This is a genomic window from Pleomorphomonas oryzae DSM 16300 (genome assembly GCF_000422965.1).
In the GTDB taxonomy this organism is placed as follows: Bacteria; Pseudomonadota; Alphaproteobacteria; order Rhizobiales; family Pleomorphomonadaceae; genus Pleomorphomonas; species Pleomorphomonas oryzae.
In genome coordinates this window covers 229,947-287,617 of the sequence record NZ_AUHB01000002.1, presented here as the reverse complement: position 1 = coordinate 287,617, position 57,671 = coordinate 229,947, and the positions used below count along the sequence as shown (strand labels likewise).

The following is a 57,671-nucleotide window of genomic DNA, read 5'->3' as shown; positions in this document are numbered from 1 at the left end:
CCGACCGCCATCCTGTCGCGCCAGACAGCCGGTACGCGCGGCACAACCCTGATCGTCAACCTGCCCGGCAAGCCGGCATCGATCGCCGTCTGCCTGGATGCGGTTTTTCCCGCGGTTCCTTATTGCCTTGACCTGATCGGGGCCGGCCGCATAGAAACCGATCCCGCCGTCTGCCAAGCCTTTCGACCAGCCTAGGCCCACACCTATAAGTTGCTTGCAGTAAGTCCTTTCTCGTAGTATGAGATGTCATCGATTTTGGCCAGACCATCGGCCCTGAACGCCTGGGGTCATCCCCCGCGACGTGACGACCTTTCCAAATTCGGTAACCACCCAGTCACACGCTCCAGTGCGGGTGCGTGGCTTTCTTAAATTCGACTTTCTACGGAAAGGATCTCATCATGGCTCTAGGTACCGTCAAGTGGTTCAACGCCACCAAGGGCTACGGCTTCATTGCTCCGGACGCCGGTGGCCCGGACGTCTTCGTTCACATCTCGGCTGTTGAGCGCTCCGGCCTCGGCTCGCTCAACGACGGCCAGAAGGTGAACTTCGAAGTCGTTCAGGACCGCCGCTCCGGCAAGTCCTCGGCGGACAATCTTTCGGCTGCCTGATTTCATCGTCGGCAGACGTTCGATAAAAAGCCCCGCGGAAGGTCTCTTCCGCGGGGTTTTCGTTTGGGACTATGGGGCCGCTGGAGCGACGCGCCGACATAACCGGGCTGTGGCTTCCAGCTTTTGTTTGCGTATCGAGTCTAGTGGGTGCCCGGTACCATCATGCGGCGCAGGGTGGTATCCTTCAGCACGAAGTGATGGTAGAGCGCCGCCGCTACGTGGAGCACGATCAGCAAGATGAAGATCGGCTTGTTGGCGGCGTGGATCTCGCCGAAGGTGCGCATGTTGACATACTGGGCGAGAAGCCCGGTGATCGGCGTGACGATCAGCATCAGATAGAACAGATAATGCAGCGCCTCGCCGGCCCTGACCTGCAAGGCGGGCCCCGGAACGGGGGTCGGCACGCCTTGAGTCAGGCGAAGACCGAGACGAACCAGTGTCAGCACCAGAACGGCAATACCAACGCCGACATGCAGATAATAGCCGGTCACGAGCGGGGCGGCATCCTGCCCGGAGCGCAGGAAATAGTTGTAGCGCCCCATGTCCTCGCCGAAGATCAGCTGGAAAAATACGAGAAGCACGATCAGCCAGTGGAGAGCGAGCTGAAGGGCGGTGTAGCCGTTAGAATGCCTGGCCATGGTGGGCTCCCACAATGGTTAATCGAGCTGACTGTACACCAAATCCAACGGTCACCAACCGCCTAGATCGGGGCCGTCGCCCAAAAATTGTAACACGCGTTGCCATGCAACTGAACGATGATGGGCGCCCGGATGGGCATCCTATCCGCTCATCGCCGCTTCATGGCGGCAGCCAGTGCGGCGGCCATGGCATTGTTGCCGGTCGCCGGTGGTGGAGTAGGACTGCGCCGATCAGGACGAGCCCCGCCGCCTGTCCCCTTCGGCGTGCCGTCGTCGTCCTTGCGCATGGAGAGAGCGATGCGCTTGCGTTTGGCATCCACCTCGACGACGCGAACCTTCACGACGTCGCCGGCCTTCACCACATCCCGAGGATCCTTCACGAACCGATCGGCCAGCTGACTGACGTGGACGAGCCCGTCCTGATGGACGCCGATATCGACGAAGGCACCGAAAGCGGCGACGTTGGTCACCGTCCCCTCCAGAACCATGCCGGGCTTGAGATCGGCTATTTCCTCGACGCCCTCGGCAAAGCTGGCGGTGCGGAACTCGGGACGCGGATCGCGGCCTGGCTTTTCCAGTTCGGTGAGAATGTCGCGCACCGTCGGCAGGCCGAAGCGTTCATCGACGAACTTCGCCGGGTTGAGCGCCTTCAGAGCGGCGCTGTCGCCCATCAATTGACGAATGTCGCAACCACAGGCGGCAACGATGCGGCGGGCAACCCCATAGGCTTCCGGGTGTACCGAGGACGCATCGAGCGGCTCGTCGCCGTCGCGGATGCGCAGAAAACCGGCAGCCTGTTCGAAGGTCTTCGCGCCGAGGCGCGGCACGTCCATCAGGGCCTTGCGGCTGCGGAAGGCGCCTGACGCGTCCCGATAGGCAACGATTGCTTCGGCCAGCGACGGGCCAAGACCGGAAACGCGGGCAAGAAGCGGCGCCGAGGCCATGTTGAGATCGACGCCAACGGCATTCACCGCGTCCTCGACGACGGCGTCGAGCGCCTTGGCGAGATATCCTTGATCGACATCGTGCTGATACTGCCCAACGCCGATCGACTTCGGCTCGATCTTGACCAGCTCGGCCAGCGGATCTTGCAGGCGGCGGGCAATGGAAACGGCGCCGCGCAACGAAACGTCGAGGCCAGGAAATTCGCGAGCGGCCAGTTCGGATGCCGAATAGACCGAGGCGCCGGCCTCGCTCACCACCACCTTGGTCGGCTTCGGCGCCGGCAGATCGCCGATCAGCGCGGCGGCAAGGCGATCGGTCTCGCGGCTTGCCGTGCCGTTGCCGATGGCGATCAGCTCCACCTTGTGCTTGCGGACCAGCGCCGAAAGCGCCGCCAGCGCACCGGCCACATCGTTTCTCGGCTGGAAGGGATAGACGGTCGCCGTGTCCAGAAGCTTGCCCGTGGCGTCGACCACGGCAACCTTGACGCCGGTGCGGATGCCGGGGTCGAGCCCCATGGTCGTGCGGGCGCCGGCCGGCGCGGCGAGCAGCAGATCCTTGAGATTGTCGGCGAAGACGCGGATCGCCTCGGCCTCTGCCTTTTCCCGCAACGTGCCCATCAGATCGAGAGAAAGCGAAAGCTGCAGCTTCACCCGCCAGGTCCAGCGGCAGACATCGAACAGAAAGCCTTCTGCCGGCAATTTTGCCGGAACGTTAATCGAGAAGGCATCGGCGACCATCCGCTCGACCGGCTTGACCGGAGCCGGATCGTCGGCATCGACCTCCAGCTCCAGGGCGAGGATCTCCTCGTTGCGGCCGCGCAACATGGCCAGCGCGCGGTGGCTCGGCACGGTCGCCCAGCGCTCGCGATGATCGAAATAGTCGGCGAACTTCTCGCCCGCCGTCTCCTTGCCGGCAATCACCGTCGAGCGCAGCACGGCGCGGTCCCGGAGGTAGGTGCGCAGACGGCCCACCAGATCCGGCGTCTCGGCAAAGCGCTCGGCAAGAATATCGCGCGCGCCATCGAGAGCTGCCTTGATGTCAGGTACCGCATCCGTGACATAGGCGGCGGCGGCCGCCGCCGGCTCCAGCGTCCGATTGGCAAACAGGGCGTCGGCCAGCGGCTCGAGCCCCTTTTCCTTGGCGATCTCACCCTTGGTGCGGCGCTTCGGCTTGAAGGGCGCATAGAGATCCTCGATCTCCGCCTTGGTGACGGCGGCGGCGATTTTTTCCGATAGGTCGGGCGTCAGCTTGCCCTGTCCATCGATAGCAGCCAGAACAGCCGTACGGCGCGTCTCAAGCTCGCGCCGATAGCCAAGTCGCTCTTCGAGCTTGCGCAATTGTGTGTCGTCGAGCCCACCCGTGACTTCCTTGCGATAGCGGGCGACGAAGGGAACGGTTGCCCCCTCGTCGAGCAGACCGATGGCCGCGGCCGCTTGCGCTGGCCGGCAACCGATCTCGCTGGCGATGGCCTCGACGATGCGGGCTTCGATGGCTGCGGAAAGGGTCATGTCACGGCTCCCAACAAGAAGGCCGCGACATTAGGCATCCCGTCCGGGCGGCGCAACGGCGCCGGCCGGTCTTGTCAACAATCTGTCCGTGGCGGCCGGCTGTGGCCTTAGCCGGAAACGACCTTGAGCGACGGCTTCTTGGCGACTTCCTTCTTGGCTACCTCTTTCTTGGCCGCCGGCTTCTTGGCGGCTGCCACCTTGGCCTCGGCGGGTTCCTTCTTGGCAACTGCTGCGCGCGGCTTGCGGGCCGCCTTGGGCTTGGCCGCGGCCTCCTCGGCGCGAACGAGCGCTTCGGCCTCGTGCCAGTGCTGATCCGCCCGGCCTTCAGGCTGCCCTTCGGCCAGCCAGAGTTCGCGCGCCTTTTCCCTGATCTTGGCTTCGATATCGGACATGTCGAAATCCTCTCTTGTTCGGAACCCGGCCAGTGGACGCTGAGCGTCCCTTCAGGGGCGTTCGGGACAATAAACTGGACCCTTCGACCCGACGGCTTCTGAGACGAAACCGTAACGAGAATAATGTAGCGCAGCACCCGCTTCGTGAGAAGGCAACGAGTGACCAAAAACAGCACAACAGCAAAGACTTTTGCCTGATATCGCCGCAGGAAGAATGCTTATGCGGCGGCAAAGCAGACCGAGGCGGCAAGAGCAGCCATTCGAATCAACCTCAGCCGCCGGTCATGGTGACGGCATCGACAGCGCCCTTGACCATCCGGACATGTTCCATTGCGCTTCCCTCCATTGTGATGGATCGCCCTCATCAAGGAAGGGTTGCCGGCGCCGGACCGATGACCCAAACTCATCGCCGGCAACCGACGAGGCAAACATGACCCATCCTTTTCTTATTCCAAGCGGAGGTCTCCGAGAGTTTCCCACTTCGGAGCGCTGTTTCATCACCGAGCTTCTCAACGATCCGTCGCGGCCCGACGTGTCTCTGGCGCGAGCGCGCGTCGCCCCTGGCATGGTGACCCAGTTGCACGCACTCGATGTCGAAGAGACCTATTTGATCGAGGTGGGAAGCGGCATGATGGAAGTCGACGGCCATCGCTTTCGAGTGGGTCCCGGCGACGGCGTCCGCATCCCGAAGGGAACGTCACAGCGCATTGAGAATGACGGCGGTACCGATCTTGTTTTTCTTTGCCTCTGTCAGCCACACTTTCGCGCCGAGGGATATATCAACCTTGAGCCTTCGGCCGGTGAGCCGTCCTGATCGCTACCTGCAGCAGAGGAATAATCGTCGCTTGCAATAATATTGATAGAATCTCTCCGGAATTCTACGCATACAGGCAGGCACATCATGCGCTGGCAGACGCAAGTTCTTTAAATATCGACGGTTTTCCTAAATCCTTTACGAACGGGTAAGATGTTTGGCGCGACAAAAGCTGCCGTCGGACGCATCCGCTGCGTCGATCCGCACCATAAAGGAACCGGCATGTCCGCCCCTTCGATCATTGCCTCTGACATGCGTCAGCGCCTCGGTTTCCACGCCATCGATGACAGCGTCGCCACCACCTTTCGGGAACACCGCCCCTATATTTCCGGTATCCTTTCCGAGGGTATCGAAGCCTTCTACCGGCAAGTCTCCACGTTCGCCGAAACCAAGCGCTTCTTCCATTCGCCCGAGCAGATGGCACAAGCCAAGGCAGCTCAGCTCAAGCATTGGGAGCGCGTGCTGGAGGCCCGCTTCGACGAGGCCTACTTCCAGTCTGTTTCCAAGATCGGCGAGACGCACCACCGGATCGGCCTGTCACCGACCTGGTATATCGGCGGCTACAACTTCCTGCTCACCACGCTGATCGGGCGGATCAACAAGGACTATTCCGGCGGCCTGTTCAAAGGCGGCCGAGAGGAAACGCGCCTGAAGCTGTTGCAAGCGCTCAGCAAGGTCGTCCTGCTCGACATGGACTTTGCCATTTCGGTATACATCGACGCCGAGCGCGCAGCGCGTCATAACCTGATCGATCGCGTCACCCAGGAATTCGAGTCGTCGGTCGGTGTCATCGCCGACAAGGTCCTGTCGTCGGCCAAGGATATGGCCGCCTTGACGCGTGATCTCGACCAGGCAACCGATCGCGCCTCCGAGCGTGCCAGGAACGTGGCACGCGGCGCCGAGACGGCCTCCGCCAACGTCGCCACCGTCGCCGCCGCCACCGAGGAATTGAGCGGCTCCGTCGCGGAGATTACCCGACAGGTCGCCGAGTCGAGCCGGGTTGCCGCCGAAGCGGCCGCTGACGCGCTTCGCACCTCGACGCAGATCAAAGAGCTTTCCGACGCGGCCAAGAAGATCGGCGACGTGGTCGACCTCATCGACAACATCGCCTCACAGACCAACCTTCTGGCGCTCAATGCCACCATCGAGGCGGCCCGTGCCGGCGAGGCCGGCAAGGGCTTTGCCGTCGTCGCCGCCGAGGTCAAGCAGTTGGCCGACCAGACCGCCAAGGCGACGTCGACCATCGCCGATCAAATCAACGGCATCCAGGCATCGACCGAGCAATCGGTGGCGGCCATCAATGCGATTTCCGGCGTCATCGGCCGCCTCAGCGAAATCTCCAACGTCATTGCCGCCTCTGTCGAGGAGCAGGGTACGGCAACGCTCGACATTTCGCGCAATCTCAACCAGGCATCGAGCAGCACGACCGAGGTCACCGAGCATATCGATGGCGTGTCGCAGGCCAACGCGGCGGCCGCCGCCGCCAGCGAACGCATGAAGAGCGGCACCGCCGGCCTCGACGAGGCGTGCACTCACCTGCGGTCCGAGATCAAGAGCTTCCTCATCAAGGTGCATGCCGCCTGACGGCGGAACCAGACTTCCAGGGGGCGGCGGCGAACGCTTTGCGGCGGCGGCGCCCTTGCTTTTTCGGCAAAACGGTCCCATCCGTCAGGTAATCTACCTTTCCCTGAGATGGATCGAACCATGCCCGCCTATCGTTCCCGCACCTCCACCCACGGCCGCAACATGGCCGGCGCCCGCGGCCTGTGGCGCGCCACCGGCGTCAAGGAAAGCGATTTCGGCAAGCCGATCATCGCCGTGGTCAACTCCTTCACCCAGTTCGTGCCCGGTCACGTGCATCTCAAGGACCTCGGCCAGTTGGTCGCCCGGGAGATCGAGAAGGCGGGTGGTCTTGCCAAGGAGTTCAATACCATCGCCGTCGATGACGGCATTGCCATGGGCCACGACGGCATGCTCTATTCGCTGCCCTCGCGCGACCTGATCGCCGACAGCGTCGAGTATATGGTCAACGCCCATTGCGCCGACGCCATGGTGTGCATTTCCAACTGCGACAAGATCACGCCCGGCATGCTGCTGGCGGCGCTGCGGCTCAACATCCCCGCCGTGTTCGTGTCCGGAGGCCCGATGGAGGCCGGCAAGGTGCTGCTGTCGACAGGCGTCACCAAGTCGGTCGACCTGATCGATGCCATGGTCGCCGCCGCCGACGACAAGGTATCGGATGCCGACGTCAAGTCCTACGAGCGGTCTGCCTGCCCGACCTGCGGCTCCTGTTCGGGCATGTTCACCGCCAACTCGATGAACTGCCTCACGGAAGCACTCGGTCTCAGCCTGCCCGGTAACGGATCGACGCTGGCGACGCATGCCGACCGCAGGGCGCTGTTCCTCAAGGCCGGTCAGCTGATCGTCGATCTCTGCAAGCGCTATTACGAAGGCAACGACGAAAGCGTGCTGCCGCGCTCGATCGCCTCCTTCAAAGCGTTCGAGAACGCCATGACGCTCGACATCTCCATGGGCGGATCGACCAACACCGTGCTGCATCTCCTGGCCGCGGCCCAGGAAGCCGGCGTCGATTTCACCATGGCCGACATCGACCGTTTGAGCCGCCGCGTGCCCTGCCTGTCCAAGGTGGCACCAGCTGTTGCCGACATCCACATGGAAGATGTGCATCGGGCCGGTGGCATTTTCGGCCTGCTTGGCGAACTCGACCGCGCCGGCCTGCTCAATACCGACCTTCCCACCGTGCATGCGCCGACCCTCAAGGCGGCCATCGCCGAGTGGGATATCATGCAGACGAACTCCATCGCCGTCCGAACCTTCTTCGCGGCGGCGCCGGGCGGCGTGCCGTCGCTTGAGGCATTCAGCCAGGATCGGCGATGGGACGAGCTCGACGTCGACCGCAAGAAGGGCGTCATCCGCTCGGTGGACAATGCCTATTCCAAGGACGGCGGCCTCGCCGTGCTGTTCGGCAACATCGCTCTTGACGGCTGCATCGTTAAAACCGCCGGTGTCGATGAATCGAACCTCTTCTTCGAGGGCGAAGTGAGGATCTTCGAGAGCCAGGAAGGGGCCGTCAAGGGCATCCTGGGCGGCACGGTGAAAGCCGGCGACGTCGTGGTAATCCGCTACGAAGGCCCCAAGGGCGGCCCGGGCATGCAGGAAATGCTCTACCCGACGAGCTATCTGAAGTCGAAGGGTCTCGGCAAGGCCTGCGCGCTGCTGACCGACGGCCGTTTCTCGGGTGGCACCTCCGGCCTTTCGATCGGCCACGTGTCGCCGGAAGCCGCCGAAGGGGGCGCCATCGGTCTCGTCGAGGCAGGCGACCGCATCCGCATCGATATTCCCAAGCGCACCATCGAACTGCTGGTCTCGGACGAGACCCTCGCCGCACGACGCGCAGCCATGGAGGCCAAGGGCAAGGCAGCCTGGAAGCCGGAAGCGCCCCGTCCGCGCAAGATATCGGCGGCGTTGCGCGCCTATGCAGCCATGGCGACATCGGCCGCCAAGGGCGCCGTGCGCGACGTCAGCCAGATCGAACGCTGAACCAAAGCCGGAGGGCGGCTCGCCCGCCCTTCGGAACATATCGGTGCCTCGGACGTTATCCGACGGCGCGCCGCCTAGCTTCCCATTCAATCCGAGGCGATCGCTGCCAACCGCCGATGTCGGGCGCCATTAGTTATTTCGATTCATTCAAAGCGCTTTTATTGATTTGTTCGCCGAAATATCGTCGTTGGAACAATCGACTACCGACATAAGCCGTAGCAGCGCAGGACTCTTGACAAGCCCCATTAAAAGCGCTTTGAATGCTCGGCAAGCAAGATGTTGCGTCTCGTCCGGAGACTGCCCTGGGAGGGCGACAGGCCGGACCTTGCCGCGGAGTCGGCGAATACGGATCAGTTGCGCCGGACCGCTCATCCCGGGAGGATTTTCATGACCATCCGCGCCACCGTCTTCGGTGAGAACGTTCACGAACAGACCAGTCAGGTCGTGCACGATCTCTACCCCAATGGCATGCATGCCACCATCGCCGACGCCCTCAACGTCGACCCGTCCATCAAGGCGAGTTGGGTGACGCTGCAAATGGCCGAGCACGGCCTGACCGTCGAGAAGCTAGCCGACACCGATGTGCTCGTCTGGTGGGGCCACGCCGCCCACGGTGACGTGAAGGACGAAATCGTCGAGCGCGTTGCCAAGCGCGTCTGGGAGGGCATGGGCCTTCTGGTTCTCCACTCCGGACATTTTTCCAAGATCTTCAAGCGGCTGATGGGTACGCCCTGCGCCCTCAAGTGGCGCGAGGCGGGCGAACGCGAACGGCTCTGGGTGATCAACCGCAACCATCCGATCGCCGCCGGCCTGCCCGAAAAGATCGAGCTCGACATGGAAGAGATGTATGGCGAGCCCTTCTCGGTTCCCGAACCGGATGAGACCGTGTTCATCTCCTGGTTCCAGGGCGGCGAGGTGTTCCGCTCCGGCCTCTGCTACAAGCGCGGCGCCGGCAAGATCTTCTATTTCCGCCCCGGACACGAGGCCTACCCCACCTATCACGACGAGAACGTGCTGACCGTGCTGCGCAACGCCGTGAAGTGGGCCTATAACCCCGGCCCGGCCTGGACGGCGATCACCGACGCGCCGAACGTACCGGTCGACAAGGCTTTGGAGCCGATCACGGAACGCGGCCTGACCATCCATGCCAAGGGCGCTCCCGGCCTTCGCTGAGCGACCTCCAAGCGGCCGGCTCTCCCGCCGGCCGCTCTCCATTTTCGCCCCTCTTCCCTCACGGACCCTCCAACATGCGCCTTATCATTGTCGGCACCGGCAGCATGGCTCGCCATCATGCCAAGCACTTCGCCCAGATCCGCGGCGTGAAAATCGTCGGTTGCGTCGACATATTCCCCGAGTATGCCACCGCCTTCGCCAAGGAATTCAACATTCCCCGCACCTTCGCCACGGTGGAAGACGCCATCGTCTGGGGCAAATTCGACTCGGCGTCCAACGTCACCACCGATCTCGCCCATTATCCGACGACCATGGCACTGCTCACCGCCGGCAAGCACGTACTGTGCGAGAAACCGCTGGCCACCAACTATGCCCACGCCTTGGAAATGACCGAGACCGCCGAGAAGGAAGGCGTCGTGGGCATGGTCAACCTCAGCTACCGCAACGTCCCCGAGATCCACAAGATGCACCAGATGGTCATCTCGGGGGCCATCGGTGACGTCAAGCATGTGGAGGCGAGCTATCTGCAGAGCTGGCTGACCGGCACGCACTGGGGCGATTGGCGGACCGAGAGCCGCTGGCTGTGGCGCCTGTCGGAAAATCACGGTTCCAAGGGGGTGATCGGTGATGTCGGCATTCACATCCTCGATTTCGCCTCCTTCGGTGCCGGCACCGACGTAACCAAGCTTTTCGGCCGCCTCAAGACCTTTCACAAGGCACCTGACGATCAGATCGGTGAATATACGCTCGACGCCAACGACAGCTTCGCCGGCACGCTGGAGTTTGAGAATGGCGCCATCGGCGTCATCCACGCGTCGCGCTTTGCCACCGGCTACGCCAACACGTTGCGAGTCCGCGTGTTCGGCGACAAGGGTGCCTTGGAGATCCAGAATGGTTCGGACGGCACCTGGCTACGCGTCTGCAAAGGCGTGAAAGACATCAACAGCCAGACCTGGCGCCCCGTCACGGCCAAACCGGTGCCGATGAACTACAAGCGCTTCTTTGACGCCGTGAAGGCGGGCAAGACCACGGAGCCGAGCTTCCGCCGGGCCGCCGAACTACAGCGCATCCTCGACGCTTCCTTCGAGACGGAGCGGCTAAGGACGGAACTAGCCGTCGCCAACTGAGACGGATTTCCGGGAATAAGCCCAAAAGCCACCGGTTTCCGGTGGCTTTTTCATGCCGTCGTGCGTGTCGGCTTCGATCAAGGCGGCTCGTTAGTTAGCCGGCATAATAGCAGCAAAAAAGCCGGCGGCTTGGAGGCCGCCGGCTTTGTCATTCAATGTGCCGCCGTTCTTTTACTCGGCCGCGGCTGCCTGCGCCGGCCGCTCGCTCTGGCCGACCTGAATGGCGGTCAAGGCGATGGTGTAGACGATGTCGTCGACCAGCGCGCCGCGCGACAGATCGTTCACCGGCTTCCGGAGCCCCTGCAACATCGGGCCGACCGACACGACGTTGGCCGAACGCTGCACCGCCTTGTAGGTGGTGTTGCCGGTATTGAGGTCGGGGAAGACGAAGACGTTGGCGTGGCCGGCCAGCGGCGAACCCGGCGCCTTCTGCTTGCCGACGCTCTCGACCGAGGCGGCATCGTATTGGATCGGGCCGTCGACCAAGAGGTCGGGGCGGCGCTCCATCACCTTGAGCGTGGCGGCGCGCACCTTGTCGACGTCGCTGCCCGTACCGGAGGTGCCGGTCGAGTAGGAGATCATGGCAACGCGCGGGTCGATGCCGAACGAGCGGGCGCTATCGGCCGACTGACAGGCGATTTCGGCCAGTTCGTCCGCCGACGGGTCGGGGTTGATGGCGCAGTCGCCGTAGACCAGTACCTGATCGGGCATCAGCATGAAGAACACGCTGGAGACGATCGAGTTGCCGGGCGCGGTCTTGATGAGCTGCAGCGCCGGACGCACCGTCGAAGCGGTGGTGTGAACGGCGCCGGAGACCAGACCGTCGACGTGGCCCATGGCCAGCATCATGGTGGCGAGCACCACGTTGTCCTCGAGCTGGGCCTCCGCCTGCGGCGGGGTCAGTCCCTTGGACTTGCGCAGCTCGACCATCGGCGCCACGTAGCTGCCACGCACCTTGGACGGATCGAGGATTTCCAGCTCCGGCGGCAGATCGATGCCGTGCATGGTGGCGACGTCCTTGATCGCCTTGGGATCGCCGACCAGCACGCAACGAGCAATGCGCTTCTGCGTGCAGATGACGGCCGCCTTGATGGTGCGCGGCTCGTCACCTTCCGGCAGCACGATACGGCGGTTGGCAGCGCGTGCCTCCTGGATCATGCGATGACGGAACATCGGCGGCGTCATCAGGCCGTCGTTGGAGCGCGCCGTCGCTGGAGCGAGCGGAGCAAGGTTGATGTGATCGGCGACGTGCTCGAGCAGCTTTTCCATGCGCTCGGCGTCCTCATGACGAACGCGGCGGTCCATCGAATTGAGGCGGACGGCGACGTCATAGGTCTGCAGTTCGGTGGTCAGCACCGGCAGATCGCCGAAGCGCGGCGCCAGGAACTCCGAGATGGACGGGGCCATCGGCTCGTCACACGTCAGGAGCAGTCCGGCGATCGGCAGACCGGAAGAACGGGCCAGGGTGGTAGTGATGATGATATCGGAGCGATCGCCCGGGGTGACGACCAGCGTGCCGGGTTTCAAGGCCTTCACCACCTTGTCGGGGCCGCGGGCACCGATGACGATCTCGCCGACGCGGGCCTTCTTGATATCGCCGGGCCTGAGAATGCCGAAGCCGAGATCCGAGGCGACGTCGATGAGGCGCGGCGCATTGAGCGCCGGCTCGTCGGACGTCACTGCGAGCACCGGCACGCCGATATTCGCCGCTTCGAGCGCCTTGGCAAATTCCTCGGCCTTGACGTCGCCGCCGCGAGCGCGGCCAACGATCAGGCCGGCAAAGGGACGACCTTCGGTGAGGAAACGGTGGTGAGCGTCGGCGAGGTCGCCGACAATCGACTTCACGGTGGCGTCAAGACCAGGCACCACCGGGATGATCTCGGCGGATAGGGACCGGCCCATGGCGATGTCGAGATCGATGGTCAGCGGATGGGTGGTCGACGGCAGCAGGCCTTCGACGATGACGATGGAGCTTTTGCCGCGCGCTTCCTCGACCAGCGCGACGATCTCTTCGAGCAGCGTGAAGAGATTGCCGGTGCGGATCATTTCCTCGGCACGCTCGGCCGGGATCGGATCGGGCGTGTTGAGGCCGAGCAGCGTGCGCGCGAAGTGCACCGAGCGGTCCAGCCCGTCGGGATAAGCCTCGGGGTCGGCAACCGGCTTGGCAAAGCCGACGTCATAGCCCTCGCGCTGGAACGCCCGGACGAGACCGAGCGCCACCGAGGAGATACCCTGCTGGCTGGAGGTCGGCGCCAGGAAGAACGTGCGGTAGGAGGATTTCGGAGTCATAACCTTCGTCCCTTTCGCATCAGGCTTTGGCAGGCAGAAGACCGGCGAGGCGGGCCGTATCCTCGGCGATCACACGCTCTTCGTCGGTTGGCACCACGATGGCCACCGGCTTCCTCGACCGCGAGACGATACCACTCTTGCCGCCGAAGATCGTGGCATTGGCTTCCTCGTCGAGGTCGAGGCCGAGCGCCGACAGGCGCTTCAGCGTCTTGGCCCGGATATAAGCGGAGTTTTCACCGATGCCGCCGGTGAAGGCGACCGCATCGAGGCGCGGCAGAGCAGCCGTCAAAGCGCCGATATAGCGGCAGAGACGGAAGACGAAGACGTCGAGCGTCTCCTCGGCCTGATGGTTGCCGGCCTGGGCCGCCTCGGTCAGCGTGCGGCAGTCGTTGGAGAGCTCGGACAGGCCGAGCAGGCCGCTCTCGCGGTTGGCCATCTTTTCGAGACCGTCGACGTCGAGACCGGTTTTCTTGGCGATGTAGGCGAGCGCGCCGTAGTCAACGTCGCCGGTGCGGGTGCCCATGACCAGGCCTTCAAGCGGGGTGAGGCCCATCGAGGTGTCGACGCACTTGCCGTTCAGAACGGCGGTGGCCGAAGAGCCGTTGCCAAGGTGACAGACGACAACGCCGCTATCATTGGGATCGAGGCCGAGCAGACGGATGGTCTCGCCGGAAACGTACTGGTGAGAGGTGCCGTGGGCACCGTAACGACGCACGCCGAGATCGCGATAGTATTTGCGGGGCAGGGCGTAGAGGTAGGCCTCCGGCTTCATGGTCTGATGGAAAGCGGTGTCGAACACCGCCACCTGCGTCAGCGTCGGGAAGGCATGGATGGCAGCCCGCATGCCGATCGCATGTGCCGGATTATGCAGCGGGGCGAAAGGACAGGTGCCAATCTCCTCGACCATGGCATCGTCGGTGACGATTTGGCTCTCGGTAAAGCGCTCGCCGCCGTTGACGACGCGATGGCCGACCGCCGCGACCCGCTCGAACCAGCCACGCTCCTTGAGGAAAGCCATCAGCGCATCGACCGCGCCCTGGTGATTGGTCGGCACAAGCGCGGTTTTGTTCTTGGCGCCGTCGACGTCGATACGGATCGTGGCGTCGCTCTGGCCGAGGCGCTCGGCAAGGCCAGAGGCTAGCGGCTGGCGTTCGCCGACCGGGTAGATGGCGAACTTCAGCGACGAAGAGCCGCTATTGATGACCAGGATCAGAGGGGAGGATGTCGACATCGGCGATACTCTATCGATTCTCGTTGGATTGACCGAGGATACGGCGAGCGGCGGCGCCCCCGTCATACCAATTCTCGTGGATTTGCGGCGAATATCCGAGATCGGGTGGATTTGGTATGCGGCCCACCCCGTATCGAAATCATCGTCATGAACACGAGGGAAACGCCGGCTATCTTGGCGCAATCCAATTTATATTTTCTTTTCATGACTTTAACAAAAACTGTGGCCCGCATTCACCGAATGGCTCGGACCAGAGCAATGCGCAAGACGCAGGTGTGCCGCCCGGCAGCGGCATAAGTGCGCGCCGCCGAACAGCTTTTTGGCTCGAGCCCTTTTCGCTTGGCGGTCAGGCGCGCCCGAAACGATCCGTCAGATAACGGTATAGAGCGCGGATCGCTTGCGCTTCGCCGCCCTCCGGCTGGCCGGGCCTCGCCGCCGGCACCCAGGCATAGATGTCGCCATGCATCCAGGTCTTCGCCTTGTCGACGAAACGCCCGAGGAAGAGGGCAGCGGTAATCGAACCGGCAAAGCCACCCGGCGCAACGTTGTTGAGGTCGGCAATCTTCGATTTCAACCCTTCCTCATAGGGCGCCCACAATGGCAAGCGCCAGAGCGGATCGCCGGCGGCGAGGCTGGCCTTCGACAGATCGGCGGCGAAGGCATCGTCACGGGTATAGAAAGGCGGAATATCAGGTCCCAGGGCGACGCGGGCGGCGCCGGTGAGGGTGGCAAGATCAACGAGCAGGTCAGGGGCTTCGTCATCGGCAAAAGCCAGCGCGTCGGCAAGGATCAGCCGTCCCTCGGCATCGGTATCGCCGATCTGGACCGTAAGCCCCTTGCGCGACGGGAAGACGTCGCCAGGCCGGAAGCTGGTGCCGGACACGGCATTCTCGACGATCGGCAGCACGACGCGCAGACGCAGGTCGAGGCCGGCCTCCATGATCAGGCGAGCCAAGCCGAGCACGTTAGCCGCACCGCCCATATCCTTCTTCATCAGCAGCATGTAACTGCCGCCCTTGATGTCGAGGCCACCGGTGTCGAAGACGACACCCTTGCCGACCAGCGACACCTTCGGCGCGTCAGCCCGCCCCCAGGTGAAGGTGATGAGACGCGCCTGACGGGGAGAGCCACGGCCCACCGCTTCGATCAGCGGGAACTCGCGAGCCAGAAGATCATCTCCGAGATATTCCTCGAATACCGCACCATGCGCCGTCGCCAGTTCGCGAGCGGCGGCAGCAAGCTCGGCAGGGCCGAGATCATTAGCCGGCGTATTGACGAGATCGCGTACCATATAGATGGCGGCGGCGATCCGGTCCGCCTCGGTGCCTTCTTCGCCCTCAGGCAGAACGAGGCGTGGGGCGTTGGTCTTCGGCTTCAAATAACGCTCGAAGCGGTAGGCGCCGAGCGCAAAGGCAAGCACCGCTTCGCCAACGCTGCCGGGCCAGCCTTCGAGACGGTAGGTTCCGGCCGGCAGTGCGGTGGCAAGCTTGCCGGCAAGGAGCGGCGGCCGGCTGCTCGCCTCGCGGCCGAGGCCGAAAAGCACCGTAGCGACTTCGCCCTCAGCGTTTGGTAGCGCCAGGATCGTGCCCTCTTCGGCAGAGAAGGCGTTGGCCTTCGCCCAGGCGGCAGCGCCGAGAGCGGCGAGCTTGGCTTCAAGGCCCTCGATCGTGACGGCGTGAATGGGAACGGCGACTTCATCGGCGGCGGCGAAAACGGGCAGCAAGACGGCAAACTCCGGTTGGCATTTCCCCGAATGTAGAGAGGGGAACCGGTGGCGGCAAGGCAAGGATCGCCGACGAGCGGGTCCGGATTAACCGGCCGTTAGGGTTAACAGATTACGAAAGAAAGCATTCGGGGCGCCGCGCCGCCCCTCACCACGGTGAGATCGATGTTGCTTTCCGTTCGACGTTCCACCCTTCTCGCCCTGCTGCTCGCGCTCGCCACCGCCGGCTGCGCCGATAACCGGCCGGTGCTGGCCACCCACGGCAACGTCTCGGTGACCGGCTCGGTCGACAAGATGACGGACGCGCAGATTACCGGCGCCGCCTCGGCCTGGGGCCAGCGCTATGACGCCGACCCCAAGAACCGGACCAACATCCTGAATTACGCCGCCGCCCTTCGGCTCAGCGGCCGCACCGATCAGGCCGTCGCCGTGCTCGAAAAGGGCATGGTCGCCTCACAGAACGACCCCGAGATGAGCGCCGCCTACGGTAAGGCGCTGGCGGCCAACGGCAATTTCGATCAGGCGCTCAGGGTCATCCGCCAGACCCAGCAGCCCGATCGCCCCGATTGGAAGCTCTACTCGGCCGAAGGCGCCATTCTCGACCAGCAAGGCAATCCGGGCGAAGCGCGAGCCGCCTATCAGAAGGCGCTGCAAATCGCCCCTGGCGAACCCTCGATCTACAACAATCTGGGACTGTCCTATCTGCTAGCTGGCGATATTGCCAATGCCGAGAAGACGCTGCGGCAGGCGGCGGCGCTGCCGGGCGCCAACAGCCGCATCCGCCAGAATCTGGCGCTGACGCTTGGCTTGCAAGGCAAGTTCAAGGAAGCCGATGCCATTGCCCGGCAGGAGCTCGATCCGGCGCAGGCGGAGACCAACGTCGCCTATCTCAAGTCGATGCTGAGCCAGACCAACACCTGGAAAGAAGCGCGCAAGCAGGGCTGACGGAGGGCACTCTTGCCGAAGATCATCAACCTCGCAGACGTCAGCTTCGATCCGGAGGATGCCCTCGATCGGGTCGCGCCGGAAGGCTACGCCGCTCGGTTTGCCACCATTGGCGAGCAGCTCGGCGCCCGAATGCTTGGCTATTCGCTGGTTGAGAGCCAGCCGGGATGCCGCGCCTCGCCGCTGCACAACCATCGCTGCAATGAGGAAATGTTCCTGATCCTCGATGGTGAAGGCACCATTCGCATCGGTTCCGAACGATACCCTGTCCGGGCCGGCGATATCATTGCCTGCCCACCCGGCGGTCCGGAGACTGCCCACCAGATCGAAAACACGTCTGAGAGGCCGCTCCGCTATCTCGCCATTTCCACCATGGTGGAACCCGACGTGATCGACTACCCGGACTCCGGCAAGTTCCTGGTGAAGGGCCAACTGCCGGCTGGCGACGGCACGCGTAACGAACGCTTCCGCTTCATCGGCAGACAGGAAACCAGCCTCGACTATTGGGATGGCGAGGACTGACGCTGGGGTTCATTCTCCCCGCGGCGGGGCGTAGGCAGCCGGGTCCACCGTACCGGGGCGACCGGGCAGATCCAACCGGGCAAGCCGCGGCGCCGTTTCGGCGATGACGCTCCCGCTTCTGACAACGGCGAGACGCGTCGGCTTGAGGCGGATTGCCTCCACCGTATCGCGGGCCTGCAGCACCACAAAGCTCGCCGCTTTGCCCACTTCTAGGCCGTAGCTCTCAAGGCCGATGGCCTTGGCCGCCCGGTCGGTGACGCAGTGGAAGGCGGTATCGATGGCATCGAGCGCCGTCATCTGGCCGACGTGGACGGCCATCGACGCCACTTCCAGCATGTCGCCCGAACCCATGGAATACCAGGGGTCCATCACGCAGTCGTGGCCGAAGGCGACATTGACGCCCGCTTTCAGAAGTTCCGGCACCCGCGTCATGCCGCGTCGCTTGGGATAGGTGTCGTGGCGGCCCTGCAGCGTGATGTTGATCAAGGGATTGGCGATAGCATGAACATCCGCCTCGCGCATCAGCGGGATCAGCTTGGAAACGTAGTAGTTGTCCATGGAGTGCATGGACGTGAGGTGACTGCCCACCACCCTGCCCTGCAATCCCGTGCGGATCGTCTCGGCGGCCAGAGTCTCGATATGACGCGATAGCGGATCATCGCTCTCGTCGCAGTGGAGGTCGACCATCAGACCGCGCTCGGCGGCGATCTCGCAGAGGCGACGCACCGAGGCGGCGCCATCCGCCATGGTGCGCTCGAAATGCGGAATGCCGCCGACGACATCGACGCCCATGTCGAGCGCTCTCAGAAGATTGTGCTCGGCGGTTGGTGATCGGTAAAAGCCATCCTGCGGAAAGGCGACGAGTTGCAGGTCGATGTAGGAAGCGACGCGCTTCTTCACTTCCAGCAGAGCCTCGACGGCAAGCAGCCGGTCGTCGCAAACGTCGACATGGCTGCGGATGGCGAGAAGGCCCTGACTGACGGCGAGATCGCAATAGCGCAGCGCCCGCTCCACCACCGCCTCCTGAGTGAGCAGCGGCTTCAGCTCGCCCCAGAGGGCGATCCCTTCCAGCAGCGTGCCCGAGCGGTTCATGCGTGGCAGGCCGAGCGACAGCGTCGCATCCATATGGAAATGCGGATCGACGAAGGGCGGGGTCACCAGCCGGCCGGTCGCGTCGATAGTGGTCTGGGCGGGTCCACCAATGGCTGGCCGAATGTCGACGATGCGACCTTCGCTGACGGCGATGTCGACGCCGATGCGGCCATCGGCGAGGTTGGCATTCTCAATCAGCAGGTCGAGCATGGGTGTACCTCGGCCGAATGGGGGTCAAGCGGGCGTTTGGGCCGTCGGGGCCGCGTCGGTGTGATCCTTGAGATAGGTCCACAGCCGTTCGACGCGGGAGCGGACCTTATCCATGTTGCGGTAGATGCGGATGCGCATGTCGATCACTGCCTCAGGATCGACGGCCACCAACTTGCCGGTTTCGATCTCGGCGCGGATGGTGTTGGCAGGAAGCCAGGCGACGCCGCGGCCGGTAATCGCCATGGTCTTGATCGCCTCGGCCATCGGGTTCTCGTAGATCTTGGCCAGGTTGAGCGCCTCGCCGCGCTCGGCGAGCAGCACCGAGACCAGCCGGCCGAGAAATGTCTCCGGCGCGTAGGCAAGGTAGGGAACGGGCTTGTCGGAATCGCCGGGCAGCGGAAAGAGTGGCGCGCCCGTATCGTCAGGCGCCGACACCGGCATCACCCTGTCACCGCCGAGATCGAGCGACGGGAAACGCTCCGGATCGAGCAGCACGGGCACGCGCGGATGCTCGTAGGTGAGCAGGAAGTCACAGTCGCCTTCGGCGAACATGCGGATGCTGTCGTGGAAATTCTCAGTGATCAACCGTGCGTGGATCGGACCGAAGCCGGCTTCGACATCCTTCAGCCACCAGGGGAAGAAGGAGATCGACAGCGAATGCAGCGTTGAAAAGGTCAGGATACCCTGGCCCTGTGCCCGGCCGGAACGCAGTTCGGCGCGCTCGATGAAAATCAGGCGTAGGACTTCTTCGGCAGTCTCACGGAAGCGACGGCCTTCAGCTGTCAGTGTCGTCGGGTAGGTGGACCGATCGACCAGCGGGACGCCGAGCCACTGTTCGAGTTGCTGGATGCGGCGGCTGAAAGCGGATTGCGTGACGCGGCGCTCCACCGCCGAGCGCGAAAAACTGCGCGTATTGGCGAGGCTCACGAAATCCTCGAGCCACTTGATCTCCACAGATCGGTACTCCCGTTCGAGGCCGCAGCGCCTCCTGCGCACGACGGCGCGCCCGAAAAAGGGTCACGCTCGTTATGTACGCAGACAGGCGACAAAGTCGAGCCCCGAAGTCATGACAATCGCTTGGAAGCGATTGTCATATTTGTTTTTCTGCCTCAGTCGCCGGCGGTCTCCGACCTTGGCTTTCGTGCTTCGCGCGGGCACCGCTTGGCGCCGAAAGCCGCTAGACGCGGCTTCGATCCTCCGCCCCTCAGGCATGCTTGGCGAGGAAACTCTCGATCGCTTCGACGGCCAGCGCGTGGTCCTCGTGCTGCGGCAGGCCCGATACGGTGACGGTACCGACAAGGCCGGTACCGATCACCCTGATCGGGAAGGCGCCGCCATGGGCGGCGTACTCGAGCGGGTCCACCAACATTGCTTCGTGGAACGGCACATCCTTCAGCGCCGCCCGCCGGCCCATGTAATAGGAGGAATGGCCGAAGCGCATGACCACGGCATTCTTGCGGATCACCCATTGGTCGTTGTCGGCGCTGGTGCCGGCAAGCGCGGCGTGGAACAGTTGCTGGCCCGCTCGCGTCACGTCGATGGTAATCGGCAGGCCACGGGTGCGGCCGAGCTCCATCAGGTGAAGACCGAGCGCGATGGCGGTGTCATTATCGAAGGCAGGAAACTGCAAGCGTTCTTCCTGCGCCAGCAGGTCGTCGAGGAATTCCTGTGAGATGAAAGTCATGGTCGCGTCCCCGCGAATTTTCCGGTGATGAGGCCGACCAGCGGCGGCAGGTGCCTATAATAGAGGGCAGCGAGCGTCGCGACATAGGAAAGACCGCCGATTGCCACGGCGCCCACAAGACCAAGGGCGGTGTGCGGCCAGTTCACGGCGTGGACGACAAGGCCCATGACGAGGCTTGCGGCGGCGATTCGCACGGTATCGGCAACCGGGAAGCGGAAGCCGCAGAGCCGGATGGCGGCGATGGCGGACAGCGCCAGCGTCAGGCTGGAGGCGAGCAGCGCGCCGCCGACGACGCCCACCAGATAATTTGTATGGAACCCGAAGGCGGCGAGCCCGCAGGTGGCGGTAATCTCAAACAGGCCGATGCTGAGCAGCAACCCATAGCGACCATCCAGGATCAGCATCTGACCGGTGGCATGGGCATGATAGGCGCGCACCATGCCGCCAAAGGCGGCGAGGCCGAGAATGGCCCGCGTGACGTCCCGGTAGGTCTCAGAAACCGCGAGATCGACGAGAATGTCGGTGACGAGCCAGAGACCGACCACCGACGGCAGCAGCACGGCGGTGAGCAGGGCGGCGTTGGTTTTCAGCTGTTCGAGCGCCGCCTCGCGGTCGCCGGCGTTGATCATGCGGGCAGCGATCGGAAAGGCGGCGACGGCGACCAGCATCGAGGCCACCGAGGCAGAACGGCGGCCGAGACCCCAGCCGACCGCCATCAGGCCGAAAGCCGCCGACCCGCCGATCTGATCGACGACATAGCGAATGCCGTTCTCGCCGAACCAGCCGATTCCATTGACGGCCAACATCGGCCCACCATTCAGAATGGCATGCTTCAGAATGGCCAGATCGAGACGAGCGATCCGGAAACTGGCGCCGATCATCGGCAGGGCGACAGCGGTACCGACTACCTGCATCGCCGCGTAGGCGAGCAGGAGCTCGCCGGCCGACGCTCCGAAAATATTGGTTGTAAAAAGCCCGGCAACGAGACCACCCACCGGACCGGAGGTCAAAAGAAGCGTATAGGCGAAAATCTTGTCCTGTGCCCGCGCCCGCTCGCCGAAGTGATTGTTGAGACCGCGTGTCACATAATAGGCGGCGATAATCAGGAAGACGGTCAGCTGATCACCGCGCCCATCGAAGAAATGCATGGACAGGGCGGCCGCGGCGAGTTCGGGAAGTGTCAGCAGCCCGATCAGCGTCGTCTCGGTCTCAAGGTAGCGGCGGCGCCCGCTGACGTCCTCGGCGGGCGGAAGAAAGCGGAGCGTGTAGAAGGAGAACCAGGACCGGCTCACCATATAGGCGAGCTCCTGCGTAGAGGTGACCAGGACGAAAGTGGACATTTCCGTCGGTGACAGCCACCAGGTCCAGATCATCATCGACAGGAACTGGGCTACCGGCGACAGAAACTGCGCCGGAAGATAGAGGATGGTCTGGCGGATCAGCATGGCGGCATCCTTTCAAGGAACTGCCGACGGCTGGAAAAGGCCGTGATGAGGACGGTGGTCAGAAGAGCGAGCTCCAGCGATTTGGTGGAGAAGGAGGAAACGGCCGTCGAGATCAGGAAGTAGATGCCAAGCGGCAGCAGAACGGGCGGTCCGAAACGCCGCACCAATTCGGCCAGGAAGGCAGCCAGTCCCATCAGGAAGAACAGCGTGACGAAGCCGCCATAATAAGCAACGAAGCCGATATAGGCGCTTTCGATGGCGAGCGGCGTGCCGATCCGCGGCATCATCGCTTTGACGGCCGCGACATCCGGCCCGAACCAGATCTCCGGCCAGGACATGTCGCGGAAAATGGACAACATGGCGACGCGCGCCATGGCGCTGCCCTCATCGTCCATGAAACGGCCAATAACACGATCGATCGCCCCGCCATCCACGGCGAGAATGACACCGACCACCAAGAGGGTGGTGGCAAGGATGGCAATGGCGGCCAACGTCAGCGGAAAGCGCGTGCCCAGCATGAGTCGCGCAAACCAGAATGCGGCGACGCCGGTTAGCGAGACGGCCGACAACACGATGGCCGTGCGGCCGCCAAAGAAGAACAACGCGCCGAAGTGGAACAGTACCAGCATGAGGCGCGGCCCGCGCCGGAAAGGTCCGGCGCCGAGAGCCAGCGATACAAGGCAGACCGAGGTGGTCATGGCGTTCATCAGCGGATGGCCGAGCAGGGCCGTCGCCCGCCAGTCCCAGGCAAGTTCCTGGCCATTGACATAGAGCGGCGTCAGACGAAATCCGCCGAGCACTTCGGCGTAGCCAAGGAAGCTGTTGACGACGAGAATAGCCTGCACCGCCAGCGCAACGCGCTTCATCTCATCGGGCCTGAGGCGAAGCAGCGAGACAAACAGGCAGGCAGTCAGGATGAAATTGTCGGTCACCTGAGAAATCGGCATCTTCTGCACGAAGATCACCTGGAAGGTGAGAAGACCTATGGCGAGAAAAAGCGCCAGCAGACCGGGACTTTCGCGCCAGGAGCGGCCCAGGAAAGAACCGAGGCCTCCATCGGTGACGATCCAGGCCACGAAGGCCAGCATTGATATGTAGCTCGCGGGATGAATCTTGAGGAGCGCGCTTCCACCAGTCGCGTCATAGGGAATGCCGATCAGATTCAACGTCTGACCGGACAGCAGAAACACCGCGAGAACAGCAAGAAACGTCAGGCCGACGGCGAACGGCCGGGCGTCGATGACGACGCCGGCGCTACCAGAGCGGTAGGAAATCGGAAGCTGAAACGCCCGCACGGCCATACCGATGTCGACCCCCCAATGGAATTCCGCCAAACCTCAGGGGATGATCGTGGCCGCATGGTTAACCGGCAGTCTTGCTACGGGCGCGGACGCTTCTATTTTGGCCGACAGCGTTCACGTTTCCTTAAGCGCGCCAGCTTATGGTTAACAAGCTGAAAACGCGGGCGGAAAGCAAGTTGAACAGTCTTCCTCAATACCACGATAGAGATATTGAAAGACCGGTTGCCGACGCTACGCGCCGCCCGGGCGAGGTCGACATCGGCCTGTTGTTGTCCATTCTTTTCCGGCAATGGCTGTTGATTCTGATCATCACCCTGCTGTTTGTCGGCGTCGGCTTCGCCTACGCGACACTTGTCCCCAGGGTATGGCAATCGACGGCACGGGTGCTGCTTGACCCGCGCGACAAACAGGTGGCCGGCCCCGAGCTCTCTCAGCAGCCGCTTCAGGGCGTAGACGTGGTCTGGATCGACACCCAGGCCAACATCGTCACCTCTGCCGCCATCCTGTCGACGGTCGTCGACACGCTTGGTCTCGAACGCGATCCTGAATTCGGCGGCAGCCGCGACGAAACGCTGCGGGCGCTCGTCAAGGCCATCAAGGTGGCCCGCGCCGACCAGACCTATGTGCTCGATATCTCGGTCCTGAGCGATTCCGCCGACAAATCCGCCCGGATCGCACAGACACTGGCCGAGGCCTTCGTGGCCAACCAGGTCCAAGTGAAAGAGGCGGCGGTCCGCGAGGGAAGCAACCTCATCAATCGCCAGCTCGACGACCTTCGAGCCAAGGCGCGGACCGCCCAGGAGAAGCTCGAAGCCTATCGCCGCGACCACGGTCTGCTCACGGCCAACGGCCGATCGGTGGACGAGGACACGCTGCGCCAGCTCAATGACGCCTATGTCGCCGCCCGCCTGCGCACTCAGGACGCCAAGGCGCGCCGCGACAAGATCGCCGCCGCCCGCGCCGGTGGCTCGGACGCTGCGTTGAGCGGCATCGACTCCACGGTTCTGAGCCGTCTCAAGATCGAGCGGGCGCTGGCCGCCCGCACGATGGGCGAACTTGCCCAGGATCTCGGCCCCAGTCATCCGCGCATGATCGCAGCGCGTAGCGATCTTTCCCGGGCCGACGCTCAGATCGAGACCGAGCTCAAGACGCTTTCTACAAGCGCCGACGCCGAATATCAGGTGGCGATGGCGGCGGAAGCATCGGCACGCAAGGCACTCGATGATGCCAGCGCCGTGGTGGCCGACACCGGCGAACGGACCATCGAACTGCGCGAACTCGAGAACGAGGCCTCGCTTCGCGCCGACATGTACAAGAACTATGTGACACGCACCGAGGAAATAACCCTGCAGGCCAATACGCAGGTTTCGGACGCACGCGTCATCGCCCCCGCCAATATTCCTGCCACACCCTACGCCCCGCGCCGAACCATCATTCTGGCGCTTGCCGGCATCGCCGGCCTCGGCCTTGCCTTGACCATCGCAGTCTATCGTGGCCGCCGCTACTTGCCGGAATATCAATGGGCCGAAGAGATCGAAGCCGGCGATTCTGATCACGAAGACAAGGCCGTCGTGGCCGTGAGCCCGCCATTGGAGCCTGTGAGCGACGTTGTTACGGTCGAGGAAGATAGGTCCGACGAGCCGGCGCCGGCGATGGTCGAAGACGAGACTGATCAGCCCGAACCTCAAATCGTTGAGGACGCTCCGGCAGCCCCATCGGTACTTGCCGAGTTGTCGATCGTCACCCGCGTCCCGGCTCATGACAGGCGCGGACGGTCGGCGCCCCGGAGTGCGCGCAGCATTCTGACCAGCGCGATTGCCGATGGCGAGGGCGCACTGCTGCCGGCCGCAGCCAAGACTTTCGATGAGCTGGTCCGCAAGATCACAACAGCCGCCGGGGCATCGCGCCTGATTCTGGTGCTCGGTGCCAACGATGGCCCTGCGGCGGCAGCGGTCGCTTTCGGCCTGGCGCACGTTCCGGTCAAGGACGGCGTTCTGCTCGTCGACGCCTCTTGGGATGATCTGCCGCTCCACCGAGCCTATGTCGACGAGACGATGCCCGGCGTGATCGACGTCATTGCCGGGACAGCGGATGCGGCCAACGTCGCCATCTGCGAGGGAGGAGCCGACGTCACGCTGATCGGCGTGGGTGGACAGGACGCAGCGACCGAGATCGCCGCCAACGTCGGCCGCGTCGCCGATTTCGTCGACAAGCTCTCCCACGACTTCGGCCGCATTATCCTGCATTGCGGGCACCACCATTCGGCAGACCTCTTGAAGACGCTGCTTGGTCAGGTCGATGCGGCTCTGATCGTTGCCGACGCCGTCGTCGAGGATGACGACGAGGCAGCGGAAATGGTGCGGGATCTCCTCGGCGCCCTGCCGGTCTTCACCGGACTTGTGCTGGTGAAGGAACGCCCTGCGCGTCTGGTCGTCGCCGAGCGAGCCTGAGCCGGCTGAAATAAAGCCTCGCCGTGAGCCGCGGCCCGGCACGAGCCGGCGCGTGGATAAGGCCAGCGCCTCGCTTCGATGGGCAAGCCGACTGGCTTCGTTCCATCCAAAACAAATCGGCATTTCGTTACAATTTGAAGGATCGGATAAATCCGTACTGAACGGCAGCCGGCTTAAGTTGGCAGCGAAGGGAAGAACCATGTCGTTGGCACGGCTCTTCCCAGACGTTGCAATTCGCTGGGAGGCGGAGATGGGATCTCTATGGTCCGTCGCATGCCTCCGGCGTCGGGATGGCGCTTGAAGCGCCGGAGAGTCGCCAATGTCAGGTTTGTTTCACGATCGTCCGGCTACGGCCCAAGCCACCAATCTCGCCGAGGCCGGTCGCCCCCCCGAACCGATCGCGGTGTTCGATACGGCACGCGTCAATATCGGCAAGCAAGCGGACCTAGTTCACCTCGTCACCTTCGACGCGCTGACCGGCCGTGGCGGTACCGTTTTCACACTGAACCTCGACCACCTCGTCAAGCTGGAGCACGATCCAGCCTTCCGCGCTGCCTATGATCAGGCGACCTATGTGTCGGCCGATGGCGCACCGGTGGTGGCCATGGCGCGACGGAAGGGCGCTCGGCTCGTGCGGGTCACCGGCGCCGACCTGGTGCGACCGCTCTGCGGAGCCGCGGCGCTGGCCCGCATCCCCGTGCATTTCTTCGGCACAACGCCCGACACGCTCGCCATGACCGAGACCGTGCTGCGCAGCGAATATCCGCGGCTGATTGTGGCCGGGCTCGAGAGTCCGCCCTTCGGCTTCAGTCCTTTTGGCATAGAAGCCCGCGCCGCCGCCGAACGTATCGCGTCAAGCGGGGCTCGCATCTGCTTCGTGGCGCTCGGCGCTCCCAAGCAGGAAGTCTTTGCCGAATTTGCCAGGCGCTGGGCGCCTGGCGTGACCTTCGTCTGCATCGGCGCCGCGCTCGATTTCATCGGCGGCAGCCAGAGACGCGCTCCCGATCCTATCCAAGCGGCAGGCCTCGAGTGGCTGTGGCGGCTCATCCACGATCCGCGCCGTCTCTCCAAGCGCTATGCGCTGTCGGCGATGTATCTCATCCGCTACAACGCCCGTGAACTGGCCAACGCGCTGTCGCGCCAACGCTCTTCCACCACCGATCATGCCCCCCGTCAGGAGTGAGCAGCCGATGGTTCATCGCATCACCCTTCTCCACTCCATCGATCCGCGGGGCGGCAAGGTGGGCGGCGTCGAGACGCATGTTCGTCTAATGCTGTCTCGTCACCCCGACAGCGTGTCGGTGCTGCTGGTCGGCATCGACGAACGCGGCGATCTCGAGATCGGCAAGCCAGTACGAATTGAGTTCGATGGCCGCCAGATCGACTTCCTGCCGGTGATTCATATTCCCGGCGAGACCATGCGTGCGGCAGCCAAGAAGCTCAGCCAGTCGGTAACGCTGCACTTTACCCTTGGAATCTTGCGTCACCTGTTCACCATCCGCCGTCTCTCGGCCGGCGATACCGCCTCGACCGAAATCGAGCGCTTCGAGCAGGCCATTCCCGCCCGGCTGATCGGTCACCCCGTGGTGCAACTCGTGCACAACGAGGAGAGCAAGGGCAACAAGATGGACAGCCTCATTGGGCGCTATTGGTGGATTCACCGCCTCAATGAGAGGATCGCTCTGACCCTTGCCAGTCGCGTAGTGGGCGTCAATCCCAACATCGTCGCCCGTTATGAGCGGGAAATGCCGAGGGTGGCTCGCAAGTCCGAGTTCATGACCGTTTCAGTCGATACCCAACGCTTCCCGTCTGCTCCCTTCCCTGAAAGCGACACGTTCCGCGTGGTATTCGCCGGTCGGCTCGACGCCTTCAAGGACCCGCCGTTGATGTTCGAGACGCTGCGTCGTCTTCATGGCAAGCTCGGCGGCAAATTCGAATTCCATTATATCGGCACCTCCGACCCGCACCGCGACAAGGAGTTCGCGGCCATCGAGTCGTTCACCGTCCGTCACGGTTTCCAGACCAGCGACGGCGTATCGGCGATCATGCGCAACTGTCACGCCGGCATCCTGACGTCCTTTTTCGAAGGCATGCCCTGCTACCTTCTGGAAACGCTTTCGAGCGGCCGACCGATGGGCGCCATCCGGCTGCCGCAATATGATCCGCTGATCGAGACGGATGTCTCGGGCTTTCTCGTCGAGCGGCCGGAAGACCGCGAGGTTGCCGCCGAGACGATGGCGGACGGCTTCGTGCAGCTTGCTGCCAATATCGCAGCCGGCCGGCTCGATCCCGAGACTATCCACGCCAAGGTGATGCCCTATTCGGTGGCCGTGCAAATGCCGAAGCTGTTCGAGCGACATATTGCTCTCGGCCGCGCCCGTTCGCCCGACCGTCAGCCCCCCGTCGCCAGCCCGGCAAACAGCCGCTCCCACTGAGCGATACCGGCCTCGGCCGAGAATTCCTGGGCACGGGCGACACCCGGGGCCGGGTTCGGCGGGGTCGCCAGTGCCCGATCGAGCGCCGCCGCCAACGCGGCGGCGTTCTCAATGGGAACCAGCTCGCCATATTGCCCGGCCAGTATCTCACGCGACCCGTCGCAGTCGGTTGCGACGACCGAGAGGCCAGCAGACAGCGCTTCCACCGTGGTCATGCCGAAAGCCTCGGTGCGCGACGGCACGGCCGCGACGCGCGCAAGGCCGTAGACCTCGGCCGCCGAGGAAACACGCCCCAGAAAGCGCACACGATCACTGACGCCGAGATCAGCCGCCTGCTGGACAAGCCGCTGCCGCTCCGGCCCGTCGCCGCCGATGACCAGGCGCGCGTTGGGCGTGGTCAGGCGGGCGAAGGCGTCGATCAGCACATCCGTGCCTTTTTCCCGTGACAGGCGGCCGACGGCACCGACGACGGGAGGCCTTGCGGCGATCTCCTCTGCGGTAGCGGCAGCAATCAATGGCACCGGATTATAGATGCGCTCCGTCTTGGCCGCCGGTGCATGCCAACGGTCGACCAGCGCCCGCACGATACCGTCCGATACGCCGACGAACCGGCGGGTCAAAGGCACGAACAAAGGCAGGGCATAGAAGCCGACAGCCGACAGGCGGCCGGTCTTGTATTCCTCAAAGCCGTGATAGGAAAAGACAAGCGGGGCTCCCGACAAGGCCAGCACCTTGGCGAGGGCAAGCTTGACGCAGTTGACCGAGACGGCCGCGGCGATCACGTCGAAGCGGCGGCTGCGCAGCAGGCGGGCGAGCCGCAGCACAGCACCTACATGGCCTTTGCCGACGTCGATTGTGGCCACCGCCGGATCGACACCGTCATTGGATACTTTCTCATCGAAAACGAAGGTGACACGATGGCCACGCGCCGCGAGGCCATTGGCCAGAATAGCCCAGACCCGCTCGGCGCCACCGCCACCTGAAGCGCGGGTGTAGAGAAGAATATCGAGCTTCCGCATTTCATCTCCAGAGCGGCGAGAACCGGCATGACCGTAGCCTTGGCATGCGCTTCGGACCAAGGGAGAAATGAGGGCTGGCTCCCTGAAACCACGTCGCCATCCTCGCCAAGGCTGCCGGGATCGGCTATCGAGATGCGACTTTCGCCGATTTCGCCGGAGTTCCCTTTGTCCGCTCAGCTTTTCATTCGCCGCGCCGCCGGTTCCACGGTCGGCCTCGGCATCTTCATGATGTTCTTCGGCGACTTCATGTTTGCCGTCAACGACATCATGGGCAAGTGGCTGGCGGGGAGCTTTTCGGCCGGTCAAATCGTCCTGACGCGATCGCTCGCCGCCCTCGTCGTGCTGGCTCCGCTCCTTCTCAAAGGCGGCGCCCCGGAGCTTATTCGGCTCGAACGGCCCGGACTACAGATGTCACGCGTCGCACTGGCGACGGCCGAGATCGTATTCTTCTACATGGCGATCCGCTTCCTACCGCTCGCCGACGTCATGACCTTCTATCTTGCCGGGCCGATCTACGTCGCCGCGGTGTCGCCATGGCTCCTCGGCGAACGGGTAAGCCGCCGCCAGTGGCTGGCCATCGCCATCGGCTTTGCCGGCGTCGTCTTCGTGCTGAAACCGGGATTCGGCAGCCTCTCCTGGGCGTCGCTGATCTCCATTGCCGGTTCGCTCTGTTATGCCATGATGGTGGTGCAAAGCCGCCAGCTCCGAGCGACTCCTGATCGAGTGTTGGTGTTCTGGCAGACGATCGGTGCGCTTGCCGTCGGCGCCGTCCTTGCCCCGTTTGGCTGGGTGACCCCGGACCCCATCGATCTCGTCATGCTGGCCGCCCTCGGCGTCATCTCGATGACAGCCCATCTCTGCATTGCCCGGTCGCTCAAGCTGGCGCCGGCCGCCGTGGTGGCGCCAATCCAATATTCGCTGCTGCTATGGGCCATTCTGTTCGGCTGGCTGGTGTTCGGCGATCGGCCGCAGCCGGCGATGTTGATCGGTGCCGCCGTGATCGTGGTCGCCGGCCTGATGGTGGTGAGAGGACGTGACGGTTCGAGCATCGCCATGAACCGCCCCGACTGAAACTCTGTCGATTGCAAACGAATGTCGCTATGATCCGTTTCAACCTAGTTCTTTGAGGAGGTTATGTTCATGCGGTCTTCGGTCCCCGTTCTGACAGCGCTGGTTGTCGGATTGCCAGTCCTCGCTACGCCCGGCCTTGCAGCCAATTGCAGCGCCAAGGGCGATGGCTTCGGTACATGGCTCGCCGGCTATTCGAAGACGCTCGTTGACGGCGGAATTCCCGCCAGCACGGTGCAATCGGCTCTCTCGGGCATCAGCTTCGATCCGGCAGTGATCAAGAAGGACCGGGGACAGGGCGTGTTCTCGCAGACCTTTACCGAGTTTGCCGGCCGCATGGTCAACAAGAACCGCCTGAGCGTCGGCGCGCAGAAGATCAAGGCCAACGCCGACCTGTTCGGCCGCATTCAGGCTCAATATGGCGTGCCGGCCGAAGTGATTGTTGCCGTCTGGGGGTTGGAGAGCGATTTCGGCGCCAACACCGGCGATTTCCCGACCCTGCAGTCGCTGGCGACCCTCGCTTATGACTGCCGCCGGCCGGTGATGTTCCAGAATGAGCTGCTCGATGCCCTGCAGATCGTGGCGCGAGGCGACCTCACGCCGTCGGAAATGAAGGGCGCCTGGGCCGGCGAGCTCGGCCAGACGCAGTTCCTGCCGTCCAACTATCTCCGCTACGCCGTCGACTTCGACGGCGACGGCCGTCGCAACCTCATCAAGAGCGCGCCCGACGTGCTGGGCTCGACGGCCAATTACCTGCATTCGCTCGGCTGGGTGCCCGGCCAGCCCTGGCTGGTCGAGGTCAAGATTCCGGCCAACCTCCCCTGGGATCAGGCGGACCTGCCGATCAAGAAACCGGTCGGCGAGTGGCAGGCGATGGGCGTGCGAGCCGCGAACGGCTCCATCCCCGACGGTGTGGCCGCGCTTTATCTGCCGATGGGGCGCTTCGGGCCGGCCTTCCTCGCGTACCACAATTTCGATGTCTACCTCGGCTGGAACGAGTCGCTGGTCTACTCGACCACCGCAGCCTATTTCGCAACGCGGCTGGCCGGTGCGCCGCCAGTCGGCCCCGGCAATGGGAACGTCGAAGCGCTCGGTGCGTCCGATATCGCCTTCATCCAGGGAGCGCTTTCAGCCCAGGGTCTGGACGCCGGCCCCAAGGACGGCAAGCTGGGCCAGCAAACGCGCGAAGCGGTTCGCAGCTTCCAGCTGAAGGCTGGACTGCCGGTCGATGGTTGGCCGGATTCGGCCTTGCTCCAGGCGCTCAGGTGATACCAGGACCAGTGCGCTTTTCTCCGCCGCTTCCCATCGACGCGGTGCTCGACGATATCCGAGCATCGCTTGAAGCCAACCCGCGTCTCGTTCTTGTCGCCGCGCCAGGCGCCGGCAAGACGACACGGGTGCCACTGGCGCTGCTCGATGCCCCGTGGCGAAGCGGCAAGCTGATCGTCGTCGAACCGCGGCGTATCGCTGCCCGCGCTGCAGCGGCGCGCATGGCCGATAGCCTTGGCGAGAGTGTTGGACAAACCGCCGGCTACCGCGTCCGCATGGACTCCAGGGTGTCGGCGAAAACGGTGATCGAAGTGATCACCGAGGGCGTCTTCACGCGCATGGTGGTGGAAGACCCGCTGCTCGATGGGGTAGCGGCGGTGCTGTTCGACGAGTTCCACGAACGCTCGCTTGATGGCGACCTTGGCCTCGCGCTTGCCCTCGATGGAGCGGCGCTCAGAGACGACCTTCGGATCGTGGTGATGAGCGCCACGCTGGATGGCGGCCGTGTAGCCAGCCTTCTTGGCAGCGCACCGGTGATCGAGAGCGCCGGCCGCGCCTTCCCCATCGAAACGCGGCACGTCGACCGCGATCCGCTCCTGCGTTTCGAGGACCAGGTGGCCGACGTGACGCTGCGGGCGTTGCGCGAAGAGGAGGGTTCGGCGCTGGTCTTTCTGCCAGGGCAGGCGGAAATTCGTCGCGTCGCCGAACGACTCGACGGGCGTCTGTCAACTGGAGTTCGCCTCGCCCCCCTTTATGGCGCACTGACCAACGCCGAGCAGGATTTCGCCATTCGCCCGTGCCGGCCACCGGAGCGCAAAGTGGTGCTTGCCACGGCAATCGCCGAGACGTCGCTGACCATTGACGGCGTCCGGTTGGTGATCGATGGCGGCCTGTCTCGCGTTCCCAAATATGAACCGGACACCGGCCTGACGCGCCTTGAAACGATGCGCGTTTCGCGCGCCTCGGCCGATCAGCGGCGCGGCCGTGCCGGTCGTACCGAGCCGGGTATCTGTTGGCGCCTGTGGAGCGAGGGCCAGACGGCAGCGCTCCAGCCCTATTCGACGCCGGAGATCCTGGAAGCCGATCTTTCACAGCTGGTACTCGACCTTGCCGCCGTCGGCATTCACGATCCGGCCGCCCTCGCCTTTCTCGACCCGCCGCCGAAGCCGGCCTGGAACGAAGCTGTGGAGTTGCTTCGCGATCTTGAGGCCATCGATGATGCGGGCCGTATCACGGCCGAGGGCAAGGCGCTGGCGCGCCTGCCATTGCCGCCCCGCCTCGCCCACATGATCCACCGGGCGGCGGACTTCGGCGCGGCGCGGATGGCGGCCGATATTGCGGCGATCCTCACCGAACAGGGTCTCGGGGGCGACTCCACCGACATTGCCGACCGCCTCGTGCGCTTCCGTGGCGATCGCGCTCAACGGGCCAGTGACGCTCGGGCCATGGCTAGCAAGTGGGCCAAGCTGGCGGCCGAGGGTCAGGCCTCCGAGGCATCGCCGACCTCGCTATCGGCAGGCGCCATTCTCGCTCTTGCCTATCCTGATCGGGTTGCCGAAGCTCGAGGACCGCATGGTGCCTTTCGCCTTGCCAGCGGCAGAGGCGGCATGCTGGAGGAGCATGACCGGCTAGCCAAGGAAGATTACATCGTCGTCGCCGACCTCGCCGGCAAGGCGGAGCGAGCGCGCATCCGGCTGGCGGCTGCGATTTCCCGTGACGAGATCGAGATGCTGTTCGCAACCCGAATCGTCGACGAAACGACCGTCGTATTCGATCCGGCCGCCCGCGCCGTCCGCGCCCGCCGCATCCGACGGCTCGAGGCGGTAAAGCTTGCCGAGGAACCGATTGCCGCGCCAAGCGGTACGGAGACGAGCGCAGCACTTCTGTCAGGTGTCCGCCGGATCGGCATCGACCGTCTCAACTGGTCGAAAGAGCAGCGGCGGCTCAGGGAGCGTGTCAACTTTCTCAACCAAACGGTGGGCGAGCCTTGGCCCGATCTCACCGATGCCGGTCTTGCCGGCACGCTCGACGATTGGCTGGGTCCGTTCATCGATGGGCTGACGCGGCTCGACGACATCGACGCCGCGCTCCTCGGCGCCGCCCTAGATCGGCTTCTGCCGTTTGGTCTCAGGCAGGACATGGACAGGCTGATGCCCAGCCATTTCGAGGCGCCGACCGGCAGCCGCGTACCGATCGACTATGGCGCCGACGGCGGACCTGCCGTGGAGATCAGGGTGCAGGAGCTGTTCGGTCTCGATCGGCATCCGACCATTGCCGGCGGCCGGGTGGCTCTGACGCTAGTGCTGACCTCGCCAGCTCATCGGCCGATCCAGACCACCAAGGATCTGCCCGGCTTCTGGCGAGGCTCCTGGAAGGACGTGGCGAAAGACCTCAAGGGGCGCTATCCGAAGCACCCCTGGCCCGACGATCCGCTTAGCGCGGATCCCACCCGCCGGGCCAAGCCACGCGGCACTTGATTAGCGCACGTTCACTGTGAAATCGTCGGTCGAGTAGCTGTAGCGCATTTCCGAGCTGTCAACGGGATAGCCGGAGTTTACCGAAAAGTGGTCAGTGCCGCGGAAGCCCTTGACTGAGGTGTAGGAAATCCTCGTGCCGACAAACTTGCGGCCACTACAAGGAGGGGCGTCAGCGATGAAGGTATCCGGCCGAATGTCCAGCTTGCCATGCATGGGCTCTTCCAAAACCTTGGTTCGAAACTGCCCCTCGGAAGAACAGGTGCTAACCGAATACGTATAAAGCTGGTAGGAGACCGTCTGGCCAGACTTAGTGTCCATGGTCACATCTTCGGCATGGGCGACAGCAGCCACGGACAGCAGGGTGGCGGCGGCAATAAGCGAACGCATACAAAACTCCAACGCAATTTCGCGCATAATGCGCATCGGTGATATTTCCAATTGTATCTGTTATCACCGGTTGCGAAGGACAACAACTAGCTGCATAACCCACTTTAGGCTGTGCCCGAGAACAAGCCGGCAGCCCGGATTTCCAGAGCAGCACGATCGCCGATCCGAGGCGGCTCGCGGTCAGCCGGCGTCAGTGCCTCGATGATCATCTCGGTTCCGTCGGCACGGAATCCGATACGGCGCGACGATCCTGAGCGATGCAGCGACACGACCGTTGCCCAGAGCCCTTCGCCATCACGGCGGAAGGCGACGTGCTCGGGACGGACGTAGAGTTTCGCCGGTCCGTCGAAGAGAAGCGGCGGCAGCCGGGGGATCGAAACCTCCTGCTGACCGACGAAAGGCCTTCCCTTGTCGACATGGATGTCGAGGCGAACGGATTCGCCAATGAAGTCGAAGACGAAGGGCGTCGCCGGCCGGTCGTAGATGTCCTCGGGCGACCCTTCCTGCTCGATCTTTCCATTGCTCATGACGATGACCCGGTCGGCGAGATCGAGCGCCTCCTCCTGATCGTGCGTCACAAACAGCGTGGTGTGGCCGGTACGGTCGTGGAACTCCCGGAGCCAGACGCGCAGTTCCTTGCGCACCTTGGCGTCCAAAGCGCCAAACGGTTCGTCGAGCAGCAACACGCGCGGCTCGACGGCGAGCGCCCGGGCGAGCGCCACGCGCTGGCGCTGACCACCCGACAGCTGGCTCGGATATCGGCCGCCATACTCCGGCAGCTGGATCAGGGCGAGCAGTTCCTCGACCTTGTTCCGGATCGCTGCCGCGGTCGGTCGCGTGCGGCGCGGCCGCACCCTCAGACCATAGGAAATGTTGTCGGCGATGGTGAGATGCTTGAAGAGGGCATAGTGCTGGAACACGAATCCGATATTCCGCTCCTGGACGCTCTTGAAGCTGGCATCCTCGCCGCCGAACAGAATTTGACCGCCTGACGGGATCTCAAGGCCGGCCACGCAGCGCAGGAGCGTCGTCTTGCCCGAGCCGGACGGTCCGAGCAGCGCCAGGAGTTCCCCCGAAGCGACCTTGAGGTCGACGCCATGAAGGGCCGCCGTGCTGCCGAAGGTCTTCGTCAGGTTGCGAATATCGAGTTCCATCGGGGCTCCGTCAGTGGCGGTGGCCGGCGGCGAGATCGCCGGCGTAGCGATGTTCCAGCCAGGATTTGATGCCGAGCGTCACCAAGGCCAAAGCGGCGAGCAGTGAAGCGACGGCGAAGGCGGCAACGAACTGGTATTCGTTGTAAAGAATTTCGATGTGCAGCGGCATGGTGTTGGTGTAGCCGCGGATATGGCCTGACACCACGGACACCGCGCCGAACTCGCCCATGGCGCGGGCATTGCAGAGCAGCACGCCGTAGAGCAGCGCCCATTTTACGTTGGGCAGCGTCACCGTCCAGAACATGCGGAAACCGGAAGCGCCGAGCGTCAGCGCCGCCTCCTCGTCGGTGTTACCCAGTTCCTCCATCAGCGGAATCAGCTCGCGCGCGATGAAGGGGAAGGTGACGAACACCGTCGCCATGATGATACCCGGCAGGGCGAAAATGATCTGGATGCCGGCCGACTGCAGCCAACCACCGAAGATGCCGTGATTGGCATAGAGCAAAACGTAGACGAGACCTGCCACCACCGGCGACACCGAAAAGGGCAGGTCGATCAGTGTCACCAGGAAAGCCTTGCCACGGAAATCAAACTTGGCGATCGCCCAGGCGGCGGAAATGCCGAAGACGAGATTGGCCGGAACAGCAATGACGGCCACCATCAGCGTCAGCAGAATGGCGTCGACGGCAGCCGGATCGGCAAAGGCGTGAATGAAGGCGCCAGCGCCCTTCCGGAACGCCTCCATGAACACCGTGACAAGCGGCAGCAACAGAAACAGGCCGAGAAAGCCGACCGCCAACGTGATCAGCAGACGCCGGACCCACGGTGCCTCCTCGGTCGGCAAGCGGCGGCGGGACGGGCTGGCGGCAACGGCCGCAGTCGTCTCTTCGAGCGACACGGCGAGCGCGACGGAACTGTCAGACATGGCCATACCTCGTGCGCGCTCGGGCCTGGATCAGATTGATGAGGAGAAGCGTTGCGAAACTGACCGCCAGCATGAAGGCGGCGACGGCGGTCGCGCCGGCATAGTCGAACTCTTCGAGCTTGATGACGATGAGCAGCGGCGCGATCTCCGAGACATAGGGGATGTTGCCGGCAATGAAGATCACCGAACCATATTCGCCGACCGCCCGGGCGAAAGCCAGCGCGAAGCCGGTCAGGATGGCCGGGCTGAGCACCGGCAGCACCACCGATGCGATGGTTCTGAGCCGGCCGGCGCCGAGCGTCGCAGCAGCCTCTTCGAGTTCGCGGTCCACTTCGGCCAGCACCGGCTGCACCGTGCGAACGATGAAAGGCAGACCGACGAACACCAGTGCCAGGAAGACCCCGATCGGTGTATAGGCGATCTTGAGGCCAAAGATGGTGGCAATCGAGCCGATCCAGCCCTTCGGCGCGTAGAGCGCGGTCAAGGCGATGCCGGCCACCGCCGTCGGCAAGGCGAAGGGCAGATCGATGATCGCATCGAAAAAGCGCCGGCCGGGAAAGTCATAGCGTACCAGCACCCAAGCGATCAGCAGACCGAAGGGCACGTTGAAGGCAGCCGCGGCAAAGCTCGTGACAAAGGATAATCTCAGCGCCGACAGCGTTCGGCCATCGAGCGCCAGGACCACGAGCTCATGCACCCCCAGCGAAGAAGCCCGGAAGAGCAGGGCGCCAAGCGGCAGGAGGACGATCATCGTGAGATAGAGGATCGTGAAGATGATCGTCAGGCGAAAGCCCGGCAGGACACTCGGCTTGACGAAGGGCGCGTACAGGGTCATCGGCCTCGCTTTCGGAGGAAGCCGGCCGATCGGGATCACCCGGTCCGCCGGCGGCAAGGTCTCGTTCGGTCAGCGGAAAGAGAAACCCGGGTGGCACCGTTGCGATCCACATGGCAATCCCTCCACTCATCGAAGCCGGCGGACGAGCCGCCGGCGATGTTTGGTCACTGTGCTGGCTTATAGATCTGATCGAATACGCCACCGTCGCCGAAATGGTAGGGTTGCGCCTTGGCCCAGCCGCCGAACAACGGATCATCGATGCTGACCAGCTTCAGCTGAGGGATCGCCTTAAGAAGTTCAGGAGGGACCAGGTTCGGCTCGGCCGGACGATAGTGGAACTTCGCGGCGAGCGTCTGTCCCTCGGCCGAATAGAGATATTCGAGGTAGGCGCGAGCCTCCTTCTCGGTGCCGTTGATCTTGGTGTTGCCCTCGACGACGGCGACCGGTGGCTCGGCCAGGATGGATTGCGGCGGCACCACGATATCGAATTTGTCGGCGCCGAATTCGTCGAGGGCCAGGAACGCTTCATTCTCCCAGGCAAGCAACACGTCGCCAAGCTCTCGCTGGGCGAAGGTGACAGTCGAGCCGCGGGCACCGGTATCGAGTACCGGCACGTGCTTATAGAGAGCGCCTACGAAATCGCGAATCTTCGCCTCGTCACCGCCATACTGACCAGCGGCCCAAGCCCAGGCTGCGAGATAGTTCCAGCGCGCACCGCCCGACGTCTTGGGATTGGGCGTTATCACCTCGACGCCGTCCTTGATGAGGTCGCCCCAGTCGTGAATACCCTTCGGGTTACCCTTGCGGACCAAAAAGACGATGGTCGAGGTGTAGGGCGCCGAGTTGTGCGGTAGCTTGCCGCGCCAATCGGCCGGGATCTTACCGGTCTTTTCGGCGATGGCGTTGATGTCGCTTTCGAGCGCCAGCGTCACCACATCGGCCGGCAGGCCGTCGATCACGGCACGGGCCTGTTTGCCGGAACCGCCGTGCGACGAACGGACGTCGACATCCTCACCAGTCTCGGCCTTCCAGTGCGCGGCGAAGGCCGCATTGTAGGCCTCGTAAAACTCGCGGGTTGGATCATAGGAAACATTGGTCAACGTCACCGCCATGGCTGGAGCGGTGATGGCAAGCGGCGCCGCGATCACAGCGGCGAACAGTCCCAGAAATTTCGAGCCTCGCATGCTTCCAGTCTCCAGCCTCAAGCGATGTCGGCCATCGCGCCTGTCGGGGAGCCTCGGCTGCCTCTCGGGGCGCTTGGTGCCTCCCGACAGGCTGGAATCCTAAAAGGACAGCTTTAATTGGCAAGAGATACCATTCCCTCCGAAATGGCCTGTTTGTAAAATTTCATTCCGTTATTGTCACCCATTACGCGAGTAGAGGCAACATGCTTCCCGGAAGCCGAGAGTTTCCGGTGGGATTTTCCTTTGAGATCAAGAGCGGACCATGTCGCGAACGCGGCGCACGGCCTCCGGTAGCAAGGCCGAGAGCTGTCCTTCTGGTTTCTGTCTCAGCAGCGACAGTGACGGATAGACAGGCGTCTTGTCTCCCTCCAGACGCCATAGCCAATTGGCCGCCGAGGCAAGAAGAGCAACGCCGGGGCGTCCGAGTGCGCCGGCGAGGCGGAGCGGCAAACCGTCAATGGCGATCACGGCATCGAGCCGGCTGAGAAGCGCGGCGCAATCGACACGGGCATCGACACCCGCCTCGAAATCCGGGCCGGGATGCTCGATGCGGATCGGCGAGCCGGCAATCTCCCAACCAGATGGCGTCGACGACCGGACCAGCAGGGTCGCGGACAGCCGTTCCAGCGCGATGAAGCGCAGGTCGCCGATACCGGCGAGCGGCGCGAGGTCGTCGAGCTTGAGGCTGTTGCCCCAGACCAGGCCGATGGCCGGCCTGCCGCGACCGAGGTCAAGCCGCGCGCTCCAGCGCTCCACGAGCATAGGCTCAGCGGCAAGCAGTGGACCTGATGGCGTAAAGCTTCCGGCGGTGAGGCCGAGGCGATGCGGCAGGCCCGAGAGTGGCGCAGTCGCGGCAGCGGCTTCGATCCAGTTCCCCACATCTTCGTTGTCGGCGGCGACGTGACCGACGCCCGCCAATGCCGAAGCGAGACGGACGAAAGGCTTCGGCGCCACTAACCCGAGGTCGGGGACCAGGGAGCGGGCCAGTGGCAGCGTCGATGCGAAGGTGACGAGGTCGAGTGGATCCATTCCGGTTGAGACGAGGAGCGGCCCATCGAGCGGATCGCCACTCCAACTTGGCAATCGGGCAGTCCAGGCCGGGCGAGCGGCAACGGCATCGAGATCGGCGAAACCGCCGGCCATATCGCCAAGTGCCAGCAGCGCCGCCGCCCGATCGGCGTGCGGACGAGACACACCCGTTCGCCGGAACGCCTCGACCGCCGCCAGCGGGCGGCCGGCAGCGACCAGCGCCGACCCCAGACCGCCGAGGGCGCGTGGCTCGGCTGGGTCGAGCCGCAGCGCGGCCTCGAAAGCGGAAACGGCACCGTCTGCGTCGCCGGCGGCAAGGCGGGCTACGCCGAGACGAACGGCGAGCGTCGCGTCGAGTGGTTTGGCGGCGCGCGCCCGCTCGAAAGCCGCGGCCGCCTCAACCAGGCGAGACGTTGCGGCGAGCGCCTCGCCAAGAGCGATAGCGATATCGGCCCGGCCCGGCGCGGTCCGATCGGCGCGCGTCAGAAACACGACGGCGCGGGCATGATCGCCATTGGCGCGAGCCGCGGCGGCGGCGCCCTGCATCGCCGGCACATGGTCCGGCGATCGCGCCAGTGCCACCTCATAGAGAGCGATGGCCTCGATCCATTTGTGAGCCGCTTCAGCGGCGGCGGCGCGCGCCATCAGCTGGTCGACAACCGTTTCGGTCATGAAGCCAGCCTTTCGGAAATGAGGGCGCGCAGGAGATGGGCAAGATCATCGCCCCGGCGCCAGACCCGCACATCGGGATACCAGGGCGTGCCGCCCCCTCCCGCCCAGAGCCAATCGGTGGTCGACGGATCCATCACTATGCTTGGTCGGCCGAGCGTTGCGGCAAGGTGAACCGTGGTCGAAACGGGGGCGATCACCACATCGAGCGCTGCCATCGCCGCCGCAGTCTCGGTGAAGCCGCCGAGCCGATCGCCCAGCGGTTCGACAGCCAGCCCTTTGGGAAGCACGCCGAGCGAGGCCCGACCGGCGCGACGGTCGAGAGCGAACAGGCGGACGCCGTCGAGGCCGGCGAGGGGCGCCAGCGCCGCCGCATCGGCGGCGTTCCGCCAATAAAGACCGACGGAGGTTCGGCCGTCGCTGTCAAAGAGCCGTCGCCATGCCTCGATTCGCAAGGGATCGGGCAGGAAACGGGCAGGCGATGGCAGGTCGCTCCGTTCGGTGCCGAATACATGCGGCAGGCTCCGAAGCGGCACCTCCATGTCGTAGGGCGGCGGACGCCTGCCCTGCTCGATCACCGAGATGTCGCCATCGAGCGCCAGGCGGCGGAACAGATCGGTCAGCGCCGGGCGTACCTCCAGAACCAACCGCGGCCCGCGTGCCATAAGCTGCGGCAGGAAGCGGGCAAAGGCGATATCCAGTCCGAGGTCGCGTTCACCATGAACGAGCAGCGTCCGGCCACTGATATCCTCACCGGTCCAGCGCGGCGCCGAAAAGCGGCGCGGCAATAGTTCGGCAGCTTGCCAGCGCACCTCGGCTCGAGCAAAGCCACGCCTGTAGTCGCCGACAATCAGAAGCGCCTCCGCCTCATCCATCAAGAGTTCGGGATCCGTCGGTGCCAGTGTGACGGCACGACCATAGGAAACGAGTGCTTCGGCGGCACGTCCGAGGCCCACCAAGGCCTTGCCGACGGCACGATGGGCCTCGGCAAGGTCGGCACGAAGCTCGACTGCCCGCTCGGCATGGGCCAATGCCTCTTGGAGACGACCGGTCAGCCGGCAGGCCTCTGAAAGCTCGACGAGCCGGTCAGCGGTAGGGGCCTCGGTAACCAATGTGGCAAGGAGGTTTCCGGCCCTCTCCCGTTCGCCGATCCGCAGAAGGGCGGCGGCGAGTTTCTCGCGCAGCTCCGGCCCGCTCGACCCAGCGGCAATAGCATCCCCAAGCAAAAGGACGGCGCGATGGTCGTCGCGATTGGCGAGCGCGGCAAGGCCGGCCTGTGCCAGCATTGCGTCCGGCCGAAGGAGGGGATCATCCTCTTCGTTGAGAGCGCTGCCGCTCGGGGGGGGATCGGCACGGAAGGGAACGGCGCGATCGCCGCCGGCGAACGCAGCGACCGCCGCGACGAGACGGGACAGCCGGTCGGTTTCGCTTTCACCGGGGCGCCGGCGGAAAAGGCGCGCGGCCGGGAACCACGGCGTGCGGCCCTCGCCTTCTAGCCACAGCCAATCGTCGCGATCCGGTCCGATGATAAAGGCGGGCCGGCCAACGGCCCCCGTCAGCGCCGCGATCGGACTTTCCGCGGTCGCCACCACGGCATCGAGATTGGGAAGGGCGGCGGCGATCCTGTCGAGATCGGCCTGACCGGTGGCGAGCGGCCAAGCATTTGGCAAACGCGCCGCTTCGGCATCGAGAGCGACGAAAACGACGCCGGGCAACGCGGCAAGTGGTCCAACATCTACCGATGCCGCCTTGCCGCCGAGTGCCAGGCCGATGCGGAACCCCTGGAGATGAGCGAACGCGCGCGCCGCATTCATCACGACAACAGGATCGGACGTGACATAGCGCTGTGGTGCCGGCAGATCGCCCATGGTGAGACCGAACAGCGCCGGCAGGCTCATTATGGGCAGGAGGATGTCAGTCTCCGCCGCTTCGGCGGAGCCATCCAGCCCTTCGACATTGACCAGCAAAGACGTCAACTCATCCGCAGCTGCAACGCGAACGCTGGCCGCCCCGGCTAGCTTGAGTGCAGGAATAAAACGCAGGAAACGGATCAGGATTCCGGCATCGCCTTCAGGAACAAGAACTACAGTCCGACCGGCAAGATCGGCAAGGGACGGAAGGATGTGCGCCTCGCCGCGCCGCCACTCGAATTCGGCAAGGCCGGCGGCAAAGTCGCCAGAAGCCAGCAGCAGCTCGCCGAGATAGGCGCGAGCGGGGGCGGACGGATGGCGGACAACGAGGCGGCGGAGAACATCCACCGCGTCAGCGGTGCGGCCAGCGGCGGAGAGAGCGCGGGAGAATTCCATCGCCGCCTCGGCGTCACCATCGTCGCAGGCCACAGCCGTTCCGAGGAAATGCAGGGCGAGCCCTGTTTCGCCGGCCGCGGTCGCCAGGCGTCCGAGACCGAGCCGGGCATCGGCGCCATCCTCAGCGATGACCGCCCGCTCGAAAGCACGGGAAGCGGCGCGCGCATCTCCAAGCCTTCTCAGCGCCTCTCCCCAGGCGACCAGCAGATCGGCGCGGTGCGGCGCCGCCTGGACCGCCTGCCGGAGGGCGAATTCCGCTCTCACATGTTCATCGAGCGCAGAGAAGGCGGCGGCACGCGCCATCAGTGCATCGACGGAAGCGGGATCGTTGCCGAGGGCAAGTTCGGCATGGCGGAGCGCGGCGGCGGGCTTGCCCCGGTCGAGATCGCGGCGAGCGGCCATCAGCAATAGCGACGTATGACGCCATCCGGCCGAAAGTCCCGCATCGAGCACTCGATCGGCATCGACCATCTCACCGAGGCGAAGCAGCAATCCGGCAAGGCGCGTCCAGGCCTCTGGATTCGTCCGGCTGAGCGCCACCAGGCGGGCGGCAAAAGGCAGGGCGGCGCGCGCCGCCGCTACGCCCTCGACGCCTTCAGCGGCGGCCGCGAGCCGGTTGATCGCCGTGACATCGGACAGCCCGGACGTGGCGAGCGCCTTTGCCTCCAAGGCGAGAGCGGTCGTGATGCCTTGCCAACCCCGCCCCTCGGCGCGGAAGAGACGCGCACCAGGATACCAACGGCTGAAGCGCCCTTCGCGCGCCCATATCCAGTGTGGTTGATGATCGAGCAGCAGCCAGAGCGGCGCACCGGCGACGCCGGCGGCATGGGCGGCAGGACCATCGGTGGCAACGACGAGATCAAGCCCGGCCAGTGTAGCGGGATCGGCCTCGACCGGCTCAACGCCGAGCCGCAGGGCAGCGGCCGAATCAAGCGGCACCAACCTGAAGCCGGGGAAAGCCTGGCGGAGCAGCGGCACCACACCTTCCGGCGACGCCTCGCCGCCACGGCTCCAAGGTGATGGGGCCAGCGCAACGCCAATGGACGCTCCATCCGGACGCGCCACCGACAGGATGCGGGGCGGTGGCACCTCGTCCGCCGCAAGGCCGAGTGCGGCTGGCGCCGAGGCGAGCGGCAGAATGAGGTCATGCGGTGGCAGCGAGGCGGCATCGACCAGCGGCACACCTCCAAAGGCGGCAGTGAAGGACGAGAGGCGGGCCAATTGCTCGGCCGGGACGGCGAGCGTCAACGACAATACGCGAGCGGCGAGCTCCGGCAGAAAGCGGGCGAAGGCGAGCGTACTGCACTCGGCTTCCTCGGTCAGCACGACAACGCGCGCCGCCGGCAGGCGCGCACCATTCCAGCGCGGACGATTGGACGGATTTGCGAAGGGGCGGCGTTCGAAATCGGCAAAGCCTTCCGCCCAGTTTTCGCTGGCGAGGACGAGACGCGCCGCATCGAGGCGGGAGGGCGCACTGGCGTCCGACGCCTGGAAATGGCGGTCCTCGTCGATCGTCAAGTCTTCGCCCAGTTTCAGCTCCAGCCCCGTGCCGTTGATCCAAGCCCCCTCCATGGAGCGAGCGGCCTGATTCGGAAATGATTATATCCGCTCCGGCCGCCCCCGAACGGCTTAGGGATGTTCGCCGACGCCTTCCTGCCACAGTACAGCCGCGTTTCAGCGTTCCTTAAGTGCCAATCTCTATCCTTGCCCTTCGCCGCTTCTGGCCGGAATCCTGGACCTGACCGTATGACCGATATCGCCGACAACACCGCCCAGAAGACCTCAAAGGCCTTCGTCCTGCCCGCCGTCGACAGCGACTTTCTGCTGTCGGACTCGATGCGCGGCGTCCGCTTCATGCTGGAATACTCCAAGGCCGAGCAGACCTTGAAGGCCTGGGGCATCCGTTCGACACTGGTGGTCTTCGGTTCGGCCCGCGTCCACGAAAATGGTGATCCTCTGCATAATCGCTGGTACGGCACGGCGCGTGAGTTCGGCCGCATCGCCTCCGAGCGCGGCGGCGCGGTCAATCGGACCGACGGCTTCTTCGACAACGTCATCGCCACCGGAGGCGGGCCGGGCATCATGGAGGCGGCCAACCGCGGCGCCCGCGACGCCGGCGCCCCGACGATCGGCTTCAACATCACCTTGCCCCACGAGCAGGAACCCAACGCCTATACGACGCCGCAGCTCACCTTCCGGTTCCACTATTTCGCCATGCGCAAGATGCATTTGGCCATGCGCGCCAACGCCTTGGTGGTGTTCCCCGGTGGCTTCGGCACCTTCGACGAGCTGTTCGAACTGCTGACGCTGACCCAGACCCACAAGGGCACCCGCATCCCCGTGGTGCTGGTCGACGGCGAATACTGGCACAAGGTCATCAATTTCGATGCGCTCGCCGACTACGGCATGATCAACCGCGAGGACATCAACCTCGTGCATTTTGCCGAAACGGCCGAAGAGATCTGGGGCTATCTCGCTTCCGAAAATCTTGGTTCGCACCGCAATCGCGACAAGGCCCGCTATGGCGAGGGCGTGCTGACGCGCCCGTCGCCCGTGCCGGAATGACGGGCTGGATAACCGCAGATCGCGGACATTTGTTGCGTGAAAAGCGGCGCGGGCTTTGTTAGCTTCCGCCCCCATGACCGACGCGCAAGTTCTCCCCGACGACCGGACCGCCGACGTGGCGACGCCCGCCATGGCGCAGTTCATCGAGATCAAGGCGGCCAATCCCGACTGTCTCCTGTTCTATCGGATGGGCGACTTCTACGAGATGTTCTTCGAGGACGCCGAGGTAGCCTCGCGTGCCCTGGGCATCACGCTGACCAAGCGCGGCAAATATCGCGGCGAGGACATTCCGCTCTGCGGCGTGCCGGTGCATGCTGCCGACGATTATCTCCAGCGCCTGATCGCCCTCGGCCATCGCGTTGCCGTCTGCGAGCAGATGGAAGACCCGGCGGAAGCCAAGAAGCGCGGCTCGAAATCGGTGGTGCGGCGCGACGTCGTCCGTCTCGTCACGCCCGGCACGCTGACCGAGGATAATCTTCTCGACGCCCGTCGTTCCAACTATCTCGCTGCCGTTGCCCGCCAGAAGGGAGCGGACAGCGCAGCCGACTGCTTCGCCGTTGCCTGGGCCGACATGTCGACCGGCGCCTTCCGTCTGGCAGAAACCGGCACCGCCGCCCTGCCGGCCTTACTCTCCCGCATCGAGCCGCGCGAGCTTCTCGCCGCCGACGGACTTTTCGACGACGACGAACTGCGCCGGACCTTCAAGGCGGCGAGCCCGGCCGTGGTGCCGCTGCCGCGTGCCTTCTTCGACGCCGCCACCGCCGAGCACCGGGTTGCCGACTTCTTCTCCGTCGCCTCGCTCGACGCATTCGGCAGCTTCACCCGGCTGGAACTGACGGCCGCCGCCGCCATCGTCGCCTATGTCGACAAGACGCAGGTCGGCAACCGGCCGCCACTCGACCCACCGGCTCGCGAAAGCCTGGGCGGCGCGCTGGCCATCGACGCGGCGAGCAGGGCCAATCTCGAACTTTCCCGCACGCTTGCTGGCGAGCGTCGGGGTTCGCTGCTGCATGCCATCGACCGTACGGTATCGGGCGCCGGGGCGCGTCTCCTCGCCGATCGGCTCGCCGCGCCGCTTGCCGATCCCGATGCCATCCGCGATCGGCTCGACGCCGTTGATTTCTTCCTGGCCGAAACGACGCTCAGGATGCGGTTGCGCCGAGATCTCGCCGGCGTACCGGACATGGCCCGCTCGCTGACGCGCATCAGCCTCGATCGTGGTGGTCCGCGCGACCTCGCTGCCATTGCCGGCGGGCTCAATGCAGCAGCCCAACTGGCCACCGATCTTCGCGACGCCGGCGGCGCCGGCCCGGAAATCGATCGCATTGCCCAGGGCCTCGAAACAGCGCCATCCGATCTCGCCGACCAGCTCATCGCCGCGCTTGACGACGAGCTGCCGCTTCTGAAGCGCGATGGTGGGTTCGTGCGGCAAGGTTTCCGTTCCGACCTCGACGAATCACGCGCCCTGCGCGACCAAAGCCGGCAGGTGATCGCTGCCCTGCAGCAGACCTATGCCGAGACGACCGGCATCAAATCGCTGAAGGTGAAGCACAACGGCGTGCTCGGCTACTTCATCGAGGTGGCGCCGAATTACGCCCAGGCGATGACCAGCGAGCCGCTCAACCGGCTGTTCATTCATCGGCAGACGCTGGCCGGCGCCATGCGCTTTTCGACGACGGAATTGTCCGAACTGGAGGGGCGCATCGCCTCGGCTGCCGAGCGGGCGCTGGCCATCGAGCTTTCCGTCTTCGCCGAGCTGGCGCGGGCCACCATGGAAGCCGGCAGTGCCATCAAGAGGGCGGCCGACATGCTCGCCGCGCTCGACGTTGCCACCGCGCTTGCTGAACTCGCCGCCAGCGAAGGCTATGTCCGGCCACGCGTCGATGACAGCCTGACCTTCCGCATCGATGGCGGTAGGCATCCGGTGGTCGAGCAGATGCTACGCGAGGAAGGCGGCTCCTTCGTCGCCAACGCCTGCGACGTCGGTGGCGACGCGGCCGGCAAGCTCTGGCTGGTGACCGGCCCCAACATGGCGGGTAAGTCGACATTCCTCAGGCAGAACGCGCTGATCGCCGTGCTCGCTCAGATCGGCTCCTTCGTGCCGGCCAAGTCGGCACATATCGGCGTCGTCGATCGGCTGTTTTCGCGCGTCGGCGCCGCCGACGATTTGGCGCGCGGCCGTTCCACCTTCATGGTGGAGATGATCGAGACGGCGGCCATTCTCAATCAGGCGGGTCCGCGCTCCTTCGTCATTCTCGATGAGATCGGTCGTGGCACTGCCACCTATGATGGCCTGTCCATCGCCTGGGCGACCATCGAGCACCTGCATGAAGCCAACCGCTGCCGCACGCTGTTTGCGACGCACTATCACGAGCTGACCGCCCTGTCGGAACGACTGCCGCGCGTCGTCAACGCCACCGTCAAGGTGAAGGAATGGCGCGGCGACGTGGTGTTCCTGCATGAGATCGTGCCGGGCTCGGCCGATCGCTCCTATGGCATCCAAGTGGCCAAGCTCGCCGGCCTGCCGCGGCCGGTGATCGAGCGGGCGAGATCTGTGCTCGCCGAACTGGAAAAATCGGGCGGCAACAACGCCGCCTCGATGCTCGACGATCTGCCGCTGTTCTCGCTCGCCCGCCAGCCGGTCGCGACAGCGCCGATCGAAGCGGCACCCGACCCGGCGGAAGCGGAGTTGCTCGCCGCCCTCGATGGGTTGGCGCCTGATGAGCTCAGTCCGCGCGAGGCGCTTGAGGCGATCTATCGGCTGAAAGCTCTCAGGACCGGAATCGGACGCCCGCATGGTTGATTGTTGGGTTATCGCCGACTATTCGATTTTGTTGACGGCTGTGCGCTCGCATAGACCTGCTGCCTCCTCCGAAGGTGATTGCCGCCGATGACCAAGCTCTCCGAATCCGCCTCTTTGATCGACGAGAAGGCGCTTGGTGCGGAGATGGCCGCCATCGCAAGCCGGGCGGCAGCGACCGACACCGATCCACGGCCGGAGCTGCTCGCAGCCCTGAAACAGGCGAACCAGGCAGGACGGGCGGTGGCCCGCGAGATCCTGCAGCGCGATCGAGACGGTGTCGGCTGTGCCCGCCGCCTGTCGGCTCTGGTGGACTCGCTGATCCACGTCATCTACGAGCACACGGTGAGCCATGTCTTCCCCGGTGGGCGCGATGAAAAGATCGCCATCGTCGCCGTCGGTGGTTACGGGCGCGCCACGCTCGCGCCGTCGTCGGATGTCGACCTGCTTTTTCTCTTGCCGCCGAAAGCGCAGCCACTCGCCGACAAGGTTCTGGAACACATCCTCTATTTCCTCTGGGATATCGGCTTCAAGGTCGGCCATTCGACCCGGCGCGTCGACGACTGCATCAAGCTGAGCCGAGCCGACATGACCATCCGCACGGCGCTCCTGGAAGCGCGCTGGATCCTCGGCGACAGGGACCTTTACAACGAGATGGTCACCCGCTTCGACAACGAGGTGATCAAGGGAACCGGCCCTGAGTTCATCCAGGCCAAACTCGCCGAGCGCGACGAGCGGCATCGGCGGGCCGGCACCTCGCGCTATCTCGTCGAACCCAACGTCAAGGACGGCAAGGGCGGGCTTCGCGATCTTCACACGCTGTTCTGGATCGCCAAGTATTTCTATCGCGCCTCGACAGCCGATCAATTGGTCAAGCAGGGGGTCTTCGCGCGCAAGGAACTCAACCGCTTCCACAAGTGCGAGGAATTTCTCTGGGCGGTGCGCTGCAACCTCCACTTCGTCACCAACCGGGCCGACGACCGGCTCGGCTTCGAGAACCAGCGGGAAATCGCCGAGCTCCTGGGCTATCAGCTGCATCCCGGCCTCGAGCCGGTCGAGCGCTTCATGAAGCACTATTTCCTGGTCGCCAAGGACGTCGGCGATCTCACGCGCATCTTCTGTGCGGCGCTCGAGGAGATGCACGCCAAGCCCAAGCCGATGCTGGACCGGGTGCTGCATCACACCTTCCGCCGGCGCAAGAAGTCGCTGCCCGGCACGCCGCAGTTCATCATCGAAAACGACCGCCTGTCGGTGACCGACGATGACGTGTTCGAGCGCGATCCGGTCAATCTCCTCAGGATTTTCGCAGTCGCCGCCCGCAACGACCTCGATTTCCAGCCGGACGTCCTGAAGCTGATCACCCGCTCGCTGCGGCTGATCGATGCCGACCTGCGCGAAAACGACGAGGCCAACCGCATCTTCCTCGACGTGCTCACCTCCAAGAAGCACGCCGAGACGGTGCTGCGGGCGATGAACGAGACCGGCGTGCTCGGCCGCTTCATCAACGAGTTCGGTCGCGTCGTGGCGATGATGCAGTTCAACATGTATCATCACTACACCGTCGACGAGCACACGCTCCGGGCCATCGGCCTGTTGGCTCAGATCGAGCGCGGCGAAGAACAGGGCGAGCATCCGCTGGCCACGGAACTGTTCCCGGCGATCGCCAACCGCAATGTGCTCTATCTAGCGCTCTTCCTGCACGATGTAGCCAAGGGCCGCGTTGAGGACCATTCGATTGCCGGCGCCAAGATTGCCCGCCGGCTCGGACCGCGCTTTGGCTTCTCGCCGGCCGAGACCGATCAGCTGGCCTGGCTGGTCGAAAACCACCTGGTGATGTCGATCATCGCCCAGTCGCGCGACCTCTCCGACCGTCAGACCATCCGCGACTTTGCCGCCGTCGTGCAGACGGTGGAGCGGCTGCGCATGCTGTTGATGCTGACCATCGCCGATATCAAGGCGGTCGGCCCCGGTGTCTGGAACGGCTGGAAGGGCCAGCTCCTCCGGACGCTCTATTACGAGACCGAGCCTTACCTTCTGGGCGGTCATTCCAAGCTGTCGCGCGACCAACGGGTTGCCGCCGCCAAGGCGGAGCTCGCCGCCGAGCTCACCGACTGGAGCGAGGCGGAGCTGTCCGACTATGGCCGCCGTCACTTCGCGCCTTACTGGCTGCGCGTCGATCTGCCCGAGAAGGTGATGCACGCGCGCCTGCTGAGGTCGATGGAGGGCACAGGTCGGAGGCTCGCCACCGCCTATTCGACCAAGAAATTCGAGGCAATCACCGAGCTGGTGGTGGTGGCGCCCGACCACCCGCGGCTTCTCTCCACTATCACCGGCGCTTGCGCGGCGGCCGGCGTCAATATCGCCGATGCCCAGATCTACACCACCAACGACGGCCTCGCCCTTGACACCATCCTGATCAACCGCGAATTCCCCGATGATGCCGATGAATTCCGCCGTGCCGACCGCGTGCTGAAGATGATCGAGGCGGCACTTGAGGGCCGCGAGAAGCTGCCGGAGATCTTCGCCCGCCGCGTCGGCCAGCGCAAACCCAGCAAAGCCTTCAAAGTGCCGACCGACATCAAGTTCGACAATACGCTGTCGGAGACCCTTTCCGTGCTGGAAGTGTCATGTCTCGACCGGCCGGGCCTCCTCTACGACGTGACGACGGCGATGAGCGATCTCAATCTCAATATCGCCTCGGCGCATATCGCCACCTTCGGCGAGCGGGTGGTCGACGTGTTCTACGTGACCGACCTCACCAAGCTGAAAATCCAGTCCGGCGCTAAACAGGCGGCGATCCGCCGCCGCATCCTCGCCGCCGTCACTGGCGAAGAACCGCATCCGCCCAAGAAGGCAGCCTGAGGGGCACCGGTCATGAGTCTGGTCAAAAACTTCGTGACGGTGGGGGGCGCCACGCTGTCCTCGCGCCTCCTGGGCTTCGTGCGCGACGTGTTCATGGCCAACATGCTGGGCTCGGGGCCGATTGCCGATGCCTTTTTCGTCGCCTTCCGCCTGCCCAACCTATTCCGAAGGCTGTTCGCCGAGGGAGCCTTCTCGTCGGCCTTCGTACCGCTGTTTGCCCGGGCGCTCGCCGAGGGCGGCAAGGTGTCAGCGCGCGCGCTGGCCGAAGATATCCTCGCTGTCTTCCTGCTGGTGCTCGTCATCGTCACAGCATTGGCCGAGATCGGGGCGCCCTGGCTTGTCGGCGTATTGGCGCCAGGCTTCATCGACGAGCCGCAGAAGTTCGCCGCCGCCGAGTTCATGACGCGGGTGATGTTTCCCTATCTCGCCTGCATGTCGCTGACCGCGATGGCAGCGGGCATGCTGCAATCCTTCGGGCGTTTCGCAGTCGCGGCCTTTGCGCCGTCGCTGCTCAATGTCATCCTGGTAGCCGCCCTTATCCTCATCTGGTGGGAGAACTGGGCCGGCACGCCGGAAGCCGCCTATACGCTTTCCTGGGCGGTCTGCCTGTCGGGTGTCGCCCAGTTGATCGCCGTCGCCGGCTCGCTGCTGTGGATCGGCTTTCCGGTGTCGCTGACGCGGCCGCGCTACAATGACAACGTTCGGCGCTTTGTGAGACTGGGCATTCCCGGCGTCATTTCCGGCGGCATCACCCAGATCAACATCGTGGTCGGCACCATCATCGCCTCGATGCAGGCGAGCGCCGTATCCTGGCTCTATTTCGCCGACCGCATCTATCAGCTGCCGCTCGGGGTGATCGGCGTCGCTATCGGCGTCGTGCTGTTGCCGGATCTCACCCGCCGCGTCCGCACCGAGACCGCCGAAAGCATCTTCCACACCCAGAACCGGGCACTGGAATTTGCCATGGCGCTGACGCTGCCGGCCACCGTTGCCCTCTGCGCCATTCCCTACACCATCATGCGCGTACTGTTTGAGCGCGGCGCCTTTACCGCCGCCGACACCGTCGCCACCGCCAACGCGCTGATTGCCTTTACGGTCGGCTTGCCGGCCTTCGTGGCCATCAAGGTATTCCAGCCGTCGTTCTATGCGCGCGAGGACACCCGCACGCCGACCGTACAGGGCGGTATCTCCGTGGCGGTCAATGTCGTCGCCTCGCTGGCCCTGTTCCCCTTCATCGGTCACGTCGGCATCGCCGCGGCAACGTCGCTCGCCGCCTGGGTCAACGCGCTGATGCTGGTGATCGAACTCCACCGCCGCGGCCACTTCCGTGCGGATGCGCTGCTGCTCCGACGCCTCGTGCTGCTCGCCATTGCCAGCCTGCTGATGGGTTTGGCGCTGATCCTCGGCGAAAATCTTGTCGACGCCCATCTCCATGGCGGCCGTCAGTTCGTCCAGGGTCTCTGGCTGCTCGGCCTTTGCGTGTTCGGCATGGCGGTCTACGGGCTCGCCACCATACTCACCGGTGCGGTCGATGTTCGCCGCTATGCGCGCGCCGTCCTGGATCGCGGCCGGCGCTGACAGCCTTTCGTCCTGAGGCCGCTTTCCCGCCTTGCGGTCGCCGCCCGGCAGGTTCATAAGTCCGCCCGCCCGGTTTCACCACCGGCGCGCGTGTCACTCTATCCTCGGGTCCAAACCGATGCCTTTCAAGCCTCTTGTCTTCTCCGGCGTACAACCGACCGGCAATCTCCATCTCGGCAATTATCTCGGCGCCATCAAGCGTTTCGTGGAAATGCAGGCGACACATGACTGCATCTACTGCGTCGTCGACGAGCATGCGATCACCGTCTGGCAGGATCCCTTCGAGCTCCGGCGTCAGATCCGCGAAGTAACGGCCGCCTTCCTCGCCGCCGGCATCGATCCGAAGGCTCACATCGTCTTCAACCAGAGCCAGGTGCCAGAGCATGCCGAGCTCGCCTGGGTGTTCAACTGCGTCGCCCGCATGGGCTGGCTCAATCGCATGACGCAGTTCAAGGAAAAGGCCGGCAAGGACCGCGAAAACGTGTCGGTGGGCCTGTTCGCCTATCCGAGTCTGATGGCGGCCGACATTCTCGTCTACCGCGCGACGCATGTTCCGGTCGGAGAAGACCAGAAACAGCATCTCGAACTCACGCGTGACATCGCCACCAAGTTCAACAACGACTTCTCCGCGTCGATCGTTGCTCACGGCCACAGCGCGGAGGAAGGCTACTTCCCGCTGCCCGAGCCGCTGACGCAGGGCCCGGCGCCGCGCGTCATGAGCCTGCGCGACGGCACCAAGAAGATGTCGAAATCCGATCCCTCGGATTACTCGCGCATCAACCTGACCGACGACCGCGACGCCATCGCCCAGAAGATCCGCAAGGCCCGCACCGATCCGGAACCGCTGCCGTCCGAGGTCGAAGGTCTCAAGGAGCGTCCGGACGCCGACAACCTCGTCACCATCTACGCCGCGCTGGCGGGCATGACGAGGGAAGCAGTGCTGAAGGACCATGGCGGGTCGCAGTTCTCGGCCTTCAAGCCGGCACTGGCCGATCTCGCGGTGTCCGTCCTGTCGCCGATCAACGATAGGATGAAGGCGCTGATGGCCGAGCCCGACCATATCGACGCCATCCTGGCCGACGGTTCGGAGCGGGCTGGCGCCATCGCCGGCAAGGTGATGGACGAGGTGCGCGACATCGTCGGCTTCATTCAGAGCCGCAAGCGGCGCTGAGATCCACTGCTCGATGAAACTTGAAGGCCGGCGCGGCTTGCCCGCCGCCGGCCTTCTGCTAGTCTCACGCCATGGTTTCACGCCGCCTCGCCCGCGAAGAGGGCCACCGCCGCAAGTTCCTCTGCGTCATCGACGACACGCCCGAATGCGACCGGGCGGTGGTCTACGCGGCAACGCGCGCCCGGCATACTTCCGGTGGCCTGGTTCTGCTCTATGTCATCCCCCCCGGCGACTTCCAGCACTGGCGAGGCGTCGAGGAGGTTATGCGGGCCGAGGCAATGGATGAGGCACGGCAGCGGCTCGCCGGCACGGCCGAGCGCGTGCATGCGTTCGCCGCCAACATCGAGGCCGAGTTGATCATTCGCGAGGGACAGGCGGCCGAAGAGATCCATCGGCTGATCGAGGAGGATCGCGACATCGCCATCCTGGTACTGGCGGCCGGCATTGGTACCGAGGGGCCGGGGCCTCTGGTCACCTCGGTGGCCGCGCGCTCGGGGCCGCCCTTCCCCATTCCGGTAACCATCGTCCCCGGCGACATGAGCGACGAGGACATTGCCGCCGTCGCCTGATTCAGCCCAAACGATTTATGTCCGCAGGTTCACTGATTGTTCATTTGCAAAGTCAGAACTATCCTCTAAAGATCAAGTTTAGATTTGTTCCAATCAGGCGAGCCTGAGGAGCCCCACACGATGTTCATCCAGACCGAGTCCACGCCCAATCCGGCTACGCTGAAATTCCTGCCCGGGCGGGTCGTCCTCGAAGGCAGCCCGCGCGAATTTCTGACCGCCGAACAGGCGACCGTTTCGCCGCTCGCCGGCGCGCTGTTCGAAATTCCCGAGGTGACCGGCGTATTCTTCGGCGCCGATTTCATCACGGTGACCAGCAAGGATGGCGATTGGGCGCATCTGAAGCCCGCAGTGCTCGGCGTCATCATGGAACACTTCATGTCCGGCGCGCCGATCCTGACGAACGTCGAGACGACGGCTGGCGCCGAGGACTTTGACCCGGCCGATGCCGAGACGGTGTCGTCGATCAAGGAACTGCTCGACACGCGCGTGCGTCCGGCCGTTGCGGCCGACGGCGGCGATATCACCTTCCGCGCCTACAAGGACGGGATCGTCTACCTCAACATGCGCGGCGCCTGCGCCGGCTGCCCGTCCTCGACGGCGACGCTCCGGAACGGCATCCAGAACCTGCTGCGTCACTTCCTGCCGGACGTGCGCGAGGTGCGGGCCGTCGCCTGATTGATCCCGCCAAGGGCTACAGCCACACGCCGCCGGTCCTGCCGGCGGCGTTGTCATTTTGAAGGTGTGGCGTCCGAACTGCCATCAAGATGCCGTGAAAAGTTCGTGAGCGACGGGTAATAGCCCGCCGATTTCCTTCATTGGCCACTTCTATCGAACAATTTGTTAGTCGATCGCAGACTATTCGAGCGCGTAGGCGGGACCTAGATCGGGAGCGAATTCGCTTGTCTCTCCCCGAAAGGCTTTCCAATGTCCGCTCTTCTTGCCGACGACACCCTCGACCGCCTGTTTCGCGACGGCCGCTCTTACAACGGCTTTCTCGACAAGCCAGTGACCGACGAAACGCTGAAGACGCTGGCCGAACTCACCAGCCTTGGCCCTACCGAGGCGAACACCCTGCCCGGTCGTTTCGTGTTCGTGAAGTCGCCCGAGGCCAAGGAAAAGCTGCTGACCGCGATGGCGCCGGGCAACCAGGCCAAGACGAAAACCGCGCCAGTGTCCGTCATTGCCGGCTATGACCTCGATTTCTACGAAAACCTGCCGAAGACCTTCCCGCACGCCGATGCCCGGTCGTGGTACGCCGGCTCGCCCGACGAGCGGCTGCAGTTCTCGGCGCTGCGCTCGGCCTCGCTGCAGGTCGGTTACCTGACCACGGCGGCGCGGGCGCTGGGTCTCGACGTCGGTCCGATGGCCGGTTTCGATGCCGCTGCCATCGACGCGGCGTTCTTCCCCAACAGCCGCATCAAGACCTTCCTGGTGATCAATCTGGGCTACGGCGACAAGTCATCGCTGTTCCCGCGCCTGCCGCGCCTTTCATTCGACGAATATGCCCGCATCGCCTGATCGTCGCGGGATCGGCAATGATGAAGCTCCACCGGCAACGGTGGGGCTTTTGCGTTACATCATCGGCAGCCGCTTTTCCGGGCTCCGGCAGAGGTCGGCGACAATGCAGCGTTCGCACTCGGGCCGCCGTGCCTTGCAAACATAGCGACCGTGCAGAATGAGCCAATGATGGGCGTGCTGGAGGTAGGCTTTCGGCACCACCTTCTCAAGACCGAGCTCAACCTCGATCGGCGTCCGGCCGGGGGCAAGGCCCAGCCGGTTGGCAACGCGGAACACATGGGTATCGACAGCGATGGTCGGCTCGCCGAAGGCTATGTTGAGAACGACGTTCGCCGTCTTGCGGCCGACGCCCGGCAAGGCTTCCAGCGCCGCCCGGTCGCGCGGCACTTCACCACCATGCTCGCGCACGAGTATTTCCGACAAGGCGATCACGTTCTTCGCCTTGTTGCGATAAAGGCCAATCGTCTTGATGGCCTCCCTGAGGCGGTCCTCACCGAGCGCCAGCATCTTCTCCGGCGTATCGATCGTTTCGAACAGCGGCCGCGTAGCCTTGTTGACGCCAGCGTCGGTGGTCTGGGCGGACAAGGCCACGGCGACCAGCAGCGTATAAGGGTTGACGGCGTGGAGTTCGCCCTTCGGTTCGGGGTTGGCCTTCTGGAAGGTGGCGAACAATTCCTCGATTTCCGCAGGGCTCATAGGCCGCGTCGGCGGAATGGGTTGATCGATATCCTCGGATGGGGCAATGGCAGGCTTTCTCGGCACGGGGAACACTCCGGACAAGGCGCAATGCCACTTTCTATAGCCAAATTTGACACCCGACAGAGTCAGCAGCGTCGCTTTCCGGCAATCCGCGACGCTTTTTTTGCGCTTTTTCTCGCCGTGTGCGAAAATCGGGTGGTTGGAATGCCCTTCGCTCCCTAACTTCGCATCGCACCCTTGATGGAGGACGCGATGGACGCCATTACGCTCACAGACAACCTCACCTCGCCGCCGATGTCGGCGAGCTGGCTGCACGAGGGACTGCGGATGGCGGGAGAGGTAACCCTCGATCGCGACCACAGCGACTATGTCCTCGTGCGCGACACCATTCAGTTCATCTCCGAACGCTGGCGCGACCAGCCGGAGCTCGAAACAATCGCCGCCGCCGTCGGCACCGATGCCGGCCACCTTCACCGCCTGTTCACCCGTTGGGCCGGTCTGACGCCCAAGGCTTTCGTGCAGGCGCTGACCCTCGACGAAGCGCGGCGGATGCTCGACCAGTCGTCGTCGATCCTCGACACCGCCTATGAGGTCGGGCTGTCCGGGCCGGGCCGGTTGCATGATCTCTTCGTCACCCACGAGGCCATGAGCCCAGGCGCCTACAAGGCGCGGGGAGCGGGCGTCACCGTTGCCTACGGCTTCCATAACTCGCCCTTCGGCACGGCACTGGTGATGGCCACCGACCGGGGGCTTGCCGGTATAGCCTTCGCCGACCCGGGCGAGGAGCAGAAGGCCTTCCGCGATATGTCGGCTCGCTGGCCGGCCGCCACCTACGTTCAGGACGAGGCGGTGACCGCGCCTTATGCGCGGCAGGTGTTCGATCCGACGGTATGGTCACAGGACCGGCCGATCCGGCTGGTGTTCATCGGCTCCGACTTCGAAGTCCGCGTCTGGGAAACGCTGCTGCGAATCCCGCTCGGCAAGGCGACGACCTATTCGGACATCGCCCGCCATATCGGCAACCCCAACGCGGCGCGAGCCGTCGGTTCGGCGGTCGGTCGAAACCCCCTCTCCTTCGTGGTGCCCTGCCACCGCGTGCTCGGCCGCGAAGGCGATCTCTGCGGCTACCACTGGGGCCTTACGCGCAAGAAGGCCATTCTCGGCTGGGAAACGGGTCTGGCGCGCCGCCTCGAGGGCGCCGAGATGGAAAGAGGCTGAGCCTCATCCCTTCAGAAACGAAAACGCCGCGACGGGAAACCATCGCGGCGTTTCGCTTTTTATCAAGCTGCCAGCGATCAGGCCGACAGAACCTTCTTCGACTTGATCGAACCGTCTTCGTTGAGCTCGTAGACGATCGGCTCGCCGGTGTTGAGCTCGCGAGCGACGATCTCGTCGCCAGTCAGCTTCTCAAGGTCCATGATGATCGAGCGCAGCGAGTTGCCGTGGGCGGCGACCAGCACGTTCTCACCCTTGAGGACGCGCGGCAGGATCTCG

General features: G+C 64.3%; 45 protein-coding genes (2 of these 45 cut by a window edge). 24 read left to right on the top strand and 21 right to left on the bottom strand.

The window, feature by feature from the left end; genetic code table 11:
- Positions 1 to 195 carry the 3' portion of a molybdopterin adenylyltransferase gene (gene mog / locus G522_RS0104235; RefSeq protein ID WP_026789968.1) on the top strand. Its footprint begins 327 nt before the window's first position, so the window shows 195 of its 522 coding nt (coding positions 328-522); its start codon lies beyond the left edge, outside the window; its stop codon occupies positions 193 to 195.
- A gap of 203 nt (positions 196 to 398) precedes the next feature.
- Positions 399 to 608, top strand: a complete 210-nt coding sequence (locus G522_RS0104230) for a cold-shock protein (RefSeq protein WP_026781928.1) — start codon at positions 399 to 401, stop codon at positions 606 to 608.
- Between the two features lie 140 nt (positions 609 to 748).
- Here G522_RS0104230 and G522_RS0104225 read toward each other — a convergent pair whose 3' ends face one another.
- From G522_RS0104225 to G522_RS0104215, 3 genes are all read right to left on the bottom strand, one after another.
- Complete coding sequence (locus tag G522_RS0104225; RefSeq protein ID WP_026789967.1) at positions 749 to 1,246, bottom strand: cytochrome b; 498 nt, start codon at positions 1,244 to 1,246, stop codon at positions 749 to 751.
- 149 nt (positions 1,247 to 1,395) lie between these two features.
- Entirely contained in the window at positions 1,396 to 3,699 is a 2,304-nt protein-coding gene (locus G522_RS0104220) for a Tex family protein (RefSeq protein ID WP_026789966.1), read from the bottom strand.
- A gap of 107 nt (positions 3,700 to 3,806) precedes the next feature.
- The gene (locus G522_RS0104215; RefSeq protein WP_026789965.1) at positions 3,807 to 4,091 is read right to left on the bottom strand and encodes a DUF2934 domain-containing protein; all 285 of its coding nucleotides are present in this window, start codon (positions 4,089 to 4,091) and stop codon (positions 3,807 to 3,809) included.
- Between the two features lie 430 nt (positions 4,092 to 4,521).
- On the opposite strand from G522_RS0104215, the gene G522_RS0104210 reads away from it, so the two are divergent.
- The 5 genes from G522_RS0104210 to G522_RS0104190 all read left to right on the top strand — a co-directional run bounded on the left by G522_RS0104210 (position 4,522) and on the right by G522_RS0104190 (position 10,766).
- A complete protein-coding gene (locus G522_RS0104210) occupies positions 4,522 to 4,905 on the top strand; it encodes a cupin domain-containing protein (RefSeq protein WP_051228290.1) in 384 nt (127 codons plus the stop codon).
- Positions 4,906 to 5,127: 222 nt separating this feature from the next.
- Complete coding sequence (locus G522_RS0104205) at positions 5,128 to 6,489, top strand: globin-coupled sensor protein (RefSeq protein ID WP_026789963.1); 1,362 nt, start codon at positions 5,128 to 5,130, stop codon at positions 6,487 to 6,489.
- A 120-nt stretch (positions 6,490 to 6,609) separates the two neighbouring features.
- A complete protein-coding gene (ilvD, locus tag G522_RS0104200) occupies positions 6,610 to 8,466 on the top strand; it encodes a dihydroxy-acid dehydratase (RefSeq protein WP_026789962.1) in 1,857 nt (618 codons plus the stop codon).
- A gap of 387 nt (positions 8,467 to 8,853) precedes the next feature.
- A complete protein-coding gene (locus G522_RS0104195) occupies positions 8,854 to 9,639 on the top strand; it encodes a ThuA domain-containing protein (protein WP_026789961.1) in 786 nt (261 codons plus the stop codon).
- Between the two features lie 74 nt (positions 9,640 to 9,713).
- Complete coding sequence (locus G522_RS0104190) at positions 9,714 to 10,766, top strand: Gfo/Idh/MocA family protein (RefSeq protein WP_026789960.1); 1,053 nt, start codon at positions 9,714 to 9,716, stop codon at positions 10,764 to 10,766.
- Between the two features lie 171 nt (positions 10,767 to 10,937).
- Here the strand turns inward: G522_RS0104190 and pta are convergent, their stop codons facing one another.
- The 3 genes from pta to G522_RS0104175 all read right to left on the bottom strand — a co-directional run bounded on the left by pta (position 10,938) and on the right by G522_RS0104175 (position 16,009).
- Complete coding sequence (gene pta, locus G522_RS0104185; protein WP_026789959.1) at positions 10,938 to 13,055, bottom strand: phosphate acetyltransferase; 2,118 nt, start codon at positions 13,053 to 13,055, stop codon at positions 10,938 to 10,940.
- 19 nt (positions 13,056 to 13,074) lie between these two features.
- Positions 13,075 to 14,286: an acetate/propionate family kinase gene (locus G522_RS0104180; RefSeq protein ID WP_026789958.1), complete on the bottom strand. Its 1,212-nt coding sequence runs from the start codon at positions 14,284 to 14,286 to the stop codon at positions 13,075 to 13,077.
- Positions 14,287 to 14,632: 346 nt separating this feature from the next.
- Positions 14,633 to 16,009: a M17 family metallopeptidase gene (locus tag G522_RS0104175; protein ID WP_084632735.1), complete on the bottom strand. Its 1,377-nt coding sequence runs from the start codon at positions 16,007 to 16,009 to the stop codon at positions 14,633 to 14,635.
- A gap of 165 nt (positions 16,010 to 16,174) precedes the next feature.
- On the opposite strand from G522_RS0104175, the gene G522_RS0104170 reads away from it, so the two are divergent.
- Positions 16,175 to 16,954, top strand: a complete 780-nt coding sequence (locus tag G522_RS0104170) for a tetratricopeptide repeat protein (protein ID WP_026789956.1) — start codon at positions 16,175 to 16,177, stop codon at positions 16,952 to 16,954.
- 12 nt (positions 16,955 to 16,966) lie between these two features.
- Positions 16,967 to 17,476 carry a cupin domain-containing protein gene (locus G522_RS0104165; protein WP_026789955.1) on the top strand — a complete coding sequence of 170 codons (510 nt, stop codon included), beginning with the start codon at positions 16,967 to 16,969 and terminating at the stop codon, positions 17,474 to 17,476.
- A gap of 9 nt (positions 17,477 to 17,485) precedes the next feature.
- Here G522_RS0104165 and G522_RS0104160 read toward each other — a convergent pair whose 3' ends face one another.
- From G522_RS0104160 to G522_RS0104140, 5 genes are all read right to left on the bottom strand, one after another.
- On the bottom strand, positions 17,486 to 18,778 hold the full coding sequence (locus tag G522_RS0104160; protein ID WP_026789954.1) for an amidohydrolase family protein: 1,293 nt from the start codon (positions 18,776 to 18,778) through the stop codon (positions 17,486 to 17,488).
- 24 nt (positions 18,779 to 18,802) lie between these two features.
- On the bottom strand, positions 18,803 to 19,732 hold the full coding sequence (locus G522_RS25555) for a LysR substrate-binding domain-containing protein (RefSeq protein ID WP_051228285.1): 930 nt from the start codon (positions 19,730 to 19,732) through the stop codon (positions 18,803 to 18,805).
- Positions 19,733 to 19,982: 250 nt separating this feature from the next.
- Entirely contained in the window at positions 19,983 to 20,462 is a 480-nt protein-coding gene (locus G522_RS0104150) for a heme-degrading domain-containing protein (protein ID WP_026789953.1), read from the bottom strand.
- A complete protein-coding gene (locus tag G522_RS0104145; RefSeq protein WP_026789952.1) occupies positions 20,459 to 21,907 on the bottom strand; it encodes a lipopolysaccharide biosynthesis protein in 1,449 nt (482 codons plus the stop codon). The genes G522_RS0104150 and G522_RS0104145 overlap by 4 nt, the downstream gene beginning before the upstream one ends.
- Positions 21,901 to 23,208, bottom strand: coding sequence for a VpsF family polysaccharide biosynthesis protein (locus G522_RS0104140; RefSeq protein WP_026789951.1), 1,308 nt, complete (start codon positions 23,206 to 23,208; stop codon positions 21,901 to 21,903). The genes G522_RS0104145 and G522_RS0104140 overlap by 7 nt, the downstream gene beginning before the upstream one ends.
- 176 nt (positions 23,209 to 23,384) lie before the next feature.
- Here G522_RS0104140 and G522_RS0104135 point away from each other — a divergent pair, with 176 nt between their 5' ends.
- From G522_RS0104135 to G522_RS25545, 3 genes are all read left to right on the top strand, one after another.
- Positions 23,385 to 25,658: a GumC family protein gene (locus tag G522_RS0104135; protein ID WP_026789950.1), complete on the top strand. Its 2,274-nt coding sequence runs from the start codon at positions 23,385 to 23,387 to the stop codon at positions 25,656 to 25,658.
- Between the two features lie 319 nt (positions 25,659 to 25,977).
- Complete coding sequence (locus G522_RS25550) at positions 25,978 to 26,841, top strand: WecB/TagA/CpsF family glycosyltransferase (RefSeq protein WP_084632730.1); 864 nt, start codon at positions 25,978 to 25,980, stop codon at positions 26,839 to 26,841.
- Positions 26,842 to 26,848: 7 nt separating this feature from the next.
- On the top strand, positions 26,849 to 28,093 hold the full coding sequence (locus tag G522_RS25545; RefSeq protein WP_051228283.1) for a glycosyltransferase: 1,245 nt from the start codon (positions 26,849 to 26,851) through the stop codon (positions 28,091 to 28,093).
- Here the strand turns inward: G522_RS25545 and G522_RS0104120 are convergent.
- The gene (locus G522_RS0104120; RefSeq protein ID WP_026789949.1) at positions 28,051 to 29,112 is read right to left on the bottom strand and encodes a glycosyltransferase; all 1,062 of its coding nucleotides are present in this window, start codon (positions 29,110 to 29,112) and stop codon (positions 28,051 to 28,053) included. The genes G522_RS25545 and G522_RS0104120 overlap by 43 nt on opposite strands.
- A 165-nt stretch (positions 29,113 to 29,277) precedes the next feature.
- Between G522_RS0104120 and G522_RS25540 the strand changes: the two genes are divergently transcribed.
- From G522_RS25540 to hrpB, 3 genes are all read left to right on the top strand, one after another.
- Positions 29,278 to 30,183, top strand: a complete 906-nt coding sequence (locus G522_RS25540) for a DMT family transporter (RefSeq protein WP_051228347.1) — start codon at positions 29,278 to 29,280, stop codon at positions 30,181 to 30,183.
- Positions 30,184 to 30,252: 69 nt separating this feature from the next.
- The gene (locus G522_RS0104110; RefSeq protein ID WP_026789948.1) at positions 30,253 to 31,449 is read left to right on the top strand and encodes a lytic murein transglycosylase; all 1,197 of its coding nucleotides are present in this window, start codon (positions 30,253 to 30,255) and stop codon (positions 31,447 to 31,449) included.
- 11 nt (positions 31,450 to 31,460) lie between these two features.
- On the top strand, positions 31,461 to 33,926 hold the full coding sequence (gene hrpB / locus G522_RS0104105) for an ATP-dependent helicase HrpB (RefSeq protein WP_026789947.1): 2,466 nt from the start codon (positions 31,461 to 31,463) through the stop codon (positions 33,924 to 33,926).
- On the opposite strand, the gene G522_RS0104100 is transcribed toward hrpB, so the two are convergent.
- The 7 genes from G522_RS0104100 to G522_RS0104070 all read right to left on the bottom strand — a co-directional run bounded on the left by G522_RS0104100 (position 33,927) and on the right by G522_RS0104070 (position 43,987).
- Positions 33,927 to 34,349, bottom strand: a complete 423-nt coding sequence (locus G522_RS0104100; protein ID WP_026789946.1) for a hypothetical protein — start codon at positions 34,347 to 34,349, stop codon at positions 33,927 to 33,929.
- Positions 34,350 to 34,417: 68 nt separating this feature from the next.
- Positions 34,418 to 35,467, bottom strand: coding sequence for a sulfate/molybdate ABC transporter ATP-binding protein (locus tag G522_RS25535; protein ID WP_051228281.1), 1,050 nt, complete (start codon positions 35,465 to 35,467; stop codon positions 34,418 to 34,420).
- Positions 35,468 to 35,477: 10 nt separating this feature from the next.
- Positions 35,478 to 36,392, bottom strand: a complete 915-nt coding sequence (gene cysW, locus G522_RS0104090) for a sulfate ABC transporter permease subunit CysW (protein WP_026789945.1) — start codon at positions 36,390 to 36,392, stop codon at positions 35,478 to 35,480.
- Positions 36,385 to 37,227 (bottom strand): sulfate ABC transporter permease subunit CysT, encoded by an 843-nt coding sequence (gene cysT / locus G522_RS0104085; protein WP_026789944.1) that lies wholly within the window; start codon positions 37,225 to 37,227, stop codon positions 36,385 to 36,387. The genes cysW and cysT overlap by 8 nt, the downstream gene beginning before the upstream one ends.
- 164 nt (positions 37,228 to 37,391) lie before the next feature.
- On the bottom strand, positions 37,392 to 38,411 hold the full coding sequence (locus tag G522_RS0104080; RefSeq protein WP_026789943.1) for a sulfate ABC transporter substrate-binding protein: 1,020 nt from the start codon (positions 38,409 to 38,411) through the stop codon (positions 37,392 to 37,394).
- Positions 38,412 to 38,660: 249 nt separating this feature from the next.
- Entirely contained in the window at positions 38,661 to 40,112 is a 1,452-nt protein-coding gene (locus tag G522_RS28810; RefSeq protein ID WP_026789942.1) for a tetratricopeptide repeat protein, read from the bottom strand.
- The gene (locus G522_RS0104070; RefSeq protein WP_026789941.1) at positions 40,109 to 43,987 is read right to left on the bottom strand and encodes a tetratricopeptide repeat protein; all 3,879 of its coding nucleotides are present in this window, start codon (positions 43,985 to 43,987) and stop codon (positions 40,109 to 40,111) included. The genes G522_RS28810 and G522_RS0104070 overlap by 4 nt, the downstream gene beginning before the upstream one ends.
- 174 nt (positions 43,988 to 44,161) lie before the next feature.
- Here G522_RS0104070 and G522_RS0104065 point away from each other — a divergent pair, with 174 nt between their 5' ends.
- The 8 genes from G522_RS0104065 (at position 44,162) to G522_RS0104030 (ending at position 55,478) form a co-directional block, all read left to right on the top strand.
- A complete protein-coding gene (locus G522_RS0104065) occupies positions 44,162 to 44,980 on the top strand; it encodes an LOG family protein (protein ID WP_026789940.1) in 819 nt (272 codons plus the stop codon).
- A gap of 73 nt (positions 44,981 to 45,053) precedes the next feature.
- Positions 45,054 to 47,783: a DNA mismatch repair protein MutS gene (gene mutS / locus G522_RS25520; protein WP_051228279.1), complete on the top strand. Its 2,730-nt coding sequence runs from the start codon at positions 45,054 to 45,056 to the stop codon at positions 47,781 to 47,783.
- A gap of 87 nt (positions 47,784 to 47,870) precedes the next feature.
- Positions 47,871 to 50,642: a [protein-PII] uridylyltransferase gene (locus G522_RS0104055; RefSeq protein WP_026789939.1), complete on the top strand. Its 2,772-nt coding sequence runs from the start codon at positions 47,871 to 47,873 to the stop codon at positions 50,640 to 50,642.
- A gap of 12 nt (positions 50,643 to 50,654) precedes the next feature.
- Positions 50,655 to 52,220, top strand: a complete 1,566-nt coding sequence (gene murJ / locus G522_RS0104050) for a murein biosynthesis integral membrane protein MurJ (protein ID WP_026789938.1) — start codon at positions 50,655 to 50,657, stop codon at positions 52,218 to 52,220.
- Between the two features lie 118 nt (positions 52,221 to 52,338).
- Positions 52,339 to 53,391: a tryptophan--tRNA ligase gene (gene trpS, locus G522_RS0104045; protein WP_026789937.1), complete on the top strand. Its 1,053-nt coding sequence runs from the start codon at positions 52,339 to 52,341 to the stop codon at positions 53,389 to 53,391.
- A gap of 71 nt (positions 53,392 to 53,462) precedes the next feature.
- On the top strand, positions 53,463 to 53,960 hold the full coding sequence (locus tag G522_RS0104040; RefSeq protein ID WP_026789936.1) for a universal stress protein: 498 nt from the start codon (positions 53,463 to 53,465) through the stop codon (positions 53,958 to 53,960).
- A gap of 120 nt (positions 53,961 to 54,080) precedes the next feature.
- A complete protein-coding gene (locus G522_RS0104035; RefSeq protein WP_026789935.1) occupies positions 54,081 to 54,635 on the top strand; it encodes a NifU family protein in 555 nt (184 codons plus the stop codon).
- A gap of 249 nt (positions 54,636 to 54,884) precedes the next feature.
- On the top strand, positions 54,885 to 55,478 hold the full coding sequence (locus tag G522_RS0104030) for a malonic semialdehyde reductase (RefSeq protein WP_026789934.1): 594 nt from the start codon (positions 54,885 to 54,887) through the stop codon (positions 55,476 to 55,478).
- Positions 55,479 to 55,532: 54 nt separating this feature from the next.
- Here G522_RS0104030 and nth read toward each other — a convergent pair whose 3' ends face one another.
- Complete coding sequence (nth, locus tag G522_RS0104025) at positions 55,533 to 56,240, bottom strand: endonuclease III (protein WP_425414041.1); 708 nt, start codon at positions 56,238 to 56,240, stop codon at positions 55,533 to 55,535.
- A 264-nt stretch (positions 56,241 to 56,504) separates the two neighbouring features.
- Between nth and G522_RS25515 the strand changes: the two genes are divergently transcribed.
- Positions 56,505 to 57,395, top strand: a complete 891-nt coding sequence (locus G522_RS25515; protein WP_051228346.1) for a methylated-DNA--[protein]-cysteine S-methyltransferase — start codon at positions 56,505 to 56,507, stop codon at positions 57,393 to 57,395.
- Between the two features lie 77 nt (positions 57,396 to 57,472).
- On the opposite strand, the gene G522_RS0104015 is transcribed toward G522_RS25515, so the two are convergent.
- Positions 57,473 to 57,671 carry the 3' portion of a 2,3-bisphosphoglycerate-dependent phosphoglycerate mutase gene (locus G522_RS0104015; protein WP_026789932.1) on the bottom strand. Its footprint extends 422 nt past the window's final position, so only the last 199 of its 621 coding nucleotides appear in the window; its start codon lies off the right edge, out of view; its stop codon occupies positions 57,473 to 57,475.

Coding starts and splice junctions, on each gene's coding strand:
- G522_RS0104230 (WP_026781928.1), top strand. CDS start 399: ATGGCTCTAGGTACCGTCAAGTGGTTCAACGCCACCAAGGGCTACGGC.
- G522_RS0104225 (WP_026789967.1), bottom strand. CDS start 1,246: ATGGCCAGGCATTCTAACGGCTACACCGCCCTTCAGCTCGCTCTCCAC.
- G522_RS0104220 (WP_026789966.1), bottom strand. CDS start 3,699: ATGACCCTTTCCGCAGCCATCGAAGCCCGCATCGTCGAGGCCATCGCC.
- G522_RS0104215 (WP_026789965.1), bottom strand. CDS start 4,091: ATGTCCGATATCGAAGCCAAGATCAGGGAAAAGGCGCGCGAACTCTGG.
- G522_RS0104210 (WP_051228290.1), top strand. CDS start 4,522: ATGACCCATCCTTTTCTTATTCCAAGCGGAGGTCTCCGAGAGTTTCCC.
- G522_RS0104205 (WP_026789963.1), top strand. CDS start 5,128: ATGTCCGCCCCTTCGATCATTGCCTCTGACATGCGTCAGCGCCTCGGT.
- ilvD (WP_026789962.1), top strand. CDS start 6,610: ATGCCCGCCTATCGTTCCCGCACCTCCACCCACGGCCGCAACATGGCC.
- G522_RS0104195 (WP_026789961.1), top strand. CDS start 8,854: ATGACCATCCGCGCCACCGTCTTCGGTGAGAACGTTCACGAACAGACC.
- G522_RS0104190 (WP_026789960.1), top strand. CDS start 9,714: ATGCGCCTTATCATTGTCGGCACCGGCAGCATGGCTCGCCATCATGCC.
- pta (WP_026789959.1), bottom strand. CDS start 13,055: ATGACTCCGAAATCCTCCTACCGCACGTTCTTCCTGGCGCCGACCTCC.
- G522_RS0104180 (WP_026789958.1), bottom strand. CDS start 14,286: ATGTCGACATCCTCCCCTCTGATCCTGGTCATCAATAGCGGCTCTTCG.
- G522_RS0104170 (WP_026789956.1), top strand. CDS start 16,175: ATGTTGCTTTCCGTTCGACGTTCCACCCTTCTCGCCCTGCTGCTCGCG.
- G522_RS0104160 (WP_026789954.1), bottom strand. CDS start 18,778: ATGCTCGACCTGCTGATTGAGAATGCCAACCTCGCCGATGGCCGCATC.
- G522_RS0104150 (WP_026789953.1), bottom strand. CDS start 20,462: ATGACTTTCATCTCACAGGAATTCCTCGACGACCTGCTGGCGCAGGAA.
- G522_RS0104145 (WP_026789952.1), bottom strand. CDS start 21,907: ATGCTGATCCGCCAGACCATCCTCTATCTTCCGGCGCAGTTTCTGTCG.
- G522_RS0104140 (WP_026789951.1), bottom strand. CDS start 23,208: ATGGCCGTGCGGGCGTTTCAGCTTCCGATTTCCTACCGCTCTGGTAGC.
- G522_RS25550 (WP_084632730.1), top strand. CDS start 25,978: ATGTCAGGTTTGTTTCACGATCGTCCGGCTACGGCCCAAGCCACCAAT.
- G522_RS25545 (WP_051228283.1), top strand. CDS start 26,849: ATGGTTCATCGCATCACCCTTCTCCACTCCATCGATCCGCGGGGCGGC.
- G522_RS0104120 (WP_026789949.1), bottom strand. CDS start 29,112: ATGCGGAAGCTCGATATTCTTCTCTACACCCGCGCTTCAGGTGGCGGT.
- G522_RS0104110 (WP_026789948.1), top strand. CDS start 30,253: ATGCGGTCTTCGGTCCCCGTTCTGACAGCGCTGGTTGTCGGATTGCCA.
- G522_RS0104100 (WP_026789946.1), bottom strand. CDS start 34,349: ATGCGCATTATGCGCGAAATTGCGTTGGAGTTTTGTATGCGTTCGCTT.
- G522_RS25535 (WP_051228281.1), bottom strand. CDS start 35,467: ATGGAACTCGATATTCGCAACCTGACGAAGACCTTCGGCAGCACGGCG.
- cysW (WP_026789945.1), bottom strand. CDS start 36,392: ATGTCTGACAGTTCCGTCGCGCTCGCCGTGTCGCTCGAAGAGACGACT.
- cysT (WP_026789944.1), bottom strand. CDS start 37,227: ATGACCCTGTACGCGCCCTTCGTCAAGCCGAGTGTCCTGCCGGGCTTT.
- G522_RS0104080 (WP_026789943.1), bottom strand. CDS start 38,411: ATGCGAGGCTCGAAATTTCTGGGACTGTTCGCCGCTGTGATCGCGGCG.
- G522_RS28810 (WP_026789942.1), bottom strand. CDS start 40,112: ATGACCGAAACGGTTGTCGACCAGCTGATGGCGCGCGCCGCCGCCGCT.
- G522_RS0104070 (WP_026789941.1), bottom strand. CDS start 43,987: ATGGAGGGGGCTTGGATCAACGGCACGGGGCTGGAGCTGAAACTGGGC.
- G522_RS0104065 (WP_026789940.1), top strand. CDS start 44,162: ATGACCGATATCGCCGACAACACCGCCCAGAAGACCTCAAAGGCCTTC.
- mutS (WP_051228279.1), top strand. CDS start 45,054: ATGACCGACGCGCAAGTTCTCCCCGACGACCGGACCGCCGACGTGGCG.
- G522_RS0104055 (WP_026789939.1), top strand. CDS start 47,871: ATGACCAAGCTCTCCGAATCCGCCTCTTTGATCGACGAGAAGGCGCTT.
- murJ (WP_026789938.1), top strand. CDS start 50,655: ATGAGTCTGGTCAAAAACTTCGTGACGGTGGGGGGCGCCACGCTGTCC.
- trpS (WP_026789937.1), top strand. CDS start 52,339: ATGCCTTTCAAGCCTCTTGTCTTCTCCGGCGTACAACCGACCGGCAAT.
- G522_RS0104040 (WP_026789936.1), top strand. CDS start 53,463: ATGGTTTCACGCCGCCTCGCCCGCGAAGAGGGCCACCGCCGCAAGTTC.
- G522_RS0104035 (WP_026789935.1), top strand. CDS start 54,081: ATGTTCATCCAGACCGAGTCCACGCCCAATCCGGCTACGCTGAAATTC.
- G522_RS0104030 (WP_026789934.1), top strand. CDS start 54,885: ATGTCCGCTCTTCTTGCCGACGACACCCTCGACCGCCTGTTTCGCGAC.
- G522_RS25515 (WP_051228346.1), top strand. CDS start 56,505: ATGGCGGGAGAGGTAACCCTCGATCGCGACCACAGCGACTATGTCCTC.